Source organism: Verminephrobacter eiseniae EF01-2, from assembly GCF_000015565.1.
Classification (GTDB): domain Bacteria; phylum Pseudomonadota; class Gammaproteobacteria; order Burkholderiales; family Burkholderiaceae_C; genus Acidovorax; species Acidovorax eiseniae.
This window is the reverse complement of record NC_008786.1, coordinates 1,701,128-1,756,707: the sequence shown is the minus strand read 5'-3', so window position 1 is coordinate 1,756,707 and position 55,580 is coordinate 1,701,128. Positions and strand designations below refer to the sequence as shown.

The 55,580-nt window shown below is 67.1% G+C and carries 53 protein-coding genes, 2 pseudogenes and 1 riboswitch (2 of these 56 running past the window's edge); of the genes and pseudogenes, 31 read left to right on the top strand and 24 right to left on the bottom strand.

The window, feature by feature from the left end; translation table 11 throughout:
* The 7 genes from VEIS_RS07640 to VEIS_RS07610 form a co-directional block, all read right to left on the bottom strand.
* Positions 1 to 2,346 carry the 5' portion of a type I restriction endonuclease subunit R gene (locus VEIS_RS07640; protein ID WP_011809334.1) on the bottom strand. Its footprint begins 603 nt before the window's first position, so 2,346 of the gene's 2,949 nt are visible here — the first part of the coding sequence; it begins with the start codon at positions 2,344 to 2,346; its stop codon lies beyond the left edge, outside the window.
* Between the two features lie 5 nt (positions 2,347 to 2,351).
* Positions 2,352 to 3,422, bottom strand: a complete 1,071-nt coding sequence (locus tag VEIS_RS07635; protein ID WP_011809333.1) for a virulence RhuM family protein — start codon at positions 3,420 to 3,422, stop codon at positions 2,352 to 2,354.
* Positions 3,419 to 4,627, bottom strand: coding sequence for a restriction endonuclease subunit S (locus VEIS_RS07630; protein WP_232287878.1), 1,209 nt, complete (start codon positions 4,625 to 4,627; stop codon positions 3,419 to 3,421). The genes VEIS_RS07635 and VEIS_RS07630 overlap by 4 nt, the downstream gene beginning before the upstream one ends.
* Entirely contained in the window at positions 4,627 to 6,474 is a 1,848-nt protein-coding gene (locus tag VEIS_RS07625; protein WP_041949884.1) for an N-6 DNA methylase, read from the bottom strand. The genes VEIS_RS07630 and VEIS_RS07625 overlap by 1 nt, the downstream gene beginning before the upstream one ends.
* Positions 6,475 to 6,768: 294 nt before the next feature.
* The gene (locus tag VEIS_RS07620) at positions 6,769 to 6,990 is read right to left on the bottom strand and encodes a hypothetical protein (protein ID WP_157048440.1); all 222 of its coding nucleotides are present in this window, start codon (positions 6,988 to 6,990) and stop codon (positions 6,769 to 6,771) included.
* A gap of 128 nt (positions 6,991 to 7,118) precedes the next feature.
* Positions 7,119 to 8,201, bottom strand: a complete 1,083-nt coding sequence (locus VEIS_RS07615) for an NAD/NADP-dependent octopine/nopaline dehydrogenase family protein (RefSeq protein WP_011809329.1) — start codon at positions 8,199 to 8,201, stop codon at positions 7,119 to 7,121.
* 5 nt (positions 8,202 to 8,206) lie between these two features.
* Positions 8,207 to 9,175, bottom strand: a complete 969-nt coding sequence (locus VEIS_RS07610) for a Bug family tripartite tricarboxylate transporter substrate binding protein (RefSeq protein ID WP_011809328.1) — start codon at positions 9,173 to 9,175, stop codon at positions 8,207 to 8,209.
* 129 nt (positions 9,176 to 9,304) lie between these two features.
* Here VEIS_RS07610 and VEIS_RS31525 point away from each other — a divergent pair.
* A pseudogene (locus VEIS_RS31525) lies at positions 9,305 to 9,403 on the top strand (hypothetical protein); the annotation flags it as partial.
* A gap of 167 nt (positions 9,404 to 9,570) precedes the next feature.
* On the opposite strand, the gene VEIS_RS07605 reads toward VEIS_RS31525, so the two are convergent.
* Entirely contained in the window at positions 9,571 to 10,419 is an 849-nt protein-coding gene (locus VEIS_RS07605; RefSeq protein WP_011809326.1) for a DMT family transporter, read from the bottom strand.
* A gap of 136 nt (positions 10,420 to 10,555) precedes the next feature.
* Here VEIS_RS07605 and VEIS_RS29670 point away from each other — a divergent pair, with 136 nt between their 5' ends.
* Both VEIS_RS29670 and VEIS_RS07600 read left to right on the top strand, forming a co-directional pair.
* Positions 10,556 to 10,783 carry a type II toxin-antitoxin system RelE/ParE family toxin gene (locus tag VEIS_RS29670; RefSeq protein WP_011809325.1) on the top strand — a complete coding sequence of 76 codons (228 nt, stop codon included), beginning with the start codon at positions 10,556 to 10,558 and terminating at the stop codon, positions 10,781 to 10,783.
* Positions 10,780 to 11,067, top strand: coding sequence for a helix-turn-helix domain-containing protein (locus tag VEIS_RS07600; protein ID WP_011809324.1), 288 nt, complete (start codon positions 10,780 to 10,782; stop codon positions 11,065 to 11,067). Before VEIS_RS29670 ends, VEIS_RS07600 begins: the two co-directional genes overlap by 4 nt.
* Before the next feature lie 229 nt (positions 11,068 to 11,296).
* Here VEIS_RS07600 and VEIS_RS07595 read toward each other — a convergent pair whose 3' ends face one another.
* The 6 genes from VEIS_RS07595 to hemA form a co-directional block, all read right to left on the bottom strand.
* Entirely contained in the window at positions 11,297 to 12,304 is a 1,008-nt protein-coding gene (locus VEIS_RS07595; protein WP_011809323.1) for an AAA family ATPase, read from the bottom strand.
* Between the two features lie 128 nt (positions 12,305 to 12,432).
* Positions 12,433 to 12,750, bottom strand: coding sequence for a Grx4 family monothiol glutaredoxin (grxD, locus tag VEIS_RS07590; RefSeq protein ID WP_011809322.1), 318 nt, complete (start codon positions 12,748 to 12,750; stop codon positions 12,433 to 12,435).
* A gap of 64 nt (positions 12,751 to 12,814) precedes the next feature.
* Positions 12,815 to 13,699, bottom strand: coding sequence for a peptide chain release factor N(5)-glutamine methyltransferase (gene prmC, locus VEIS_RS07585; protein ID WP_011809321.1), 885 nt, complete (start codon positions 13,697 to 13,699; stop codon positions 12,815 to 12,817).
* On the bottom strand, positions 13,666 to 14,010 hold the full coding sequence (locus VEIS_RS28395) for a hypothetical protein (protein WP_157048439.1): 345 nt from the start codon (positions 14,008 to 14,010) through the stop codon (positions 13,666 to 13,668). The genes prmC and VEIS_RS28395 overlap by 34 nt, the downstream gene beginning before the upstream one ends.
* Before the next feature lie 98 nt (positions 14,011 to 14,108).
* Positions 14,109 to 15,188: a peptide chain release factor 1 gene (prfA, locus tag VEIS_RS07575; protein ID WP_011809320.1), complete on the bottom strand. Its 1,080-nt coding sequence runs from the start codon at positions 15,186 to 15,188 to the stop codon at positions 14,109 to 14,111.
* A 121-nt stretch (positions 15,189 to 15,309) separates the two neighbouring features.
* A complete protein-coding gene (gene hemA / locus VEIS_RS07570) occupies positions 15,310 to 16,599 on the bottom strand; it encodes a glutamyl-tRNA reductase (RefSeq protein WP_011809319.1) in 1,290 nt (429 codons plus the stop codon).
* Between hemA and VEIS_RS07565 the strand changes: the two genes are divergently transcribed.
* Positions 16,598 to 16,987 carry a hypothetical protein gene (locus VEIS_RS07565; protein ID WP_321161050.1) on the top strand — a complete coding sequence of 130 codons (390 nt, stop codon included), beginning with the start codon at positions 16,598 to 16,600 and terminating at the stop codon, positions 16,985 to 16,987. The genes hemA and VEIS_RS07565 overlap by 2 nt on opposite strands.
* On the opposite strand, the gene VEIS_RS07560 is transcribed toward VEIS_RS07565, so the two are convergent.
* Genes VEIS_RS07560 through VEIS_RS07550 form a run of 3 tightly spaced genes read right to left on the bottom strand, consistent with a single transcriptional unit; the run spans position 16,988 to position 19,807 of the window.
* Positions 16,988 to 17,698, bottom strand: coding sequence for a ribonuclease activity regulator RraA (locus VEIS_RS07560; RefSeq protein WP_011809318.1), 711 nt, complete (start codon positions 17,696 to 17,698; stop codon positions 16,988 to 16,990). It lies immediately after the preceding gene.
* Between the two features lie 18 nt (positions 17,699 to 17,716).
* Positions 17,717 to 18,502, bottom strand: coding sequence for an SDR family oxidoreductase (locus VEIS_RS07555; RefSeq protein ID WP_011809317.1), 786 nt, complete (start codon positions 18,500 to 18,502; stop codon positions 17,717 to 17,719).
* Between the two features lie 24 nt (positions 18,503 to 18,526).
* A complete protein-coding gene (locus VEIS_RS07550; protein WP_011809316.1) occupies positions 18,527 to 19,807 on the bottom strand; it encodes an MFS transporter in 1,281 nt (426 codons plus the stop codon).
* 232 nt (positions 19,808 to 20,039) lie between these two features.
* Between VEIS_RS07550 and VEIS_RS07545 the strand changes: the two genes are divergently transcribed.
* Positions 20,040 to 20,957, top strand: a complete 918-nt coding sequence (locus VEIS_RS07545; RefSeq protein ID WP_041950639.1) for a phosphoribosylaminoimidazolesuccinocarboxamide synthase — start codon at positions 20,040 to 20,042, stop codon at positions 20,955 to 20,957.
* 96 nt (positions 20,958 to 21,053) lie between these two features.
* Here the strand turns inward: VEIS_RS07545 and VEIS_RS07540 are convergent, their stop codons facing one another.
* The 3 genes from VEIS_RS07540 to trxA are packed head-to-tail and all read right to left on the bottom strand — an operon-like array spanning position 21,054 to position 23,097.
* On the bottom strand, positions 21,054 to 21,854 hold the full coding sequence (locus tag VEIS_RS07540; protein WP_157048707.1) for an META domain-containing protein: 801 nt from the start codon (positions 21,852 to 21,854) through the stop codon (positions 21,054 to 21,056).
* Positions 21,827 to 22,132: a hypothetical protein gene (locus VEIS_RS28390; RefSeq protein WP_157048438.1), complete on the bottom strand. Its 306-nt coding sequence runs from the start codon at positions 22,130 to 22,132 to the stop codon at positions 21,827 to 21,829. Before VEIS_RS28390 ends, VEIS_RS07540 begins: the two co-directional genes overlap by 28 nt.
* A 56-nt stretch (positions 22,133 to 22,188) precedes the next feature.
* Positions 22,189 to 23,097 (bottom strand): thioredoxin, encoded by a 909-nt coding sequence (trxA, locus tag VEIS_RS07535; protein ID WP_011809313.1) that lies wholly within the window; start codon positions 23,095 to 23,097, stop codon positions 22,189 to 22,191.
* Positions 23,098 to 23,246: 149 nt separating this feature from the next.
* Between trxA and purE the strand changes: the two genes are divergently transcribed.
* The 21 genes from purE (at position 23,247) to VEIS_RS07440 (ending at position 43,238) form a co-directional block, all read left to right on the top strand.
* Entirely contained in the window at positions 23,247 to 23,741 is a 495-nt protein-coding gene (gene purE / locus VEIS_RS07530) for a 5-(carboxyamino)imidazole ribonucleotide mutase (protein WP_011809312.1), read from the top strand.
* A gap of 132 nt (positions 23,742 to 23,873) precedes the next feature.
* Complete coding sequence (locus VEIS_RS07525; protein WP_049774046.1) at positions 23,874 to 25,070, top strand: 5-(carboxyamino)imidazole ribonucleotide synthase; 1,197 nt, start codon at positions 23,874 to 23,876, stop codon at positions 25,068 to 25,070.
* 25 nt (positions 25,071 to 25,095) lie between these two features.
* Positions 25,096 to 26,142 (top strand): L-threonylcarbamoyladenylate synthase, encoded by a 1,047-nt coding sequence (locus tag VEIS_RS07520; RefSeq protein WP_011809310.1) that lies wholly within the window; start codon positions 25,096 to 25,098, stop codon positions 26,140 to 26,142.
* A 387-nt stretch (positions 26,143 to 26,529) separates the two neighbouring features.
* Positions 26,530 to 27,324 (top strand): SDR family oxidoreductase, encoded by a 795-nt coding sequence (locus VEIS_RS07515; protein ID WP_011809309.1) that lies wholly within the window; start codon positions 26,530 to 26,532, stop codon positions 27,322 to 27,324.
* 312 nt (positions 27,325 to 27,636) lie between these two features.
* Positions 27,637 to 28,371, top strand: a complete 735-nt coding sequence (locus VEIS_RS07510) for a FadR/GntR family transcriptional regulator (RefSeq protein WP_011809308.1) — start codon at positions 27,637 to 27,639, stop codon at positions 28,369 to 28,371.
* 51 nt (positions 28,372 to 28,422) lie between these two features.
* A complete protein-coding gene (locus VEIS_RS07505) occupies positions 28,423 to 29,418 on the top strand; it encodes a sialic acid TRAP transporter substrate-binding protein SiaP (RefSeq protein ID WP_011809307.1) in 996 nt (331 codons plus the stop codon).
* Positions 29,419 to 29,458: 40 nt separating this feature from the next.
* Entirely contained in the window at positions 29,459 to 30,457 is a 999-nt protein-coding gene (locus VEIS_RS07500) for a sialic acid TRAP transporter substrate-binding protein SiaP (protein ID WP_011809306.1), read from the top strand.
* Between the two features lie 43 nt (positions 30,458 to 30,500).
* Entirely contained in the window at positions 30,501 to 31,061 is a 561-nt protein-coding gene (locus tag VEIS_RS07495; RefSeq protein ID WP_011809305.1) for a TRAP transporter small permease, read from the top strand.
* A gap of 26 nt (positions 31,062 to 31,087) precedes the next feature.
* On the top strand, positions 31,088 to 32,488 hold the full coding sequence (locus VEIS_RS07490; RefSeq protein ID WP_011809304.1) for a TRAP transporter large permease: 1,401 nt from the start codon (positions 31,088 to 31,090) through the stop codon (positions 32,486 to 32,488).
* A 17-nt stretch (positions 32,489 to 32,505) separates the two neighbouring features.
* Complete coding sequence (locus tag VEIS_RS07485; RefSeq protein ID WP_041950635.1) at positions 32,506 to 34,032, top strand: UxaA family hydrolase; 1,527 nt, start codon at positions 32,506 to 32,508, stop codon at positions 34,030 to 34,032.
* A gap of 43 nt (positions 34,033 to 34,075) precedes the next feature.
* The gene (locus tag VEIS_RS07480) at positions 34,076 to 35,098 is read left to right on the top strand and encodes an ABC transporter substrate-binding protein (protein WP_011809302.1); all 1,023 of its coding nucleotides are present in this window, start codon (positions 34,076 to 34,078) and stop codon (positions 35,096 to 35,098) included.
* A gap of 4 nt (positions 35,099 to 35,102) precedes the next feature.
* Positions 35,103 to 36,659, top strand: coding sequence for an ATP-binding cassette domain-containing protein (locus VEIS_RS07475; RefSeq protein WP_011809301.1), 1,557 nt, complete (start codon positions 35,103 to 35,105; stop codon positions 36,657 to 36,659).
* The gene (locus tag VEIS_RS07470) at positions 36,656 to 37,672 is read left to right on the top strand and encodes an ABC transporter permease (RefSeq protein WP_011809300.1); all 1,017 of its coding nucleotides are present in this window, start codon (positions 36,656 to 36,658) and stop codon (positions 37,670 to 37,672) included. Before VEIS_RS07475 ends, VEIS_RS07470 begins: the two co-directional genes overlap by 4 nt.
* Positions 37,669 to 38,667 (top strand): ABC transporter permease, encoded by a 999-nt coding sequence (locus tag VEIS_RS07465; protein WP_011809299.1) that lies wholly within the window; start codon positions 37,669 to 37,671, stop codon positions 38,665 to 38,667. The genes VEIS_RS07470 and VEIS_RS07465 overlap by 4 nt, the downstream gene beginning before the upstream one ends.
* A 180-nt stretch (positions 38,668 to 38,847) precedes the next feature.
* A complete protein-coding gene (locus VEIS_RS07460; RefSeq protein WP_011809298.1) occupies positions 38,848 to 39,357 on the top strand; it encodes a DUF1993 domain-containing protein in 510 nt (169 codons plus the stop codon).
* 52 nt (positions 39,358 to 39,409) lie between these two features.
* Positions 39,410 to 40,342, top strand: coding sequence for an SMP-30/gluconolactonase/LRE family protein (locus VEIS_RS07455; protein ID WP_011809297.1), 933 nt, complete (start codon positions 39,410 to 39,412; stop codon positions 40,340 to 40,342).
* A gap of 3 nt (positions 40,343 to 40,345) precedes the next feature.
* The gene (locus VEIS_RS07450; protein WP_011809296.1) at positions 40,346 to 41,404 is read left to right on the top strand and encodes a malate/lactate/ureidoglycolate dehydrogenase; all 1,059 of its coding nucleotides are present in this window, start codon (positions 40,346 to 40,348) and stop codon (positions 41,402 to 41,404) included.
* A gap of 35 nt (positions 41,405 to 41,439) precedes the next feature.
* Positions 41,440 to 41,691 carry a hypothetical protein gene (locus tag VEIS_RS25785; protein WP_232287877.1) on the top strand — a complete coding sequence of 84 codons (252 nt, stop codon included), beginning with the start codon at positions 41,440 to 41,442 and terminating at the stop codon, positions 41,689 to 41,691.
* Positions 41,661 to 42,584: a UDP-3-O-acyl-N-acetylglucosamine deacetylase gene (lpxC, locus tag VEIS_RS07445; RefSeq protein WP_011809295.1), complete on the top strand. Its 924-nt coding sequence runs from the start codon at positions 41,661 to 41,663 to the stop codon at positions 42,582 to 42,584. Before VEIS_RS25785 ends, lpxC begins: the two co-directional genes overlap by 31 nt.
* Before the next feature lie 7 nt (positions 42,585 to 42,591).
* Positions 42,592 to 42,768: a hypothetical protein gene (locus tag VEIS_RS29665; RefSeq protein WP_198137968.1), complete on the top strand. Its 177-nt coding sequence runs from the start codon at positions 42,592 to 42,594 to the stop codon at positions 42,766 to 42,768.
* Entirely contained in the window at positions 42,708 to 43,238 is a 531-nt protein-coding gene (locus VEIS_RS07440; protein ID WP_232287876.1) for a RidA family protein, read from the top strand. Before VEIS_RS29665 ends, VEIS_RS07440 begins: the two co-directional genes overlap by 61 nt.
* Positions 43,239 to 43,297: 59 nt before the next feature.
* Here the strand turns inward: VEIS_RS07440 and VEIS_RS25780 are convergent, their stop codons facing one another.
* On the bottom strand, positions 43,298 to 43,450 hold the full coding sequence (locus VEIS_RS25780; RefSeq protein WP_157048436.1) for a hypothetical protein: 153 nt from the start codon (positions 43,448 to 43,450) through the stop codon (positions 43,298 to 43,300).
* 251 nt (positions 43,451 to 43,701) lie between these two features.
* Here VEIS_RS25780 and VEIS_RS07435 point away from each other — a divergent pair.
* Positions 43,702 to 46,046, top strand: a pseudogene (locus VEIS_RS07435) (Ig-like domain-containing protein).
* Positions 46,047 to 46,174: 128 nt separating this feature from the next.
* Here VEIS_RS07435 and VEIS_RS31080 read toward each other — a convergent pair.
* Positions 46,175 to 46,303 (bottom strand): hypothetical protein, encoded by a 129-nt coding sequence (locus VEIS_RS31080; protein WP_265259613.1) that lies wholly within the window; start codon positions 46,301 to 46,303, stop codon positions 46,175 to 46,177.
* 87 nt (positions 46,304 to 46,390) lie between these two features.
* A complete protein-coding gene (locus VEIS_RS28385; RefSeq protein WP_157048435.1) occupies positions 46,391 to 46,534 on the bottom strand; it encodes a hypothetical protein in 144 nt (47 codons plus the stop codon).
* A gap of 253 nt (positions 46,535 to 46,787) precedes the next feature.
* On the opposite strand from VEIS_RS28385, the gene VEIS_RS07425 reads away from it, so the two are divergent.
* Positions 46,788 to 49,121: an Ig-like domain-containing protein gene (locus tag VEIS_RS07425; RefSeq protein ID WP_011809291.1), complete on the top strand. Its 2,334-nt coding sequence runs from the start codon at positions 46,788 to 46,790 to the stop codon at positions 49,119 to 49,121.
* 97 nt (positions 49,122 to 49,218) lie between these two features.
* A riboswitch (TPP riboswitch) is annotated at positions 49,219 to 49,344 on the top strand.
* A gap of 97 nt (positions 49,345 to 49,441) precedes the next feature.
* Entirely contained in the window at positions 49,442 to 51,337 is a 1,896-nt protein-coding gene (thiC, locus tag VEIS_RS07420; RefSeq protein ID WP_011809290.1) for a phosphomethylpyrimidine synthase ThiC, read from the top strand.
* 354 nt (positions 51,338 to 51,691) lie between these two features.
* On the opposite strand, the gene VEIS_RS07415 is transcribed toward thiC, so the two are convergent.
* A complete protein-coding gene (locus VEIS_RS07415; RefSeq protein WP_265259888.1) occupies positions 51,692 to 52,618 on the bottom strand; it encodes a Bug family tripartite tricarboxylate transporter substrate binding protein in 927 nt (308 codons plus the stop codon).
* A gap of 369 nt (positions 52,619 to 52,987) precedes the next feature.
* Between VEIS_RS07415 and VEIS_RS07410 the strand changes: the two genes are divergently transcribed.
* Positions 52,988 to 54,064 (top strand): NAD/NADP octopine/nopaline dehydrogenase family protein, encoded by a 1,077-nt coding sequence (locus VEIS_RS07410; RefSeq protein WP_011809288.1) that lies wholly within the window; start codon positions 52,988 to 52,990, stop codon positions 54,062 to 54,064.
* Between the two features lie 206 nt (positions 54,065 to 54,270).
* On the top strand, positions 54,271 to 55,580 hold the 5' portion of the coding sequence (gene capB / locus VEIS_RS07405) for a caprolactamase subunit beta (protein ID WP_011809287.1). The gene runs 457 nt beyond the window's last position; the window shows 1,310 of its 1,767 coding nt (coding positions 1–1,310); the start codon lies at positions 54,271 to 54,273; the stop codon falls past the right edge of the window.

Genomic DNA, 55,580 nt, shown 5'->3' with positions numbered 1-55,580 from the left:
GACGAAGCCGACCTTCTCCGCATAGGCGTTGCGCACCGCCGCGTAAAGCTGGCTCAACTGCTTGTAGCTGGCGATGTGGTCGCGCAGTTCCGGCGTGGGCGAGAGGATTTCCCACAACGCTTCGATTTCCTTGTACGCCTCGAAGAAGGTCTTGCGCGCTTCCGGTGTCAGGAAGCGACCGAACACCAGCTTTTCCAGCCGCTCGTCCGGCGCACCCTCCGCATCGGCCTCAAGGTATTCCTGTTTCGCCTGCGCAATGCGTTGCAGAAAATCCTGCAACAGCACGTCCAAGTCCTCGATCACGCCGCCCACGTCGCTGGAGTCGAAGGTCAACGCCTTCTTCAATTCGCGCAGCACGCCGACGAAATCCAGCACCAGCCCGACGCGCTTGCGCACGCCGTTGGCATCCACATAAGGCCGGTTCACGCGCGCGATGGATTGCAGCAGCACATGGTCGCGCATCGGCTTGTCGAGGTAGAGGCAATACAGCAGCGGTGCGTCGTAGCCGGTGAGCAGCTTGTCGGTGACGATCAGAATCTTCGGATTTTCGGCGGGCTTCTTGAACATCAGCCGCGCCTGTTCCTCGGCCTCGTCGGAAAGCTGTAGCTTCGCCACCAGCGGGCGATCAATCGCATCCGCCGCGTTCTGCGTATAGACCGGCACCGTCCATTCCGGCGGCAGCAGCTTGTCCAGCGCCTGTTTGTACTTGGCGCAGGCTTCGCGGTTCACCGCCACGACAAACGCCTTGTAGCCCAGCGGTAGCACGTTTTCCTTAAAGTGTTCGGCGACGAAAGCCGCCACCTTCTCGATGCGCTCGTCGGCGGTGAGGAAGGTGCGCAGGCCCACGGCGCGGTCGAGCACCTTGTTGAGTTCCTCCACGTCGCTGACGCCTTCGCTTTCCGCCAGCGCGAAGAATTCCTTGTCCAGCCGTTCGGCAGGCACGGTCATTTCGCTGGGGGCCATCATGTGCTTGATGGGCAGCGTGGTTTCGTCGGTGATGCTTTCGGCAATCGAATACTTGTCGAGATAGCCGTGTTCGTCCTGCGTGCCGAAAATCTTGAACGTGCCTTCGCCCTGCGCGCTGCGCGAAATCGGCGTGCCAGTAAAGCCGATGATGGTGGACTTGGGCAATGCCGCCATCAGGTAGGTGCCCAAGTCTTTCGCCACCGAGCGGTGCGCCTCGTCGATGAACACATAGACGTTGTCACGCGTGCAACTGTCTTTCTTCACCTCGTCGAACTTGTGGATCATCGAGATGATGAGGCCGCGAAAATCCGCGTCCAGCAGGGCTTGCAGTTCGGCCTTGTTGCTGGCGCGCTTGACCGCGATGTCCTGCGCCTGCATCTCGCCCAGCAGGCGCTCGACCCAGCCCTTCAACTGGCCTTCGAGTTCGGTACGGTCCACCACCAGCAGCACGGTGGCATTCTTGAAACGCGCCTTGTCTTCCAGAATCTGCCGCGCGGCGGTGAGCAGGGTGAAGGTCTTGCCCGAACCCTGTGTATGCCAGACCAGCCCGCGCGTCTTGGCCGGGTCGGCGCAGCGTGCAAGGATGGCGTCGATGGCACGGCGCTGGTGCTGGCGCAGCACGGATTTGCGCGTTTCGCCGTCCTGCACGTAGAACAGAATCCAGTGCTGCAAGGTGCGCAGGAACTCGGTCGGCTCAAAGAAGGCCTGCACCGCGAAGCGGTAACTTTCCTCCGGGGCCTGCTTCCAGCGCGCCATGTCGCGGCGGGTGGCGTTCCAGGTCACGCCGTACCAGTAATCGAGCAGATGGGTGACGTTGAACAACTGCGCAGTCGCCAGCAGTTCCGGTGTTTCCATTTCGTAGCGGCGCAGTTGCTTGATAGCGCGCTCGATGGCGTCGCCGTCCTTCGGATTCTTGTGCTCGACGATGACCACCGGCACGCCGTTGACCACGAACATCACGTCGGCGCGGTTGCCCTTGGGCCGCGCGGGCGGTTTGATCTTCCATTCCCAAGTGACGTGGAAGGCGTTTTCCGCCGGGTGATCGAAGTCGATCAGCGTCACCGCTCGGTGGCGCTTTTCCGCCTCGTCGTACCACTGGCGTTCGCCGCGCAGCCAGCCCAGCAGTTCGCGGTTGCCTTCGATGCCGGGCGGCAGCGCGTCCAGCGTTTCCACGATGGAGCGGATGGCATCCGCCGTCAGCCACGGGTTGAAGGCCGCGAGCTTGGCTTCCAGCACGTCGCGGAAGAACGTGCCCGCATCGCCGCCGCGCTTGGCGCGGGCATCGTCGGGCGTGATGGTCGTCCAGCCGATTTCCGCCGCGTGGCGCACCATCGGGAACTGCACGGTGCCCGCTTCGCTGATTTTCAGGGGTTTGCTCATGCCGCTCACTCCCCTTTCTTCTTGCGCGTCTGTCGCGGCTTGGCGGATTCCAGCAGTTTGGCTGCCGACTCCAACGCGCGGATGTTCTCCACCGAGCCGCTGCTTTCCTTTTCCGCGCGGCGGCGTTCGGCAAATTTCTCGAATTCGGCATGGGCGATGGCGTCGGCCTCCTTGCGCGTTCGCTTGCCCGCGTCGGGCAATACCTTGCGGTCGTTGAAGCGCAGAAAGTCGTCCAGCCGGGTTTCCCAATCGGCCATGAACACCTGTTTGCGGCGTTCGGCCTGATCCTCGGCGAAATCCAGCCACATGGTGACGATGCGGTTCAACTCGCGGATTTCGCTTTCCTGCAAGTAGTTCTTGGCGATGGTCACGTCGCTCTTGCGCACTTCCTCGCCCGCCCAGGTGCTCAGGCCCGCATTCGGCAGCAGATGATTGATGCGACTGGCGACAATCTCCGGCGCGGTCAGGCCGGTGACGGCGTAGTGCAGTTTGTTCTGCATCACCTGGAAGAAGCGCGTGGTTTCCGGCAGCGAGGGCTGGTAATCCGCCGCCAGCGTGAACACCTCGCGCACGCGCAGATACATGCGGCGCTCGCTGGCGCGGATGTCGCGCACCCGCTCCAGCAGTTCGGCGAAATGGTCGGGCGCGCTGGAGCCAGCCACCGGCGGGTTCTTCAGGCGCTTGTCGTCCAGCGCGAAACCCTTGACGATGTATTCGCGCAGCACCTGGGTGGCCCAGATGCGGAAGTGCGTCGCCAGCACCGAGTTCACGCGGTAGCCCACGGCAATCACCGCGTCCAGGCTGTAGAAGCGCGTGGCGTAGGCCTTGCCGTCGGCGGCAGTGCTTTCCAAAATGGAAACAACTGCCGCCTCGGCCAGTTCCCCAGTCTCGAAGATGTTCTTCAGGTGCTTGCTGACGGCCGGAGCTTGCACGCCGAACAACTCGGCCATCTGCTTCTGGGTCAGCCACAGGGTATCCACCGCCAAGCGGGCCTGCACGCACAGGCGGCCATCCTTGCCGGGGTAGATGACCAGTTCGCCCGGCGCGTCGGGTGCGGGCTTGCCTTCCTGCTTCATGCGGTGGCCTCCGTAGCTTGCGTCGGAGTCAGCGCCGACAGGTCGAGGTCGGCGACGCGGATGGCGCCGGTCATCAGCTTGTGCAGCAGGGACTTGAAGAGTTCTTCCAGCACCGCGCGCTTTTGCCGGTGCAGGGCGATCTTGCGGTCGAGGGTGTCGAGGATGGCGGCAATCTCCGTCTGTTCATCGGGATTCGTCGAGGTGAACAGCATGAGCTTCTCGAATGTGCCTTTGCTCAGAATTGGAACTGGACTGGGTGAAGCCGCATTGCGCACGATGTCCGCGCGGTAAGTGAGTAAGTGCGAAAGGTAGTTCGGGTCATAGCCCACGCCCGGAACGATGGCGTTGATTTGTTGATTGGTGGCACTGGATACCACCGTGGTGCGCCCGACCTTGCCGATGGTCGAGCCAATGCACACCACGCAGGTTGTCCCTGCGGGAAGCGCCCGCGAAACTGCCAATCCCGAATCGGTGATGTGCTTCTGGGTTGACGCAATCGGGAACCCGTGGTCTATGTCGCCCGGCGAGATGAAAGGAATCGTTCCATCGTCGTAGTAGTCGCGATCTTTCGTCGGCGGCGTCGTGCCTGTGACGATTTCACCCAATTCGGCAAAAACAACCTCGACCCAACTCTCCGGCACCAGCCCGATTTCGGTTTCCTTCTGCGCCTCGCCGCGCAGGCCGCGCGTGAACAGTTCGCGCATGGCGGCGCGTTTTAGTTCTTGCAGGTTATCGAGCACCGCCGCCTGTTGTTGCAGCGCCGATTCTGTCTTGCGAAGAACACCAGCAGCCGCTTTCTGCTCGGCTTCATCCAGCGGGTAGGACATTTCCTTTTCCTTCAGGACGGTGAAGTGCCGGTTGTAGCCCCGCGCGGGCAGGTCGATGGCGCGGCAAGCGTAGAAGAAGAACAGCGGGTCGATGTCCGCCTTGGGCCGCAACAGTTGCGTGCCGTCCGCGCCGCGTGCAAACGGCAGGTCGAGAAACTTGAAGGCGCGCGTGTGGTCGCCGAATACGACCAGCGGCAAGGGCGCGTCAATGACGGCGCTTTCGTCATCCGTCCAGCCTGCGATTTGTTCTTGTCCCTGGTCGATGACGGGGAAACGACCGGACGGTTTGTAATCGCGCGCCTGAACCTTGCTCTTGCCCGCAGCGGAAACAGGAACAAGGCAATCGGCGACAGCGGCGCTGGCCCATGCTTCGCTCATCATGCGTCCTCCGTCTTGGACAGCGGGCGCAGCAGTTTCAGCAAATCAGTCGTCAAACCAAGGTCTTGGGCATTGAGTTGTTCGAGTTGCTGAATCAGCGTTGGAATCGAACCAACCTCCGCGCTGCCGTTCTGCCCGACCCATTTGCTCGGACTCAGGTTGTAATCCGCCTCCTCCGCCTGCTGCGTCGTGATGACCGCGACTTCACCCTCCACCGCCTCGCCCTTCAAGTACATCGCCGCCAGCGGCTTGATGTCTTCCTCCGGCAGATAGTTCTTCGGCCTGCCCTTGCGGAAGTGCTTGCTGGCATTGAGCAGCGTGATCTTGCCCTTGCGTGCCGTGGACTTGCGCTTGTTCAGCACCACGATCACGCCCGCCGCCGTGGTGTTGTAGAACAGGTTTTCCGGCAGCAGGATCACGCCGTCGATGGTGTCCTTGTCCACGAACCACTTGCGGATGTTGCGTTCCTTGTCCTCGTTCTTGCTGCCGGAGCCGCGCGTCACCGCGCCGGTGTCCAGCACCACCGCCGCGCGGCCATCGGCGGCAAGACAGGCCAGCGTGTGCTGCAACCAGGCCCAATCGCCCTTGCCACTGGTGACACCGCCTGCGGTGCGGAAGCGGTCGAACGGGTCGTTGGCGAACAGGTCGGGGGCGAAGGGCTGGTTCCACATCGGGTTGGCCACCACCACGTCGTGCCTGCGCAGCTTGCCGTTGGCCTCGCGAAACTTGGGGTTGATCATGGTGTCGCCGCGCGCCAGCGTGACTTCCATGTCGTGGATGATGGCGTTCATCTGCGCCACGGCGTAGCTTTCGGCCTGCAATTCCTGGCCGCTGAGTTGCAGCGGCACGCGGCTGGTGGGGTCGAGTTCGCGCGCGACCAGTTGCAGCTTGATGAGCAGGCCCGCCGAGCCGCAGGCGTAGTCGTGGCAGGTTTCGCCGGGGCGCGGGCGCAGGATGTGCGCCATCAGGAAACCCACTTCGGTTGGCGTGAAGAACTCGCCCGCGCTCTGGCCGGAGCCTTCGGCGAACTTGCGCAGCAGGTATTCGTAGGCGCGGCCCAGGAAGTCGGGCTGCACGTCGGCCAGGCCCAGGCGATAGCGCGGGTCGGAGAAGGTTTCGACCACGCCGCGCAGCTTGGCGGGGTTGATGTCGCGCTCGCCGTTGCGTTCGGCGGCGAAGTCCACCATGTCGATGACGCTGGCAAGCGTAGGGCTGTGTTTGACCACGGCGCGCACGGCGCGGGTGAGGTGGTCGCCGATGTCGCGCGGGGCGGTACTGCGGCCTTGCGCGTCCAGCGGCCATTCGTAGGTTTCGCGCCCGCTGAGGACGGCCCAGCGGGCTTCGGGCGGCAGGTAGAAGCGCAGCAGACCGTGGTCGAATTCGGTGATTTCCAGCGCCGTGGCGCGGTCGCCATACGCCTCGGCTAGCCGCGCGATTTCGTCGTCGAACACGTCCGAGAGGCGCTTCAGGAACAGCAGCGGCAGCAGGTAGTCCTTGAACTTGGCGGCGTCCTTCTCGCCCCGGATGGAGCAGGCGGCGTCCCAGAGCATCTGTTCCATCGGCTTGGTGGTGGGCGCATCGGAACCGGCGCGACGGGCGCGGCGCGGCGCGATGGGGGCGGTTTCGGCATCGCTGCCTGCGTCGCCCGCACCTTCCCCGGTGCCCGCCTCGCGCACCAGTGCGGCGATGGCTTCGGCCTGCGCCCGCTGCGGCCTGGATTGCCCGCCTTCCCAGCGGTTGACGGTGGCGAAGGAGACGCCCAGCCGTTCGGCCAGCTGTTCCTGCGTGAGGGCGAGCTTGGCGCGGAGAGTGCGCAGGGTGGTGGACAGATCGGCTTTGTTTGTCATGTTTGCAATGTATGCAATATCGCAAACATTGTCAATCGCTCTACCGAAGCCGGTTTGCCCTGTCATCAAGCGTGCATGGGTCAAGTGCTCATCGGGAAACCGATTCCTACACTCCGAAACGAACTCTGTCGTTTCAGTGAGGATGCCGTATTCCTCCATGTCGGAAATCGCTACCCACGGAACCTGATTGGCACCTTTCGCCCAATACGCAGGATTCGCGCGGGCAGGCGTGCGTCCCGTCGCGTAGCGCGCGCTGACTGAAAGGCTCAACCGTCCAACTTTCCGGCAACTCCATCATTTGCCCACTCCAGAAAGCAGTTGATAGAGGGCCTTGTTCACTTCGGACGCCAGCGCGTCCAGTTTCACCAGCTCTGCAATCAGTCGCGGCAGGTCGCGGTGCTCAGCATCGTCCGCCTGCCCCACCCACCGGCTCGGACTAAGGCTGCCGAGGCCCCACGAGCGTTTCGCCTGCGCTACTTTCTGCTGGACGAGCCGTTGGCCGAGGTCGGCGGCCATGACCGGGGCCTGGGGCCGGTTCCCCATTCCATTCCTGAATCATCCGGGCACTTTGTCGGCTTCGCTTGCCGTACCTCTGCACTGTCTACGCTTGGCCTTCGCGTTCACGAGCGATTTGGAAAATGGAATCAGCGGCGTGGATAGCCTTCGCGTGCCAGCGCGAGCAATTCCGGCAAGGGCAGTTTTTCCAGCCCCAGGGTCGCAAGCACATCGTTTTCCTGCGCGAACGAGCGCCCGTAGAGGGCGTCGATGATGGTGATGACGGAACTGATCACCGGAACGGGGCGGTTCACCATTTTGGCCAGCGCAGCGAAAAACACCAGGCCAAAGGGTATGTCTTCGAGCACGTAACGGTGCAGCGGGTGGGTCGGGCCTAACGGGAGGCCGCCACGGCGGCGATGGATTTCTGCAGCGATCGTCGCCAGATCCGTCTGCGCAACGCCGAGCGAGTTGTGAAAATGCGCGTGGATCGTCCCCAGGGTGCAGCCCACCGCAGCCGCCAGTGTCAGGCGCTCGGCATCCATGGTTTCGATCAGGCGCGAGACATAGGGCGTAATGCAGTGGTACTGCGGCCACTGCTCGGCGTGCTCCATGCGCGTGATGTTGCACAAGGCCAGCGCGCTGTGCGCGATCGGGTTCACGTTGGCCAGCGACATGGCCAGGATGTCACCGTTGATTCGGAAGCGTTCGCCAAACAGCGCCGTGCACAAAGCCAGTGCGGCAGGGCCGCGTGCCACAGGCAGCGCGGCCATGTCCAGCACCGTGCGCAGCGCCGAGACCTGCACTTCGGGGGTCGGTGCCCGGCGCGCCGTCATCGGCGTGCTGCCAAACACGGCGATGTTGCTGCGCAGGCCACGCGCAGCCAGTTCGCGGTCGAGCACCAGCGCGCTGACCGAACTCAACGCGCTGAGGATCACGGGCTGGGCATCGCGCAGGCATTGCCCGAGTTGCTTGAAAACGCCGGCGTGGGCCGTGGCCGGCAGCGCAATGTAGACCACATCCGCATCCCGGACCGCAGCGGGCAGGTCACTGGCGACCCCTGGCCTGGCCTGGCCTTCGATGGCGCCCGCATAGCGCAATGGTTGACCGGCGGCCAGCGCGGCCGTGCCGGCCCCGGAGGGCGACCACAGCGTCGTGTCGTGGCCGTGATGGCAGGCATGGGCGGCGACGGCAAGGCCGATATTGCCGGCGCCGATAACGGTGATTCGCATGGGGGTCAATCGAGCTTCAGATGATTGCGGGCGACGACCTGTTTCCAGCGCGCAATGTCTTCGTGTACCGTGGCGGCGAACTGTGCCGGGGTGCTGCCGATCACGATCGCTCCCATGGTTTGCAACTGTTGTTTGATGGCCGGGTCCTTGAGCACCTTGACGAACTCGCTGTTGAGCCGGTCGACCACCTCTGGCGGCACGCCGCGCGGGGCCATCAGCCCGACCCACACCGGAATCGCCAAGCCTTTGATGCCGGCCTGGGCGAAGGTAGGCACATCGGGCAACGAGGGCAGCCGCACGTCAGAGGCCAGCGCCAACGCGCGCAACCGCTTCGCTGACAGGTAGCCATGGGCCGCTGCCGCGCTGGTAAACATCGCGTTCACCTGGCCGGCCAGCAGATCGGGCAAACCCTGGGCCGCGCCCTTGTAGGGAACATGCAGTATGTCGATGTCCGCTGCGTACTTGAAGGCATCGCCGATCAAGTGGGAAATGGTGCCGGTGCCCGTCGAGGCAAAGGTCAGCGCCCCCGGCTTGCTTTTGGCCAGTGCGATGAAATCGGCCAGATTGGCGACCGGCATCGCGTCCGGAACCACCAACACCATGGGTGTATCGACCAGTTGCACGATGGCCACCAAGTCCTTTTGCGGGTCGTAGCTCAGGTTCGAGCGCACGGCGGCCGCCACCGATACCTGCCCGCCGCTGGCCATCAGCAGCACATGACCGTCCGCCGGCGCTTTGGCCACCTGGTCCGCCGCGATCAGGCCGCCAGCGCCGGCCTTGTTTTCAATGACGAAGGACTGGCCCAGGCCGACGGCCGCCTTTTGCGACAGCATCCGGATGATCCCGTCCTGGGGACCGCCCGCAGCAAAAGGCACTACGACCTTGATCGGGCGCGAGGGATAGCTTTGCGCCTGCGCGGTGCCCGCCCCGGTCAAGGCAAACGAGAACAGCAAGGCGACGAGTCTGATGGGCATGAGGCAGCTTTCTTTCTTTGCAATGTGGGCCGGGATTGTTTCCCGGCATGGCAGGTAGTGTCAAATTGCTACCGTGCATGTCGATGCATTCGGCAACTTACCGTATAGACCAGACAAGAGGGTAGCACCATGCCCTCGGCAATTACCATGCCTGCCGCCGCTGCTGCCGCCCGGCTCGAAGCCCGGATCGATGCGGACCAGCACCAGACGGTCGGGTCTGCTGCCAAGATTCAGGGTCGCACACTGAGCGACTGCGTGGTCGCTGCCGTCCGGGACGGCTGCGCAGCGCGCCATCGGGCGGTCCGGGCCCATCCGCCCGGGTTGCTCGCCCACCCGCAGCGAGGCATGGCGCATGGCGCAAAAAGGGCATGCGCCGCAAGCCGTTTTCATCCAGATCACCGTGCCCGCATGCCGATCACGGCTGCGCTGATGATCATCAGCGTGGCCAGGGCGATGCTCGCGTTGAGCGGGCGACCGCTGACCAACAGCAGCAGTGCCGTCGACGCCAGCGGGGTGATGTAGCTCAGGATGCCGATATGCCGCGCATCGCCGAGCTTGAGCGCCCGGTCCCACATGAAGAAGGCGCCGCCCAGCGGGCCTAGCCCGAGCAGGGCCAGCAGCGCCCAGTCGCGCGGCTGCAACGCCGCAGCAGGCTCCAGCAGCGCATGGCACAGCAGGGACAGCAGCCCCGACACCAGAGCGAACAGGCCAATGGCCGTGGTCGGAAAAGCCGCCACGCGCCGGGTCAGCAGCGAATAGCTGGCCCAGATGAAGGCCGCTGCCAGCGCCGGCAAATAGCCCCAGGCCAGCGTGCCGCTGAGCGCCTGCCCGCCCGCGATCGCCCCGCCCGTGATCGCAATGGCTGCGCCGGCAAAGCCCAGCAGGGCGGCCAGCAGATGCGGCGCGCGCAACACCACGCCGGGCAGCAGCCAGGGCGAGAGCAGCACGATGAGCAGTGGCCACAGGTAGCAGACCAGGTTGGTCTCCACCGGCGGCGCATGGCGCAGCGCGATGAACAGCAGGAAATGGTAGGCAAACAGGCCGTACACGCCCAACGCCAACGTCCGCACCGGAATGCGCCATTGCGCCGGATCGCGCAGCACGAACGGCCAAGCCGGCACGCTGCCGATCAGCAGCGCGATGCCGGTGAGCAGAAACGGCGGAACATGGGTCAGCGCCACGCCCAGCGAGGCGAGCGAGGCCCACAGCGCGATGGCGCCCAGCGCGTACAGATTGGCATGCATGGCGTGGCTTTTGCACTGACTCTTTCCCGCAGGAAACGAGAAACAGCAGCGGTTTTGTGATTTCGATCCGCATGGTAGGCGAGAAATTGGCGAAGTGACCGAGACTGGCTGGCCACTCTTTGCCGTAGGAGGCCGAGTGGAGTATGCCGGTCTGGAGGGTTCCCAAAAACCATCCTCTTCGTCGGCCCGCTGTCGCAGGTGTTGCGCTGCGGCCCGCCAGGTCTTGGCCATGGAGAAAAAGGCGCTGCTGGCCGATGCGGTCTATGTGCTGCGCGCTTTTCAGAAAAAGACCCAGACCACAAGCCAGCGCGACATGGGGCTTGCCAAAAAGCGATGCACCGAACGGCCGAAAGATGCCAAATGACCAAGATCGAAACTTTTGACAGCGTGTGGGATGCGGTGGCCGACATGTCCGGGCAGGCTGCGAGCCTTCGCGCCAGGGCTGAACCCATGCGCCAAATTGCGGCCGTCATCGAGGGCAATGATTGGGCGCCATCGGAAGCCGCAATGCACTGCGGGGTTGCCCCGCCCCGCCGCGATGACCTGTTGCGTGGCCGCGTCTCGCGGTGCTGCCTGGATGCTTTGGTGAACAGCGCCACCGCCATGGGTTGCCGCGTGCATATGGATATGGAGCTGCAAGCGGCGTAATCCGCGCAGCCGCTGCCAGACGGGGGACATGTCCCGGATTTTCAATAGGGACATGCAGGGCTGGCCGGCGTTGCAGACGCGCTGCCAGTCGCCCGGACATTGCCAAGGAGTCGGCGCACGGCCCGGGGGCAACGGCACGTCGGGCACACCGGGCGCACCCCGATGGGGCAGGTGCGGCGCGCCCGGCATCTACCGCCGCCGCGCCCGGCGCACCTCGGGGGGCCGGCGCCTATTGCAGGAATCCGATACGCCCTTTGGCCCCGCTCGTGCGCGGCAGGTCGGCGCTTTCCACCGTGGCGCGCTGTGCCAGCCGGGCGTTGCCGAATCCAGTCATCAGCGCGCGCCGCATCTCGCGCGGCGGCATCCGGGCCAGGTGGTCGAGCACATCGTCGCGTGGCTCGGGGTCCAGCAGACGCCCCCATTCGTGCCCGGCACGGATGTCCTGGTACAAATGGCGTGCAATCGTGCGCGCCTGCTCCGGTGTGGGGGCTGGCACCTCGAACACGTTCATGCGGTTCAGGATCGGGTCCGGAATGCTCCGGCTGTCGTTGGCGGTGGTGATCCAGATCACCTGGCTGGCGTCGATCGCCACCTCGGCAAACTCGTCGGTGAAGCTGTGCGCCGTGTCGTACTCCAGCAGGCCGTACAGCGCGCCCAGCGGGTCGTATTGCGCGTCGGCGTTGGCCTTGTCGATTTCATCGACCACGATCACCGGGTTGGCGTATGCGCCATCGATCAGGGCCTCGAACACCTTGCCCGGCCGCGCGCCCTTCCATTGCGCCGATGCGCCCGACAGCAGCCAGCCGGCGGTCAGGGAGCTCATCGGCAACAGGTTCATGCCGGTGCCCAGCAGTTTGGCCAGGTGGCACGCGAAATGGGTCTTGCCAATGCCGGGCGGGCCCAGCAGCAGCATCGGGGTGACTTCCAGTCCATCGCTGCAGTCCTGGGCCAGCGCCACATGGCGTTTCACGTCATCGAGCACCTCGGTGAAGTTGGGCAACTGCTGGTACAGGCCGTCCATGTCGGGGATGCCCGAAGGCTTGACCTGAAAGCGCTCGGGGCCGCGCTCGAGCATGCGTTCGTAGACCGTGCGCAGGCCGTCGTATTCGCGCTGGCTGCCGGACTCTTGCAGCTTGGCGAGCTTGCGCTGCACATCGCCGGGGCTGAACACATTGCGCATCTGGGCCACCGGCAAGCGCAGGGCCGGCGACTGGGGAACAAGGCCATGGTGGTTCATTGCATGCTCCTTGGGCGGGGTCACGCGAACATTCAAGCACACAACATACCCGCTGCCTACCCACTTTCCTGCGGTACGGGTATCACCGCCGTCCACGCCCAGGCCGCTGGCGGCATGGGCGATTCACCTCATGTGCCCAGCACCTGCCGCAGTTCGCCCGATTCGTACATCTGCATCATGATGTCCGAGCCGCCGATGAATTCGCCTTTTACATACAGTTGCGGAATGGTGGGCCAGTTGCTGTATTCCTTGATGCCCTGGCGGATCGCTTCATCTTCCAGCACGTTGACCGTGACCACGGCCTTGGGGTCGACGCCGCAGGCTTTGAGTATCTGGATCGCGCGGCCGGAAAAGCCGCACATGGGGAAGCTGGCGTTGCCTTTCATGAACAGCAGGATGTCGCTGGATTTGACGAGTGCGTCTAGGCGTTGTCGGGTGTCGCTCATGGGAATGCTCCTGGAAGGTCGGGACGGCGCAGGTCGCCGTGGTGCCGACCGGGGGTGGATTATTTCACCGTCCCTCGGACTCTGTGCGACCCCGGTGGTTCCACTGCCCGCCGCTGCAACGGGCAATGCCGGCGAGGTCGGCACGGCTTTGCACCCGGGCAAAGCCCCGGGCGCTGAGCAGGGCGTGCACGGCGGCGGCCTGGTCGTGGCCATGTTCGAGCAGCAGCCAGCCGCCGGCGGCCAGATGCCCGGGGGCCTGGCCGATGATGCTGCGGATGTCTTGCAGGCCGTCGGCGCCGCTGACCAGCGCCTGCCGGGGCTCGTGGGCCAGCGCGGCCAGGTGCGGGTCTTGCGCGCCCAGGTAGGGCGGGTTGGAGACGATGGCGTCAAAGCCTGCCGGTGCGCCGCTGAGCCAGTGGCCCTGCGCCAACTGCACCGGCAGGCCGAGCCGCCCGGCATTGGCCCGGGCCACGGCCAGGGCATCGGCGCTGGCGTCTATGGCCAGAATCCATGCGCCGGGGCAGTGCCGTTGCAAGGCCAGGGCGATGGCGCCGCTGCCGGTGCCCAGGTCCAGCACGCGGGGGGCGGGCAGCGGGGCGATCACTTCGAGCGCCCAATCGACCAGGGTTTCGGTGTCGGGGCGCGGGTCGAGCACGCGGGCGTCGATGGCCAGCGGCAGGCCATAGAACTCCTTGCGCCCCGTGAGGTAGGCCACGGGTTCGCCTGCTGCGCGGCGCCGGCACAGGGCCAGGAATTGCGCATGCAGGGCGGGCGCGAGCGCATCGCTGTCATGCGCCAGCAGCCAGGCGCGGCCCGCGTCGGCGCGGCCTAGCTGGTGCAGCAGCAGCAGTTGGGCGTCGATGCGCGCCAGGCCGAGCGCGCGGGCCTGGTTCAGCGCCTGGGCCAGGGTGGGGGTCAGCACCGGGGCTTGGGCCGTTTGGCCACGCATTGCGGCATGGTCTCGATGCCCATCGGGTCGACGCCCGGGCATGTCACGCCAGCGCGGCAGGCGGACAACCCGGCCTTTTCTGACTTTTCTGACGGCATCGACCCGCGCCAGTCCCTGCCCGGGGTGCGTGGCGAAATACTGCCCGCCCGCTGGCCCCAGGCGCGCGGCTTCCTGCGGCCAGCACAAGCGCTCAGGCGCAGCGCGGCCCACTGGAATGCATGGACCTCGCGCTGATCCCGGGCTGGCGGCGCTGCGCTGCGTGCGATGGCGCACCGGGCCAGCGGCGCGGCTTCCAGCTTTTGGGCAGTCATGGGGCTTGCAATCCACTATTTCAGACTATGGGCGATCGTCGCTGCCATTACTGTATCCCCGCACCGGCGCCCGGCGCCCCGCGCTCTGCACCGGCGCGTTACCCCCGCTCCAGTTCCTGCAATTGCTCGGCCTCGCGCGCATGGCCCAGGGCCTGCAGCATTGGGTCGAGTTCGCCGTCGAGCAACTGCTGCAACTGGTACAGCGTCAACTGGATGCGGTGGTCGGTGAGCCGTCCTTGCGGGAAGTTGTAGGTGCGGATGCGGTCGCTGCGCTCGCCGCTGCCGATCAGGCCCTTGCGCAGCGCGGCCTCCTTGGCGGCGCGTTCGCTGCGTTCCTTTTCCTGCAGGCGCGCTTGCAGCACCTGCAAGGCCCGGGCCTTGTTGCCGTGCTGGCTGCGGCCGTCCTGGCATTCGGCGACGATGCCGGTGGGCAGGTGCACCACGCGCACGGCCGAGTCGGTCTTGTTGATATGCTGGCCTCCGGCACCGCTGGCGCGGAAGGTGTCTATGCGCAGTTCGGCCGGGTTGAGCGCGATGGCCCGGGCGGGGTCGGGCTCGGGCATCACGGCCACGGTGCAGGCGCTGGTGTGGACGCGGCCCTGTGTCTCGGTGGCCGGCACGCGCTGCACGCGGTGGCCGCCGGACTCGAATTTGAGCGTGCCGTAGACCTGCTCGCCGTCGATGCGCAGCACGATTTCCTTATAGCCGCCAAGCTCGGCCGGGTTCTCGCTGAGCACCTGGACCTGCCAGCCTCTGCGGGCGGCGTAGCGGGTGTACATGCGCGTGAGGTCGCCGGCAAACAGCGCCGATTCATCGCCGCCGGTGCCGGCGCGGATTTCGACAAAGGCGTTGCGCGCATCGTCGGGTTCTTTGGGCAGCAGCAGGCGTTGCAGTTCGTCTTCGAGTTGCCGCAGTTCGGTCTGGCTGCTGTCGATTTCTTCCTGTGCCAGTTCGGCCATGCCGGGGTCTGCCAGCAGTTCACGGGCCGCGCCCAGGTCGGCCTCGCGTTGCAGGTAGCGCGCGTAGCGGCCCGCCACCTGCGTCACCTCGGCATGCTCGCGCGCGATGCTGCGGTACTGCACCATGTCCGCCATGATGTCCGGGCGCGCGAGCAGGAAGTCGAGTTCGCCCAGGCGCTGGGCATGGCGCGCCAACTGGCTTCTGAGAAAGGGTTTCATGCAGGCGGGGCGTCGTGGTTTGCTACTGCGCTACCTTGTTGGTAGCTGGTGGTGCGGGATATTCGTGCGCTGGGGGCCGGTCTGGCCCCAAGGCCTGGGCGCTTGCGGGGGCGCCGCGTCGCTACAGGTCGTGGTTGCTTTGCGCGCGCAGGAACAGGCGCGCCACGGTCTGCGCCGTTTGCGCGCGCATGTCGGCGTCGCCGGCGCGCAGTTCGGCCATCGTGCCATGCAGCATCTTTTGCGTCAGGCCGCGCGCGAGGGCGTCGAGCACGGCGTCCGGGGCTTCGCCCTTGGCCAGCAGTTTCTTCGCGCGCGCGATTTCGCTGGCGCGCCAGACCTCGGTCTGGGCGTTGAGTTGCCGGATCAGCGGCACCACGCCGCCCACGGGGTTGCGCTGGGCCAGCCAGTGCATGAAGCTCTGCACGCCGGCATCGATGATCGCCTCGGCCTGCGCCACCGCTGCCTGGCGGCTCGCCTGCCCGGTCTGCACCACGCTGGCCAGGTCGTCGACGGTGTACAGGTAGACATCGCCCAGGGCTTTGACCTCGGGTTCGATGTCGCGCGGCACCGCCAGGTCGACCATGAACATCGGCCGGTGGCGGCGTTTTTTGAGCGCTCGCTCGACGGCGCCGAGGCCGATGATGGGCAGGCTGCTGGCGGTGCAGCTGATGACGGCGTCGAACTCGTGCAGCCGCTCGGGCAGATCGGCCAGGCGCAGCACGGTGGCGCCAAAGCGCGCGGCCAACTGTTCGCCGCGCTCGAGCGTGCGGTTGGCCAGCGCCAGGCCCAGGGGGTTTTTGGCCGCGAAATGCGTGGCGCACAGCGCGATCATCGCGCCGGCGCCGACGAACAGCACGCGGATTTGGCTCAGGTCTTCGAACAACTGGCCCGCCAGGCGCACGGCAGCGGCGGCCATGCTGATGCTGTGGGCGCCGATCTCGGTGCTGCTGCGCACTTCCTTGGCCACCGCAAAGCTGCGCTGAAACAGTTGGTTGAGCGTGCTGCCGAGCACGCCTGCGGTTTCGGCGGCGCGCACGGCATCTTTCATCTGGCCCAGAATCTGGGCCTCGCCCAGCACCATCGAGTCCAGGCCGCTGGCGACCCGAAAGGCATGGCGCGCGGCCCGGCTGTCTTGCAGCGTGTAGGAATGCGCGCGCAGCAGCGCAGTGCTGACACCGCCGCTGTGCGCCAGCCAGCCCAGTGTGTGGTCGATGGCGGCTTGCTCGGCGGCGCAATAGATCTCGGTGCGGTTGCAGGTGGACAGCATGGCCGTCTCCACGCCGGGGTGGCTGCTCAGCGACTGGCGCAAACCCTGGAGCCGGGGCGCGATTTGGTCGAGCGCGAACGCGAAGCGGCCGCGCAGATCGAGCGGCGCGGTGCTGTGGTTGATGCCTAGGGCCCAGACTGCCATGGGCGCGGATTATAAAATCCCCGGCCCGGGCCGACGGCTGCCTGGCAGCGCCCGGGGCGCGCTCGGCGCCGGCCGGCCGGCCCAAACCTTGATCCGGGTCAACCCGATGGGTGCACTGAACGCCTTCAACCACCTGCTGAACTTCGTCGCGCCGGCGGCCGCGCTGGCCTTGTCGCTGGCGCTGGCGGGGCGCTTCATGCGCCGCCCCCGGGCCGCTGTCGCGCTGCCCTGGTGGTGGCAGGCCAGCGTCATTTTCATCGTCGGCGTGGCCACGCTGCTGGCCGGGCTGATGCTGTGGGGGCGCGACGGCAAGATGCTGACCTACGCCGCGCTGGTGCTGGCCTGCGCGAGCTGCCAGTGGCTGCTGCTGCGCGGCTGGAAGGCTTGATCAGGGCGCGGCCTTGCCGGCTTCGTAGCGCGCCTTGTTGCCGGCGTCGGGCGGATACAGTCCGGGCAGCGCGGCGCCGGATTGGACCTGCTGCATGATCCAGTCTTCCAGCCGCTCTTGCTCGGTGGCCTGCGCCGCGACCTCGCCGAGCAGCGCTGCGGGGATGAGCACCGCGCCATCCCGGTCGGCGACGATCACGTCATCGGGAAATACCGCCACGCCGCCGCAGCCCACGGGCTGTTGCCAGGCCACGAAGGTCAGCGCGGCGACCGAGGGCGGGGCGGCCGTGCCTGCGGCCCAGATCGGCAAGCCGGTGGACAGCACGCCCGCCAGATCGCGCACCACGCCATCGCTGACCAGGGCCGCGACGCCTTTGCGGGCCATGCGCGCGCACAGGATGTCGCCCCAGAAGCCGGCGTCGCGCACGCCATTGGCATCGACCACGGCGATGCAGCCTGGCGGCATTTGCTCGATCGCGGCGCGCGTGGACTGGGGCGAGCTCCAGGATTCGGGGGTGGCCAGGTCTTCGCGGGCCGGAATGAAGCGCAGCGTGAACGCCCGGCCGACGCAGCGCTGCGCCTGCGGCGTGATCGGCAAGGCGCCGCGAATCCAGACATTGCGCAGCCCTTTTTTCAGCAGCACGGTGGTCAAGGTGGCAGTGGTCACCGCTTGCAGGGCCAGGAAGGCTGCGGCGTCGTCGGGGGCGGTCATGGGGATTTTCCTTGCCGATCAGATGCTGGCGATCAGGCCGCCGTCCACGCGCAGCGTGGTGCCGGTGATGTAGGCCGCGCGTTCGCTGGCCAGGAAGGCGACGGCATCGGCGTACTCTTCGGGCCGGCCATAGCGGCCCAGCGCAATCGTGGCCGCGCTTTCGGCCTCGACGGCCGCCAGGTCGCGGCCTTCGCGCCGGGCGCGCGCGCTGTCCAGGGACAGGGTGCGCGCCGTCGCGATGCGCCCCGGGATCAGCACATTCACCGTCACGCCCTGGCCCGCCACCTCGCGCGCCAGCGCCTTGGACCAGCCCAGCAGCGAGATGCGGGTGGCGTTCGACAGGCCCAGGTTGACGATGGGAGCGACCACGCCCGAGGAAGTGCTGGTGATCACCCGGCCCCAGCCGCGCTCGCGCATGCCGGGCAGCAGCAGGTCGGTGATGCCGATCACCGACAGCACCATGGACTCGAACGCATTCCTCCAGATGTCCAGCGCATGCCCATGGGCCGGGCCGGGCGGCGGGCCGCCGGTGTTGTTCACCAGGATGTCGATGCCGCCGACGCGCTGCAATACGCTGGCGATGCCCTCGGACCATTGCGCGCCGTGGGCCAGGTCCCAGACAAAGCTGTGGGCCGTGGCGCCGGTCGCGCGCACCCTTTGCGCGGCGGCAGCCAGCGCCTGTTCGTTGCGCCCGGCCAGGCACACCGTAGCGCCCTCGCGCGCCAGCGCCACGGCGATTGCGCTGCCCAGGCCGCCGCTGGCGCTCAGCACCAGGGCGCGTTTGTTGGCAATTCCCAGATCCATGTGTTGCTCCGTGATCGATGAAGTTCAGTCGCTGCCCCGTGCACTCGGTGCCCCCTGCCCGGACTGGGCCGCCGCCGCAGCCTGCGGTTCGCTCGACGGGGCCGATGGCGCCGCGCCATACAGTTGCAGCTTGCCCACCACCACCATCGACAGCAGGCTGGCGCCAATGCCCACCAGGGCCGCCATCCAGTAGTGCTGCACCAGCCCCTGCGCATCGCGGCTGATCAGCAAGCCCCCGACGAACGAGGCCAGCCCCATGGCGGCAGACTGCACCGAGGTGTTCAGCGTCATGAAGGTGCCGCGCAACGGCGCCTGCGCGGCCGAAGCGACGATCGCCATGCCCGGAATCATGCGCCCGCTCAGGAAGGTGAACATCAGCGTGCTCACCGCTATCACGGCCCATAGCGGCACGCCGCGCACCAGCGTGATGGCCAGCAGCGGCAAGGTGCAGGCCAGCGCCAGCCGGCGATACGTGAACACCTTGCCCCAACGGTCCGTCAGCCGGCCGAACAGGCGCGCCGTGAACAAGGTCACCAGGCCGCCGCACAGGTACAGCAAAGGCACCTGGTCGGCACGCACGCCGGCGTTGGTCTGCATGTAAATGGTGATGTAGGGGATCACGGTAAAACCGGTGAACATCAGCAGCGCCGAGAACAGAAAAGCCCAGCGATGGTTGTGGTCGGCCAGCACCTGCGTGATGCCGCCCAGCGCCGTCCTGCCACGGGCCGCTTGCAGATGCGCGGTCAGCGTCGGCAGCGTGCGCGCCGCCTGCAGGGCCAGCAGCGCGACCAGCGCGGCAATCGCAAAGAACGGCAGGTGCCAGCCGCCATACTGGGCCAGGAGCAGCCCCAGCGGCACGCCGGCCACCGTCGATACGGAAAAAGAGGTCATCACGATGCCCATCGCGCGGCCGCGCCGCTCGAACGGGACCACATCCGCCACGATGGTCTGCGACAAGGCCGACAGCACGCCCCCGAAGGCCCCCGCCAGGATGCGTGCCACCATCAGCAGCGCGTAGCCAGGCGCCACGCCGCAGGCCAGCGTTGCCAGCCCGAACAGGCCGTAGAGCACCAGCAGCAGCCGCTTGCGGCCAAAGCGATCGACATAGGTGCCGGCCAGCAGGCCCGAGACCCCGGCCGACAGCGTGTAGGCCGAGACCAGCAGGCCGAACTGCGCATCGCTGATGGCAAACAGCTGCGTGAAGCGCGGCCCCAGCGGCATCATGATCATGAAATCAAGGATATGGGTAAATTGAATGCCCGCGAGGGTCAACAGCAGCCAGCGTTCGCGACTCGGGCTGAGCACAGGGTTGTCAGAGGGCACAGGCAGTGGCCGGCGGCGGCCATATCGGTTGCAGGGCCTACAGTGTGCCGCATGGTGTCCGGCGCCGGCGCCGCGCGCGTAAAATCCACTGCCTGGCTGGCGCCCATTGCCATATTGCAATGGCGCTGGCGCCGCCCCGGCCGACGTTCCCGCCATGCCCCTCGTCTTGCGCGCCTGCCCGCTCGCGGACACCGACCGCCCATACCCTCATACCATGACCCATTGCGCCGTCCTGCACACCTCTGCGCTGACCTCGCTGCCGCTGCTGGCGCGCGGCAAGGTGCGCGACAACTACGCCGTGGGCCAGGACCGCATCCTGATGGTGGCCAGCGACCGCCTGTCCGCGTTCGACGTGATCATGGGCGAGCCGATTCCGGGCAAGGGTGCGCTGCTCACGCAGATGGCGCTGTTCTGGTTCGACCAACTCGGCCATCTGTGCCCGAACCACCTGACCGGCGCAGACCCCGAAAGCGTGGTCAGCGCCCGGGAAGCGCCGCAGATCCGGGGCCGCTCGATGCTGGTGCAGCGGCTGGCCCCGATCCCGATCGAAGCCGTGGTGCGCGGCTACCTGGCCGGCAGCGGCTGGAAGGAATACCAGGCGACGCAATCGATCTGCGGCCTGCCGCTGCCCGCCGGCCTGGGCAACGCCGCCCGGCTGCCCGAGCCGATCTACACGCCCGCCACCAAGGCAATGGCGGGCGAGCATGACGAGAACATCAGCTTTGCGCGCACGGTGGCGCTGATCGGCCCCGATCTGGCCACGCGCATCCGCGACCTGAGCATCGCCATCTACCAGACGGCGGCAGCCATCGCGCTGGCCAAGGGCCTGATCATTGCCGACAGCAAATTCGAGTTCGGCCTGGCGCCCGATGGCCGCCTGGTGCTGATGGATGAAGTGCTCACGCCCGACAGCTCACGCTATTGGCCCGTCGCAGGCTATGCCGCCGCGCTGGCCGCAGGCCGCAACCCGCCGAGTTACGACAAGCAATTCGTGCGCGACTGGCTGGAGCAGGCGCAGGTGGGCGGCCGCCCCTGGGACAAAACGCCGCCCGCGCCACGCCTGCCCCAGGCCGTGATCGAAAGCACGGCCGCCAAGTACCGCGAGGCGCTGGAGCGGCTCACCGCGCGGTAGTTGGTCGGGATTTGCGCCGCAGCAGATCGAGCCACTTGCGCTGCGGCAGCCCGAGCGCGACGGGAATCGCGCCAGCCGGCCACAGGCCCGCCCGCATCACCGCAGCGCCGTCTCGGCCGCCTCCAGGCGCAGCAGCGGCTGGCCCTGGGCGCCGCGCAGCAGCAACTGCCGGCCCTGCTGGTCAAAGCTGTGCACCGCGCCCAGGGCGGCGAAGAAACGCTGCTCCAAAGCGCCGTTGCGCAGACACAGCGCGATGTTGCTGACCAGGCGGCCAAAGCGCAGTTGCGCGTCCTGCAAGGCATAGTCGGCGAGAAACCGGTTGCACCCGCCCGAACCCGTGGCGCGGGCCTCACCGGCCTGTAGCACCAGGTGCGGCGCCACCTCGCCTTCGGCGGGGCGCGGCAGGGTCTCGGCGTCGATGGCCACCAGCCGCCAATGCGTCAGCGTCAGCGGCACTGCCGCCTGCTGCGTGGCCGGCTGTGGCCGCAGGCGCTCCAGCAGCACATCCACATGGCGCCAGGCCGGCGCCTGCGGCACCGGATGGCGCCGGTTGCTGGCCAGCAGCAAACGCCCTTGCAGCGTGACGCTGGCGCGCACCTCGTAGCGGCCCTGGGGCAGAAAGTGCGCCGAGGGGTAGGCAATCCAGATCGCATAGGGCGCCGGCCCGGCAGGCGCGCGGCGCTGGCGGCCGAGCACCACCGGGGGCCGGTCCGGGTCGGTGACATCGAGCAGCGTGGCTTCGAAAACCGCCTCGGGGGGCAGCAGCACCCGCTCGCGCGTCAGCGCCACACCGGAGACCACGGCGTCGGGCGCCGGCGGGCGGCTGGCGCAGCCGGCCAGCAAAGCACAGACCAGTGCCGCGCCACCGATCAGATGTCGCAGGCTGCGCGCAGCCATCGGAGCGCAGCGCAAGGCGCAGCGTGCGGCCCATACCGAGCGTATTGGCAAGCGATGCAACGCCGCGATGCGCTTCGATGGCCAGCGCAGACCGACAGATGATCGGTGACGCGACATAGTGTCGCGTCACCGGTCAGATGTCGTAGGCTGCGCGCAGCCATCGGAGCGCAGCGCAAGGCGCATCGCGCAGCCAATACCGAGCGTATTGGCAAGCGATGCAACGCCGCGATGCGCTTCGATGGCCAGCGCAGACCGACAGATGATCGGTGACGCGACACCAGGCCGCACAGCCATGCCCCCATGCACCCGCGCGCAACGCCGTCCCGGCCCGGTTTCAGCTGAGCACCACGCTCGACAGGCGGCGGCGGTAGCTGGCCACCACCGGGTCTTCGGGCGGGATCTGGCCCTCGGCCACCTTGGGCTTGGGTGGCTCGATGATCTCGAGCACGGCCACGCAAGTCTTGCGCGCCGCCTCATCGTTCCAGCCCTTGTCGCGCATCAGGATTTCCAGCAGTTCGTCCAGCGCATCGGTCCAGCGCTGGCCGGCCATGAGCCAGCGGGCGCGGGCGTAGCGGGTGTCGAAGTCGCGCTTGTTGGCGGCGATCCTGGCCGCAAAGCCGGCCTCGGCGTCGGCGTCGTATGCGCCCGTGGCGGCGAAATCGAGCGCATCGAGCCAGGCTTTGAGCGCGCCGAACTTGCGCGACCCCGCCGCCTTGGCCAGCACCGGGGCAAAGGCCGTTCTGGCGTCGCCCGCGCGGTCCAGTTGCAGCAGCAGCTTGACGTAGTCGAAGCGGGCATCGTCGTTGGCCGGGTCGGCCATCACGGCATGTTGCAACTTCTCCAGCGCGGTGTCGGTATCGCCCTCGGCCAGGGCTTGCAAAGCCTGCTCTTCCTCGGCGTTGGCGACCAGCTCTGCGACGCTGGGCAAATGCTTGTCGAGAAAGCTGCGCAACTGGCTTTCGGGCAACGCGCCGGTGAAGCCATCCACCGGCTGGCCGTTCATCAGCAACATGCAGGTGGGGATGCTGCGCACGCCGAACATGCCCGCCAGTTGCTGCTGCTGGTCCGAATCGATCTTGGCCAGCTTGAAGCGGCCGGCATACTCGGTTTCGAGCTTTTCCAGCACCGGGCCGAGCGACTTGCAGGGGCCGCACCAGGGGGCCCAGAAGTCCACCAGCACGGGCACATGCGCGGAGGCGGCAAGCACCTCGGTTTCAAAATTCTCTACGGTGACGTCAATCATGATGGTGTTCGGGCCGGGGCCGGTGAAACGTGCAGCGCGCTATTTTGGCGCATCGCCACCGGCCCTGCAGCGCGGGGACGTGCAAAAAGTACAATCGCCGGCTGCGGGTCGGTCTGCGACCCGTAGCAGCGCCCGAACGACACCCACCGATGAACACCCTACAGATCGGCGTGCTCATGGGCTCCAGCAGCGACTGGGACACCATGCGGCATGCCGTGCAGATTCTTGAGCAGTTCGGCATCGCCCATGAGGCCCGCGTGATCTCGGCGCACCGCATGCCGGACGACATGTGGGCCTATGCCGATGCCGCCGCCGGGCGCGGCCTGAAGGCCATCATCGCCGGGGCCGGGGGCGCCGCCCACCTGCCCGGCATGTTGGCCGCCAAGACCACGGTGCCGGTGCTGGGCGTGCCCGTGGCCAGCCGCCATTTGCAGGGCGTCGATTCGCTGCACAGCATCGTGCAAATGCCCCGGGGCATTCCGGTGGCCAGCTTTGCGATCGGCAGCGCAGGCGCGGCCAATGCCGCGCTGTTTGCGGTGGCCATGCTGGCCAACGAAAACCCCGCGCTGCGCCAGCGCCTGCAAGCCTTTCGCGCCGAACAGACCGAGGCGGCGCGCCGCATGACCCTGCCGCCCGTCGCATGAGAGCATGAAGGCATGAAGGCATGAAGATGTGGACAACGATCCGGAACACCCCCCACCCCCGATGTGCCTGCGCCCCTGGTGCGGGCTGCGCCCGTTGCACGGGGCGCGGCTGAGATGCAGCACCACGCGAACATGACCGCGCCTGGCGCCGCCCCGATCGCCTTGCGCCCGCAGGCGCCGCTGTTGCCGGGCCGCACCCTGGGCGTGCTCGGCGGCGGCCAATTGGGCCGCATGTTCGTGCATACGGCGCAGGCCATGGGTTATGGCACGGTGGTGCTCGACCCCGACCCCGACAGCCCCGCCGGGCAAGTCAGCCACCACCATATACAGGCCGGCTATGACGACCCGCAGGGCCTGGCCGAACTGGCCCGCCTGGCCGATGCGGTGACGACCGAATTCGAGAACGTGCCGGCCGCTGCGCTGGCGACATTGGCCGCCCGGCGCCCGGTGGCGCCCGCCGCCAACGCCGTGGCCCTGGCGCAGGACCGGGCACAGGAAAAAGCCCATTTCGTGCGCTGTGGCGTGCGCTGCGCGCCCTATGCCGTGATCGCCTCGGCCGAACAATTGGCCGCAGCACCGGCCGAACTGCTGCCCGGCATCCTGAAAACCCTGCGTCTGGGCTACGACGGCAAGGGCCAGCGGCGCGTCACGACCGCTGCCGAACTGAGCGCCGCCTGGCACTCGCTCGGCCAACAGCCCTGCGTGCTGGAGCAGTGGCTGGCGCTGGCGCTGGAATGCTCGGTGATCGTGGCGCGCGGCGCCGACGGCAGCATCGTGCACCTGCCGGTGCAGCGCAACCTGCACCGCGACGCAATCCTGGCCGTGACCGAGGTGTATGCGGGAAACCTGCCGCAGGCGCTGGTAGAACAAGCGCTGCAAGCGGCCATTTCGATCGCCAACGGCTTGCAGTACGTGGGCCTGCTGTGCGTGGAGTTCTTCGTCTTGCAGGACGGCAGCCTGGTGGTCAACGAAATCGCCCCGCGCCCGCACAACAGCGGTCACTACAGCCAAAACGCCTGCGACCTGTCGCAGTTCGAACTGCAACTGCGCACCCTGGCCGGCCTGCCACTGACCGCGCCGCGCCAGCACAGCCCGGCAGTGATGCTCAACCTGCTGGGCGAGCTGTGGTTTGCGCAGGGCGCCGTGGCGCAGACCCCGCCCTGGGCCGAGGTGCTGGCCCTGCCGGGCACCCACCTGCACCTGTACGGCAAAGGCCAGGCCAGGCCGGGCCGCAAGATGGGCCACCTGAACGTCACCGGCCCCAGCCCGCAGGCCGCCCGCGCCACGGCCCTGAAAGCGGCGGCCCTGCTGGGCATCGCGCCATTTTGACCATGATCCTCGACGCTGACCGAGCATGATCCTCGACGGTCACGACCCCCGCGCCATCGCCGCAGCCGCGCGCGCCCTGCGCAGCGGCGCGCTGCTGGGCCTGCCCACCGAGACCGTGTACGGCCTGGCGGCTGACGCCGGCAACGATGCCGCAGTGGCGCAAATCTTTGCCGCCAAGGGCCGGCCCCGCGACCACCCGCTGATCGTGCATGTGGCCAGCGCCGAAGGCATTGCCCACTTCGCGCGCGCGCTGCCGGCCTTTGCCCAGGCCCTGGCCGATGCGTTCTGGCCCGGGCCGCTGACGCTGATCCTGCCGCGCCGGCCAGGCGTGGCCAGCGCAGCCGCCGGCGGCCAGGACAGCGTGGGCCTGCGCTGCCCGGCGCACCCCGTCGCGCAGGCGCTGCTGCGGGCCTGCGCGGCGCCGCCGCCCGAGGGCGGCACGGACCAGGGCCATGACCAGGGCGGCCCGCCCATCCGGGGCCTGGCCGCGCCCAGCGCGAACCGCTTTGGCCGGGTCAGCACGACCACCGCGCAGCATGTGCAGGACGAATTGGGCGCCGCGCTGCTGGTGCTCGATGGCGGGCCCTGCGCGCTGGGCATCGAATCGACCATCGTCGACTGCACGCGCGGCCTGCCGGTGCTGCTGCGGCCCGGCTCGATCACGCGCGCGCAGATCGCGGCCGCCTGCGGCATCGCGCCGCTGTCGCGCGCCGAGTTGCCGGCCCTCGATCCCCGCGCCCCGGGCACGCTGGCGGCCCACTATGCCCCCAGGGCCAAGGTTCGCCTGATGGACGCCCGGGCCTTGCAGACCAGCCTGGACCTGTGGGCCGCCTCCGCCCCCGCCGCCACCGCCCCGATGGCCGTCTACGCCCGGTCTGCGCTGCGCATGCCCGCGCCCGGACCCATCCTGCGGCGCATGCCCGATGACGCCAGCGCCACCGCGCAACAACTGTTTGCCGTGCTGCGCAGCCTGGACGACGCAGGCGTGCCACTGATCTGGATCGAAACCCCGCCCGCGACCCCCGATTGGGAAGGCGTGCGCGACCGGTTGCAGCGTGCCGCTGCCGCCTGAGCGCTCGGCAGTGCTCTGTGGACGGATGAGGTGTGCCGTTTCCTGCCAAGACTTGCATTCAATGCGCAGCAGCCATGGCGAAGATGAAAATACACCCCTTCGCGACGCCCGGGAGCGGGCGCTGGCGCCGGGTGGTCGAGGTGCGCGGCGCGCTGTTCGGGCAAACTGCCGCCGTTTGAAGGAGCATGACCCCATGACCCCATCCATATGTGTGCGATCGACTTTTTCTGGCGCGCCGCCCTTCAGCGGGCACTGGCCGCCATGGCCCGCTGAAGGAGAACCTCCGATGACCCGCTCTGCCCACCCCTGTGCCCACACCCCTGTCGCCCGCCTGTGCGCGCGCACCCCGGCGCCCGCCGGAGCAGCCCCCGGCCAGGACGGTCGATCATGAGCGCCGCCCGGCCGCCCGAAGGCGCTCATACCGCAGCCGAAGGCACCCCGGTGCGCGCTGCCGACAACGCCCAGGAAGGCGCCGTGCTCGTGACCGGCGCCAGCCGTGGCATCGGTCGCGCCGTGGCGGCGCGCCTGATGGCCGACGGCCTGCAGGTGCTCAACTACGACATCGTCCCCCCGGTCGCGCTGGGCGCGCGCGAAACTTTCGTGCCGGTGGATCTGGCCGACGAGCGCGCGCTGCGCGCCGCCCTGGCACGCACCGTGGCCGAACGGCCGGTCACGCGCCTGGTGAACAACGCCGGTGTCGTGCGCCCGGCAACCATCGATGCCGTCACCAGCGCCGACCTGCAGGCCGTGATGGCCGTCAACGTGGCTGCGGCCATCCTCTGCGTGCAGGCGCTGCTGCCGGCCATGCGCGCAGCGCGCTTTGGGCGCATCGTCAATATCTCCAGCCGCGCCGCGCTGGGCAAGGCCGAGCGCATTGCCTACGCGGCCAGCAAGGCCGCGGTGCACGGCTACACGCGCGCGCTGGCCCTGGAATTGGCCGCCGACGGCATCACCGTCAACGCCATCGGCCCCGGCCCCATTGCCACCGAACTCTTCGAGCGCGTGAACCCGCCCGGCGCGCCTGCGACGCAGCGCATTCTCGACACCATCCCGCTGCGCCGCATGGGGCATCCCGACGACATAGCGCACCAGGTCGCCTCGCTGCTCGATGCGCGCGCGGGCTTTACCACCGGCCAGGTGCTGTATGTCTGCGGTGGCATGACGGTGGGGCTTGCGCCCTGAGCGTCCGGCCAAACGGCCGCCCTGCGCCGCGCCCGGTCCGGGCGGCGGGCGCTGCGTGACCGTGGCGGCCACCGGCCCGGCGCGCCCCGGCGCCCGCCGCGCACCGATCCCGTGCGGCAAGGCGGCCAGCGCACCGGCACGGATGGCCGGGCCTGCCCAACGCCGGCACCGACGCCGGCACCGGCGGCAGGGCTGCGACGGCGGACTCGGGTTTGACCCGATGGGTGGAGCGGGCAAGGCGCCGTATCCTGAATTGGCCTTACCAATTTTCGATCGTCGTCCAACGCAGGGCCAGCCTGCGCCACCCGTCCCGTGCCACTGCAGACCGTAGAACCCCAACGCCTGTATCGCCAGATCGCCGAGCAGTTGCGCGCCCTGATCGCCCAGGGCGCATTCGACGCCGGTGCGCGGCTGCCTGCCGAGCGCGACCTGGCCCAACGACTGGGCGTGAGCCGGCCGTCGGTGCGCGAGGCGCTGATCGCGCTGGAGGTCGAGGACTGGGTGGAGGTGCGCATCGGCTCGGGCGTGTACGTGCTCGACCGCGCGCGCCGGCCCGTGGCGTCTGCCGAGGCCGTGGCGCCGTCCGGGGCCGTGGCGCCCTCGGAGTGGGGGCCGCTGGAACTGATCCGCGCGCGCCGCGTGGTCGAGGGCGAGACTGCCGCCATCGCCGCCCGCTGCGGCAAGCGCAAGGATGTGGACGCGATGTCGCGCGCCATCGCCTCGATGCACGAACAGGCCGAGCGCCGGGTTGCGCCGCTGGACGGCGACCGCGCCTTTCACCTGGCCATCGCCGGCGCCAGTGGCAATACGGTGCTGGTGGAGACGGTGCAGGGCTTTTGGGATTCGCGCCAGGGGCCGATCTTCATGCGGCTTGGCGGCTATTTCGAGACCGTGACCTCTTGGCGCGTCGCCATTGCCGAGCACGAAGCCATCCGCGACGCGATCGCCGCGCACGACGCCGGGGCCGCGCGCGACGCGATGCACGCGCACATGGACAAATCGCACCGCCGTTTCAGCGTGAACTGGCGCCGCACCAAGTCGACCTGACATGCCGACCCGGCATGCCAGCCCCTCCTCCCGACACGCATCCCCGACACCATGAGCAGCCAACGAACGGCCCTTCGGACATTCGCCGCCTGCGCGCTGGCCGCCGCCAGCCTCGGCCTGGCGGGCATCGCCGCTGCGCAGGCCAAGCTCAAGTGGGCCCATGTCTACGAGACATCGGAACCGTTTCACAAATACTCGGTGTGGGCCGGCAACGAGATCAAGAGGCGCACCAACGGGCGCTACGAGGTGCAGGTGTTCCCGGCCTCCACGCTCGGCAAGGAAGCCGACATCAACCAGGGCCTGACGCTCGGCACGGTCGACATCATCATGGCCGGCCCGAGTTTCGCGGGCCGCCTCTACCCGCCGCTGGCGGTCTCGGCCTTTCCGTTCATCTTTCGCGACGCCGAGCACCAGATCAAGTACGCCAGGAGCGATGTGTTCAAGGAACTGGCCAAGGGCTACGACGACAAGAGCGGCAACCACATCACGGCGCTGGGCTACTTCGGCACGCGCCATGTCACCTCCAGCGCCGCGCGCCCGGTGGCCCGGCCCGAGGACATGAAGGGCCTGAAGATCCGCGTGCCCGATACGCCGGCCACGCTGATTTTTCCGCGCGCGCTGGGCGCCAACCCGACGCCGATCGCTCTCGCCGAGGTCTACCTGGCGCTGCAAAACAACACGGTCGATGCGCAGGAAAGCCCGCTGCCGACGATCGATGCGAGGAAATTCTTCGAGGTGCAAAAGAACATCTCGCTCACCGGCCACATCGTCGAATCGCTCTTGACCATCTGCTCGGGCACGCTGTGGGCCAGGCTCTCGGACGAGGACAAGAAGGTCTTCGGCGCGGTGATGCAGGAAGCCGCAGACAAGGCCGGCCACGAGGTCCTCGCCGCCGAGGCGCGCCTGGTGCAGGAGTTCAGGAACAAGGGCAACAACGTGATCGCGGTCGACAAGAGGGCCTTCCGCGAGGCCGTGCTCAAGGCCACCAGGCCGACCGACCATGGCTTGCGCCAGCGGGACTACGAGCGCATCCTGGCCATCCAATGAACCACCACCTCCACCCCGCATTCACCCCGCAGACAGCACCATGAGCAACCCACGAAGCACCCTCCTCCGGACATTCGCCGCCTGCGCGCTGGCCGCCGCCAGCCTCGGCATGGCGGGCATCGCCGCTGCGCAGACCAAGCTCAAGTGGGCCCATGTCTACGAGATATCGGAACCGTTTCACAAATACTCGGTGTGGGCCGGCGACGAGATCAAAAGGCGCACCAACGGCCGCTACGAGGTGCAGGTGTTCCCGGCCTCCACGCTCGGCAAGGAAGCCGACATCAACCAGGGCCTGACGCTCGGCATGGTCGACATCATTTTGTCGGGTGCGAGCTTTGCCGGGCGCATCTACCCGCCGCTGGCGGTCTCGTACTTCCCCTTCATCTTCCGCGACGCCGAGCACCAGTTGAAGTACGCCAAGAGCGACGTTTTCAACGAGCTCGCCAAGGGCTACGACGACAAGAGCGGCAACCACATCACTGCGCTCAGCTACTACGGCGCGCGCCATGTGACATCGAGCGCGGCACGGCCGGTGCGCAAGCCCGAAGACATGAAGGGCCTGAAGATCCGCGTGCCCGACGCGCCGGCCTACCTCGCCTTCCCGAAATCGCTGGGCGCCAACCCGACGCCCATTGCCTTCGCCGAGGTGTACCTGGCCCTGCAGAACAACACGGTCGATGCGCAGGAGAACCCGCTGCCCACCATCGAAGCCAAGAAGTTCTTCGAGGTGCAAAAGAACATTTCGCTGACCGGCCACATCGTCGATTCGCTGCTCACGATCTGCTCGGGGCAGCTATGGGCCAAGCTCTCGGCGGATGAAAAGAAGATCTTCACCGAGGTGATGCAGGAGGCCGCCGAAAAGACCGGCCGGGAAATCATCGCGTCCGAGGCGCGGCTGGCGCAGGAGTTCAAGAACCGGGGCAACCATGTGATCACGGTCGACAGGGACGCCTTCCGCGCCGCCGTGCTCTTGGCCACCAAGCCGACGGACCATGGCTATCGCCAACGAGACTACGAGCGCATCCTGGCACTCAAGTAAGCCTGCAAGCCCGCAAGCCCGCCCCCGGCACCCCGACGCAGCCATGAACGAGCCTGCAAAAACCATCGACGACGAAGGCCGGTTCCACGCGCAAGACGAGGCGGTCTGTCTGTCAGGCACCATTGCCGAAGGCTGGATTGCGCTGGCCATCTTCTGGCTGCTGGGCCTGACGGTGCTCTACCAGTTCGTCACGCGCTACGTGCTCAACGACTCGGCCGCCTGGACCGAGGAGGTCGCGCGCTACATGCTCATCGCCGTGGTCTTCATCGGCGCGGCGGTGGGCGTGGCCAAGAACAACCAGATCCAGGTCGATTTCTTCTACCGCCACATGCCGCGCGCGCTGGGCCGCCTGCTCTCGATGGCGGTGGACCTGTTGCGCACCGCCTTTTTCGTCGCGGCCGTGGTCATGACGGTGCAGATGATGCTCAAGATCGGCAACCAGACGCGCATGACCATCGTCGATTTGCCGATGAACGTGGTCTACGCGCCCTGCGCGTTCGGCTTCGCCGCGATGGCCTGGCGTTCGCTGCAGGTGCTGTGCATCCACTGGCAGCGCGGCTACAGCGTGCTCACGCAACCCGAATCCACGCTGGACCAGCGCTGACACCCGGCCCCGCGACACCCAAGCCCATGCTGAAAATCATCTTCCTGTTCTTCATGGCCGGCGGCGTTCCGGTGGCCATCGCCATGGCGGGCGCCGCGCTGGTCTACATCCTGACGAGCGACAGCCAGCCGCTGCCGCCGTTCGTGGTCATCCACCGCATGGTCAGCGGCATCGACAGCTTTCCGCTGCTGGCCGTGCCGTTTTTCATCCTGACCGGCAACCTGATGAACAGCGCCGGCATCACCACGCGCATCTACAACTTCGCGCTGGCGCTGGTCGGCTGGCTCAAGGGCGGCCTCGGGCATGTGAACGTGCTCGGGTCGGTGATCATGGCGGGCATGAGCGGCACGGCCATTGCCGACGCGGCCGGCCTGGGCACCATCGAGATCAAGGCCATGAAGGAGCATGGCTATTCCACCGAGTTCGCCGTCGGCGTGACGGCGGCCTCGGCCACGCTGGGCCCGATCATCCCGCCGAGCCTGCCGTTCGTGATCTACGGGATGATGGCCAATGTGTCGGTCGGGGCGCTGTTCCTGGCGGGCCTGCTGCCCGGCGCGTTGCTGGCCATCCTGATGATGCTCACGGTGGCCTACTACGCGCACAAGAACCGCTGGGGCGCGGACGTGCAGTTCTCGCGCACGCGGCTGTTCAAGGCGCTGGCGGAGCTGCTCGTGGTGATCGGCTGGCCCCTTTTGCTGTGGCTGCTGGTGGTCAGGCTCGGCACGCCGGCGCAGTTGACGGTGTTCGCCGGGCTGGCCTGCCTTTTCGTGCTCGACAAGCTGTTCGACTTCCAGGCGCTGCTGCCCATCATGACGCCGGTGCTGCTGATCGGCGGCATGACCACCGGCTTGTTCACCCCCACCGAAGGCGCGATCGCGGCCTGCGTGTGGGCCATGATCCTGGGCTTTGCCTGGTACCGCACGCTGTCGTGGAAGATGTTCATCAGGGTCTGCCTGGACACCATAGAGACCACGAGCACGGTGCTGCTGATCGTCGCGGCGGCATCGATCTTCGGCTGGATGCTCACCGTCACCGGCGTGACGACCGACATCGCCGCCTGGGTGCTCGCCTTCACCCAGGAGCCGTGGGTGTTCCTGCTGCTGGCCAACCTGCTGATGCTCTTCGTGGGCTGCTTTCTGGAGCCGACGGCGGCCATCACCATCCTGGTGCCGATCCTGCTGCCGATCGCCAGCACGCTCGGCATCGACCCGATCCACTTCGGCCTGGTGATGGTGCTGAACCTGATGATCGGCCTGCTGCACCCGCCGATGGGCATGGTGCTGTTCGTGCTGGCGCGGATCTCGGGCCTGAGCCTGGAGCGCACGACGATGGCCATCCTGCCCTGGCTGATACCGCTGCTGCTGAGCCTGGGCGTGATCACCTACATACCCAAGATCGTGCTCTGGATTCCGAAGATGTTTTATTGACCATGAATCGACCCATGATGACTACCTGCATCCGCCTGCATCCCGCCGACGACGTCGTCATCGCGCGCGCCCAACTCCTCGGCGGCAGCCGCGTCGAGCAGGTGAGCGTGCGCGGCCTGATCCCGCCGGGCCACAAGATCGCGATGCGCGCCATCGCGCAGGGCGAGCCGGTGCGCCGCTACAACCAGATCATCGGTTTCGCAAGCCGCCCCATTGCGGCCGGCGAGCATGTGCACACCCACAACCTGGACATGGGCCCGGACAAGGGCCGGTTCGAGCGCGACTACGCCTTCGGCGCCGATGTCAAGCCCGCGCCCGCCAGGCGCCAGGCCAGTTTCATGGGCATACGGCGCGCCGACGGCCGCGTGGCCACGCGCAACTACCTTGCCGTGCTGACCAGCGTGAACTGCTCGGCCACCGTCGCGCGCGCCATTGCCGATCATTTCTCGCGCCACACCAACCCGCAAGCGCTGGCGGCGTTTGCCAACGTCGACGGCGTGATCGCGCTGACCCACGGCAGCGGCTGCGGCATGGACCAGCAGGGCCTGGGCATGCAGCTTCTCACGCGCACGCTCACCGGCTACGCCAGGCACCCGAACTGCGCCGGCGTGCTGCTCGTCGGGCTGGGCTGCGAGGCCAACCAGATCAGCCGCTGGCTGGCCACGGGCCAGTTGGTCGAAGGCGAGAACCTGCGCAGCTTCAACATCCAGGAGCAGGGCGGCACGCGCCGGGCGATAGACCAGGGCGTGGCGCTGATCGAGGCGATGCTGCCGCGCGCCAACGCCGTCCAGCGCGAGCCTTGCAGCGCGGCGCACATCACGATCGGGCTGCAATGCGGCGGCTCCGACGGCTACTCGGGCATCAGCGCCAACCCGGCGCTGGGCGCGGCGGTGGACCTGCTGGTGGCGCATGGCGGCAGCGCCATCCTCAGCGAGACGCCCGAGGTGTACGGCGCCGAGCACCTGCTCACGCGCCGCGCCGTCAAGCCCGAAGTGGGCCGGAAACTGGTCGAGCGCATCAAATGGTGGGAGCACTACACGGCCATCCACCAAGGCGAGATGAACAACAACCCCTCGCCGGGCAACAAGGCGGGCGGCCTGACCACGATCCTGGAAAAGTCGCTCGGCGCGGTCGCCAAGGGCGGCACCAGCAACCTGGAGGCGGTGTACGAATACGCCGAGCCGGTCACGCAGCACGGCCTGGTCTACATGGACACACCGGGCTACGACCCGGTCAGCGCCACCGGCCAGGTGGCCGGCGGGGCCAACCTGATCTGCTTTACCACGGGGCGCGGCTCGGCCTACGGCTGCGCGCCCTCGCCCTCGCTCAAGCTCGCCACCAACTCGGCGCTGTGGCAGCGGCAGCAGGAGGACATGGACATCAACTGCGGCGAGATCATCGACGGCCAGACCACGATAGCGGCCATGGGTCAGCGCATCTTCGAGCAGGTGCTGGCCACGGCCTCGGGCGCGCAGACCAAGAGCGAGCAGCATGGCTATGGCCAAAACGAGTTCGTCCCCTGGCAGGTCGGCGCCGTGATGTAGCCCGCCGCCAGCCTGTTCAACCACCCCCAGGAGAAGCAGCACCATGAAGCAGCACCGACTCTCGATCGCGGCACTGGCCGCCACACTCGCGCTGGGCGCCGTGCCCCTTGGCGCTGGCGCTGCCGACACCAAGGCGCGCAAGATCGCGCTGTCGAACAACTTCGCCGGCAACTCATGGCGCCAGGCCATGCTCAAGAGCTGGGACAAGGTGGGCAAGAATGCCGTCGCCCAGGGGCTGCTGGCGCAGGCCCCGAGCTTTACCACCTCGGAGAACCAGGCGACCGAGCAGGCCGCGCAAATCCAGAACCTGATCCTGCAAGGGTTCGACGCCATCGTGATCAACGCGGCCTCGCCGACGGCGCTCAACGGCGCGGTCAAACAAGCCTGCGACGCGGGCATCGTGGTGGTGTCGTTCGACGGCATCGTCAACGAGCCTTGCGCCTGGCGCATCGCGGTCGACTTCAAGCAGTTGGGCCAGATGCAGATCGACTACTTCGCCAGCCGCGGGCTCAAAGGCAACCTGCTGGAGGTGCGCGGCATCGCCGGCGTGTTCGTCGACGACGAGATCCACCAGGGCGTCACGGCGGCCGTGGCCAAGCGGCCCGAATACCGGATCGTCGGCTCGGTGCACGGCAACTGGACACAGACCGTGGCGCAAAAGGAGGTGTCGGCCATCCTCTCGACGCTGCCGCAGGTGGCGGCCGTGGCCACGCAGGGCGGCGACGGCTACGGCGTCGCGCAAGCCTTCAAGGCGGCAGGCCGCGCGATGCCGGTGATCTTCATGGGCAACCGGCACGACGAGTTGGCCTGGTGGAAAGAGCAGCGCGACGCCCACCAGTACCAGACCATGTCGGCCAGCATTGCGCCGGGCGCATCGACCTTCGCGTTCTGGGTGGCGCAGCAGATCCTGGCGGGCGCCAAGGTGCCCAAGGAAATGAAGCTGCCGATCAGCGTGGTGACGCAAGAGCAACTCGACGAGGCGCTCAAAAAGACCGAGCCGGGCAGCGTCGTGAACGTCGAATACACGCAGCAGCAAGTGATCGACTTCATCGCCAAAACCAGGTGAAGCGATGCCCATCCCGGCGCAAGATCACGCGGGCCAGCGGCTGGTCGAGGTCTGCGGCGCGGCGCGCTCGTTCGGGGCCGTGCAGGCGTTGCGCGGCGTCGACCTGCAACTGGCGCGCGGCGAGTGCGTGGGTCTGGTCGGGCACAACGGCGCGGGCAAGTCGACACTGGTCAGCCTGCTGAGCGGCGCGCTCGCACCGGACCGCGGCGAACTGCGCTTTGCCGGACGCGGCGCAGACGCGCCCGCATGGAGCGCGGGCGAGGCCCGGCGCTGGGGGCTGCGCTGCGTGTTCCAGGAACTATCGCTGTGCAGCAACCTCACGCTGGCGGAGAACATGCGCATCGCGCAGCCGCAAGCGGCCCCGTGGGCGTGGCGCCAGCGGGCCGGCGCGCAGTTGATGGCCACGCTCGATCGCATCTTTGCCGGCCATGGCCTGCGGCCCGGCGACATGGTGGGCGAGTTGCCGATCGGCCAGCGGCAGATGGTCGAGGTGGCGCGCGCGTTCACGCCGGGGGCGCAGCCGCTGGCGTTGATGATCCTCGACGAGCCGACCTCATCGCTCGACAGCCAGGCCGCCGCGCAATTGCTGGCCTACATCCGCAGTTTCGTGGCCGAGGGCAAGAGTTGCCTGCTGATCACACACAAGCTGCGCGAGCTCTTCGCGGTGACGGACCGGTTGCTCGTGCTGCGCGACGGGCAGTTGGTGCAGACCACGGCCACCGGCGCAACCGACCACGAACGGCTCATCGCCGCGATGGGGCAGGCCGCAGCCGCACCGGCCGCAGGGCCGGACCGTGGCGTGCGCGCCAGACCACGGCGTGCGCGCCCCACCGGGCAGGGCCAGGCCGTGGTGCAGGTGCCGGCCGGCCCGCAAAGCGGCAACGCGCTGCATGCGATGCGCGGCGAGGTGATCGGCCTGGCGGGGCTGGCCGGGCATGGGCAGACGGCGCTGCTGCTGGCGCTGCTGCAAGCCGCGCAGCGCACAGGCCGAGGCCGGAGTCGGGACCGGGATGGGGGCCGGCACGCGCTGCATGTCGAAGGCGACACCGCCTTCGTGGCCGGCGACCGGCAGACCGACGGCGTCTTCGCCCTCTGGTCGATCGCCCGCAACATGACGGTGGGCTGGCACGCGCGCCGCCCGCTGATCGACCGCCGGCGCGAGCAGCAGCAGGCGCAGCAGTGGCGCCAGCGCCTCGGCCTGGTCACGCCCGGCATCGACCTGCCCATGGTTTCGCTCTCGGGCGGCAACCAGCAAAAGGTGCTGTTCGCGCGGGCGCTGGGCTCGGCGGCGTCGGTGATCCTGATGGACGACCCGATGCGCGGCGTCGACCTGGGCACCAAGCGCGACATGTACGCGCTGATCCGCGCCGAAGCCCGCAGCGGCCGCACCTTCGTCTGGTACACGACCGAGTTCGACGAGTTGCAGCACTGCGACCGCGTCTACGTGTTCAGCAACGCGCGCGTGGCCGGCGAACTGGCCGGCGACGACATCAGCGAGGAGCGCGTGCTGGCGCTGTCCTTCGATTCTTGCGCCGCGCCATGCGCGGACCGCGACGCATGAAACCGCTGCCAGCCCCGCCGGCCTGGTTTGGCCGCTGGCGCCTTCCCGGCGCAGGGGTGGCGGCGAAGCCGATTCGGGCGCGGGCGCTGCAAGCGATGCAGGCCGGCGCCGTTCTGCCTGCCGTGGCGCTGGCATTGCTGCTGGCGGCGGTGTTCGTGCAGCAGCCCCGGGCGCTGTCCTACTTCGGCATCAACCTGCTGCTGAACCTTGCGATTCCGGTGATGTTCGCGACGCTCGCGCAGCTGATGTTCCTGGCGGTGAGCGACCTGGACCTGTCGATCGGCCCCTTCGTCTCGCTGGTGGCCTGCATCGGCGCCACATTGCTGCCGCAGCAGCCGGCGCTGGGGCTGCTGGCGCTGGCCATGGCGGTGGGCGTGTATGCGCTCGCGGGCGCGCTGATCGAGGCCCGGCAGTTGCCGTCCATCGTGGTCACGCTGGGGCTGTCGTTCGTCTGGCTCGGCAGCGCGGTGCTGCTGCTGCCCACGCCGGGCGGCAGCGCCCCCGAATGGCTGCGTGCCGCGATGCTCTGGCGCACGCCGTGGCTGCCGATGCCGATCTGGATGGCGCTGGCCGCAGCGCTCGCGGGCCACCTGCTGATCACGCGCAGCGCCTTCGGCACCTTGGTGCGCGGGCTGGGCGGCAACCCCGGCGCCATCGCGCGCGCGGGCTGGCGCCTGGTGCGCATGCGTGCCGGCGTGTATGCGATTGCCGGCCTGTTCGGCGTCTGCGCCGGGTTGACGCTGGTCGGCCAGGCCACCTCGGCCGACGCCAACATCGCTGCGCGCTACACGCTGGTGTCGATTGCTGCGGCGATCCTCGGCGGCGCGCAATTGACGGGCGGCAAGGTGGCGCCGGTGGGGGCGGTCATCGGCGCGCTGACGGTGACGCTGGCGGCCTCGTTCCTGACCTTCCTGAACGTCGCGCCGGACTGGCAGTTGGGCATGCAGGGCCTGATCCTGGTGGCGGTGCTCGCGCTGCGCGCAGTCATCGATCTGGCGGGGGGCCGGCGATGAGCGCCACCGGCCGCGAGCCTCTGGCCGCGCCGGCCGCGCCGGCTGCGCCGGCCCGGTGGCGCAGCCCACTGCGCACCCGCCCCTGGCTCGGTTCGGTCGTCGCCGCCGTGCTGGCCTGGGCCGCGACGGTGTACAGCGGCGGCGGCCAGGGCGCGGGCGAGCTGCTCACCGCAGCGCTCGCGTTCTCGGCCTTCACGGTGCTGGTGTCGCTCGGGCAGATGCTGGTGATCAGCGTCGGGCCGGGCAATGCCGACCTGTCGATCCCGTCGACCATCGCCCTTTCGGGCGTGGCCGCGATGAGCGTGATGGACGGCCGCGACGCGATGCTGGTGCCAGGGCTGCTGGCCGCGATGGCGGTGGGCGTGGCCGTGGGCCTGTTCAACTTCGGGCTGATCCGGCTGCTGCGCATTGCGCCGATCATCGCCACGCTCGCGGCCTCGCTGATCGTGATGTCGGTGGCCATCAACCTGGGGCGCGGCCTGAAGGTCAAACCGCCGGCCCTGTTCTCGGACCTGATGGCGCAGCGCGTGCTCGGCATTCCGCTGGTGGCCCTGCTGGCGCTGGCCGTCACGCTGGCTGTGGCGCTGATGCTCGAACACACGCTGCTCGGGCGCTCCATCGCGGCGCTCGGCCAGAACCGCCGGGCCGCGCAGCTTGCGGGCCTGCGGGTCGAGCGCACGCGCCTGTGGGCCTATCTGATCTGCGCGGGCCTGGCCGGCCTGACGGGTGCGCTGATCGCCGGCTTTTCCGGCGGCAACTCGCTCGACCAGGGGCAGGAGTACCTGCTGCTGAGCATTGCCGTGGTCGTGATCGGCGGCACGGCGGTGGCCGGCGGCCGGCCCTGTGTGCCCGGCATTTGGGGGGCGGCCATGTTCATGTTCCTGCTGGTGGCGCTGCTCAACGCCGTCGGCGCCGGGCCGGGCTTGCGCATGCTGCTGACCGGCAGCATCATCATTGCCGTCATCGCGCTGGCCAGCACGCGCCCCGGGCGTTGACGCCCATCACCCATTCCCCATTCCCCCGGCCAATCCACCCAATCCACCCGACAGGCAGTCCTTCCAGCAGCTTTTTGCCCATCGGCAAATCCTGAAAGCAGACACGGAATGCAAAATGCCCATGCAGCCATTGCACCAAGCCACGCGCACCCGCGCGCGGACGACACCGGAGCGAAAATCATGACCATCTCTTACTACGCCGCCACCGTCCCTGTCTTCAGGCAATCACTGAACGTGATGCAGGACATCCTGAAAAAGGCCGAGGCCTACGCCAGCGCCAAGGACATCGATGCCGCAGTACTGCTCGAGGCGCGCCTGTTTCCAGACATGAGGGACCTGATATACCAAGTGCAGCTCGCCGCCGATTTCGCCAAAAGCGTATCGGCACGCCTGGCCGGCGTCGAAGTGCCTTCCTATCCCGACAATGAAACCAGTTTCGCCGAGCTGCAAGCGCGTCTGGACAAAACACTGGCATTCATCGGCAGCATCGGGCCGGAGCAGTTCGCGGGTGCCGGGAGCCGGGAAATCGTCCTCTATCCGGGCACGGCGAAAGAAAGGCGCTTCACCAGCCAAGCCTATCTGCTGCACTACGGCATGCAGCATTTCTTCTTCCACGTCACCATCGCCTACGCCATCTTGCGGCACAACGGCGTGGAAATCGGCAAGAGCGATTACATGGGCAGCCACTGATCACGCCACCCAACCCGCCCGTATTTTCATGCAACGAGGAAAGACCAGCGCCATGACCACCCACCCCTTCGGCTTTCTCGACGGCACCGGATTCGAGCGGCTCGACCCGCGCTTCGACCGTTGCATTCCCGGCCCCGAGCGCGTCGAGCGCCTGTGGAGCGGCGCGCGCTGGTGCGAAGGCCCGGTGTGGTTCGGCGCGCACCGCACGCTGCTGTGGTCCGACATCCCGAACGACCGCATACTGCGCCTCGATGAGCGCAATGGCACGGTCAGCACCTTCCGCGAACCGGCCAACAACAGCAACGGCCACACCGCCGACCGCCAAGGGCGGCTGCTCAGTTGCGAGCACCTGACGCGGCGCGTGACGCGCACCGAGCATGACGGCTCGATCACCGTGCTGGCCTCGCACTGGCAGGGCAAGCGCCTGAATTCGCCCAACGACGTGGTGGTGCGCTCGGACGGCAGCATCTGGTTCACCGACCCGAGCTACGGCATCCTCTCGGACTACGAGGGGCTGCGCGCGGACAGCGAAATCGGCGCCTGCCATGTCTACCGCATCGACCCCGCCAGTGCTGCCGTCGAGTGCGTGGCCCATGATTTCGTCAAGCCCAACGGGCTGGCGTTCTCGCCCGACGAATCGTTGCTGTACATCGCCGACACCGGCGCCAGCCATCAGCAGGGCGGGCCGCGCCATATCCGCCGCTTCGAGGTCGGCGCGGATGGCCGCAGCCTGCGCGGCGGCGAGGTCTTCGCCGAATGCACCAAGGGCCTGTTCGACGGCCTGCGCCTGGACACCGAAGGGCGCATCTGGAGCAGCGCCGGCGACGGCGTGCACGCCTACCACCCGGACGGCACGCTGCTGGGCAAGATACTGCTGCCCGAGCCGGTCGCCAACCTGTGCTTCGGCGGCCCCAAGCGCAACCGCCTGTTCATCTGCGCGACCAGCTCGCTGTACGCCATCACCTTGAACGCCACCGGAGCCTGAGCCATGGCCAAAACCATGACGGCCGACGGGCTGGAATCGGCCATCGCCCGCATTCTCGAAGCGGCGGGCAGCCTGCCGGCCGAAGCCCGGCAGGTGGCAGCCAACCTGGTGCTGGCCAACCTGAGCGGGCACGACTCGCACGGCGTGGGCATGGTGCCGCGCTATGTCGATGCGGTGGCCGAGGGGGGGCTCAGGCCCAACGCCGCCGTGAAAATCAACCTCGATGCCGGCCAACTGCTGGCCCTGGACGGCCAGCATGGCTACGGGCAGATCGTCGGCGTGCAGGCGATGGAACTGGGCATCGCGCGGGCCCAGCAGCATGGCAGTTGCATCGTCGCGCTCGCGCATGCGCACCACCTGGGGCGCATCGGCCATTTCGCCGAGTTGGCCACGGCGCAGGCGCTGGTCGCGCTGCACTTCGTCAACGTGCTCTCGCGGCCCGTGGTCGCGCCCTGGGGCGGCGGCGACGGGCGCTTTGGCACCAACCCGTGCTGCATCGGCATTCCGCTCGCGGGCGCCGCGCCTTTCGTGCTCGACTACGCGACCAGCCGCGTGGCGCAGGGCAAGATGCGCGTGGCCTACAACAAGGGCGAGCAGGTGCCCGACGGCTACCTGATCGACGAAAAAGGCGCGCCCACCAACGACCCGGGCGTGGTGGTGGTGCCGCAGAGCCAGGGCTTGCTCGGCGCGCTGCGGACCTTCGGCGAGCACAAGGGCTACGGCATGGCGCTGGCGTGCGAACTGCTCGGCGGCGCGCTCACCGGCGGCGGCACCTGGCATCGCCCGGCCGACGACGGGCGCTCGGTGCTCAACGGGATGCTGACGGTGCTGATCGATCCGGCCAGGCTGGGCACGCAGGCCAGCTTCGCGCAGGAGGCGGCGGCATTCATCGACTGGCTGCGCCAAAGCCCGCCCGGCGCAGGCTTTGCCGCCGTGCAAATCGCCGGCGAGCCGGAGCGCCGCGCCCGCGAGGAGCGCGCGCGCGACGGCATCTGGCTCGACGACGCGACCTGGGGCGAAATCGTCGCCGCCGGGGCCAAGGTGGGCCTGACCCTCGCATAGCGCAGACGGCGCGGGCAGGCCCGCCGCAGGCACTAGTGTCGCGTCACCGATCATCTGTCGGTCTGCGCTGGCCATCGAAGCGCATCGCAGCGTTGCATCGCTTGCCAATACAGCTCGGTATGGGCAAGCGATGCGCCTTGCGCTGCGCTCCGATGGCTGCGCGCAGCCTACGACATCTGATCGGTGACGCGACACTAGCGGCGGCCGGCCCGCGGCGCGCCGCCAGCCGGCGGCGGATAGCCACTAAAATCGCAGCATGCTCCAACAACGCAGCCTCAAGACCCTGACCCGCGCCGTAGGCGTCGGGCTGCACAGCGGGCAACGGGTCGAGTTGACCCTGCGGCCTGCGCAGCCGGACACCGGCATCGTGTTCCGGCGCGTGGACCTGCCGCAGCCGGTGGACATTCCGGTGCGGGCCGAGGCCGTGACGGACACCCGGCTGGCCTCCACCATCGCGCAGGGCAGTGCCAAGGTGCATACGGTGGAGCATCTGATGTCGGCCTGCGCCGGCCTGGGCATAGACAACCTCCATGTGGACATCACGGCCGAAGAAGTGCCGATTCTCGACGGCTCCTCGGCGTCTTTCGTTTTCCTGCTCCAAAGCGCAGGCATCGTGCGGCAAAACGCGCCCAAACGCTTCATCCGCGTCACGCGGCCGGTGCAGGTGCGCGAAGGCGAGGGCGCAGACGCCAAATGGGCGCAGTTGGCGCCCTACCACGGCTACAAGCTCAGCTTCGAGATCGGCTTCGACCATCCGGCCGTGGATGCGACCGGGCAGCGGGTCGAGTTTGACCTGGGGCGGGGCAACTACCGGCGCGACATTGCCCGCGCGCGCACCTTCGGCTTCACGCGCGATGTCGAACTGATGCGCGCCAACGGCCTGGCGCTGGGCGGCGGCCTGGACAATGCCATCGTGATGGACGACTACAAGGTGCTCAACAGCGACGGCCTGCGCTACGACGACGAGTTCGTCAAGCACAAAATCCTCGATGCCATGGGCGACCTGCACCTGCTCGGCAAGCCCTTGCTGGCCGCGTACAGCGCGTTCCGCTCCGGCCATGCGCTGAACAACCGGCTGCTGCGCGCACTGCTGGCCCAGCGCGATGCCTGGGAGGTGGTCACTTTCGAGGACGAGCGCCAAGCCCCCGGCGGCTTCGCCCAGCCGGCGCAGGCCTGGTGATCGCGCCATGCTGATCGCGCGCTGGCTGGCCCTGTTGCTGCTGCTGGCTGCGGCCATGCTGTTTGCGCTGTATGCCGTCACCGGGCAGGCGCATTACAAGCGCCTGGGGCTGGCGATCCTCCAATGGACGACGCTGGCCGCCGTCTTCTTTTTCGCTGTGATCCTTGTAGAGAGGCTGACATGACATCGATGGACAACCCCCCCGAAGCGCCCGCCGAAGCCGCCGGTGAACCGGCCCATCCGGACCGGGATGCCTGCCCGCGCAGAAAAACCAGAACACTGATCAGTTCAGGCTCCGCCTTCGAACAGCACATCGGCTACTCCCGCGCAGTGGCGGTGGGCGAATGGGTGTTCGTTTCAGGCACGACAGGCTTCGATTACGGCACCATGTCCATCCCGGACAGCCTGGTCGAGCAAACCGAACAGTGCCTGAAGAACATCGAGTTCGCGTTGCGGCAGGCAAACTCCAGCCTCCAGGATGTGGTTCGTGTGACCTATGTGCTGCCCAATGGGGCCGAGTTCGATCGATGCTGGCCGGTGCTGCGCAAGCACTTCGGCGAAGTGCGCCCGGCAGCCATGATGATTTCTGCGGGGCTGGCGGATCCGCGCATGAAGATCGAGATAGAAGTGACAGCGCTGCGGTCACTGCCTTGACGGCCGGACGCACCGCCGCAGTCATTCCATCCGTCGCGACGGCAGGCGCTAGTGTCGCGTCACGGATCAGATGTCGTAGGCTGCGCGCAGCCATCGGAGCGCAGCGCAAGGCGCATCGCGCAGCCCATACCGAGCTGTATTGGCAAGCGATGCAACGCCGCGCTGCGCTTCGATGGCCAGCGCAGACCGACAGATGATCGGTGACGCGACACTAGGCTGCATCTGCGCTGCCCCCGCCCAATGGGGTCGTTTCCAGTGACGCCCACTCCGTTCATCATGACAGTCGCGATGCGCAGCGCCCGCGCTATACTGCTGCCCGCAAAATTCGTTTCCAGTTGTCAAAAATGTCACACCGCCGCCGGGCAGACAACGGCATCACGGACATGCCTGCGCTGTGGTACTGACCACGGCGGATGACTGAAACCCGATCGATCTCTTTGTCATTTCATCGAAAGGAAATCCCATGGCGACGCAGCCTCAGCTCCAGATACTCATCTCAGACACGGACCTCACCGTCGGTGAAACAATGTCCGTCACCTTCGATACCAACCACTCCCGGGAGATTCGCGTCACTGGAGGAATAGCGAGCCGGAATTACGTCGAGGGGTTGAGCGTAGAGAATGCCAACGGCACGATGGACATAGCGAGTTGGCACCAGCCGGGGGGCAAGTGGGTCGGCACCTTCCGCCCCAACGCGGGCGTGGAGGCCACCGGCTGCTACCTGCGCTACACCGCCCCCGCCAAGCAGGTATGGTCGCCGGGCGCCAACGCCATGGTCGACATCCCTGCCAGGGATGTTCGCAGCCCGCTCTTCAACATCGACACCAAGCCGCCCACCATCCTGGCCGCCGAAACCCGCAGCACCGACGCCAGCCTGACCGCCAACGAAACAAACATCGTCACCTTCAAATTCCACGAGCAGGTCGTGGGCTTTGACAGAAATGACCTGGCGATAGAGGGCACGGGCGAGATCACCAACCTGCAGTCCACCGACGGAGGCACCACTTGGCAGGTCACCGTGCGGGCACCGGCCAATATGGCGGCAAACACCGTCGCCAGGGGCAACCAGATCAAGATAGCCATGTCCGGCATCAAAGATGCCAAGGGCAACGAAGGCGTGGGGATCCAAACCATCGCCACCTACGACATCGACAGCAAGGCGCCCAGCGCCACCATCACCGTCACACCCAACCCCGTCACGAACAACAACGACAGACTGGTCACCGTTACCATCACCTTCGACGAGGAAGTCACCGGCTTCACGGCAGACAACATCGATCTCAGCAACGCCAATGTCGGTACCCGTCCCGGCGCCGGCCGCACAGAAACGCTGGTCCGCGCGATCGACGGCCGCCGCGCCTACTCCATCACCTACACGGCCGCTGCGGACACCGAGGATGCCACCAACACCATCAGCCTGCGCAACCTCAATACCATTCGCGACACCGCAGGCAACGTCGCAACGGTCAACCCCACCAGCAACAACTTCGAGATCGACACCCGGGCGCCCACGGTCACGGTCGCGATGGACAAAGAGCGCCTGACCGCTGGCGAAACCGCCACCGTCACTTTCACCTTCAGCGAGACCGTCACCGGCTTCAGCGACGCTTCCATCGTTGTGGATGGCGCCAACGGCACTCTGGGCAACCTGAGGCAGGACACAGCCGACGGCAGAATCTGGAGAGGCACTTTCACCCCCACGGCCAGCCTGTCCAACACCCGCAGCCAGATCAGCGTGAATTACGAGGGCATCAGAGACCGCCACGGCAACAGCAACAGTGGTACGAGCACAGCCCGCAGCTACACCGTCGACACCGCCGTCTTTGCCATCATCAGCGCCACGGTGAACGGCAGGCAGTTGGTATTGCAGTACAGCGATGAAACCGCGCTGGACCCGGAGCAGGCCCATAACGCGCCCAACGATGCGTTTGTGGTGCTGGTCGATGGCGTGCGCAACAACGTCACCGGCGTGCTCGTGGATGCAGCGGCCAAGACCATCACGCTGACGCTCGACAGCGCCGTGACCCGGGGCCAGCAGGTGAGCGTCGCCTACGACGACCCCAGCACCGGCGACGACCCGCAAGCGGTGCAAGAAGCCACCACCGGCAACGACGCGGCCAGCTTCGCGGCCAAACCGGCGACCAACGTTACCCCCCCCCCCCCCCCCCCCCCGCACCGGATACATCGAATGCATCGAATGCGCCAGACGCACCGGACTCCGACCGCGACGGCCTGTCCAACGACCAAGAGGACCAGGCCGCCGGTCTGCTGCGCCCCGATGGCTCGGCCGGCCTGTCTGGTGATGGCAACGGCGACGGCATCAAAGACAGCCAGCAGGCCGCCGTCGCTTCGACCCGCGACCAGACCCTGGTGGCCGGCAGCCAGAACGGCAAACTGATCCCCGACAGCAACGCGCGCATTACCGAACTGGTGCGCAACGATGCCCCCGCCAATCTGCCCAAGGGCATGGAGATGCCGATCGGCCTGACCTCATTCAAGGTCGGCTTGGCCGAAGGCCGCAGCACCGAGAGCTTCAGCCTGTACGTAGACCCCGCGCTCGGCGCCAATGGCTACTGGGTCAAAGACAGCACCGGCACCTGGGTGAATCTGGCCAGCGAACCCTACGGCGGCAAGGTGGCCAGCGAAGGCGGGCGCACGCGGCTGGACTTTCAGATCCAGGACGGCGGCGAGTACGACGCCGACGGTCAGGTCAACGGCAGCATCACCACCCCCGGCGCCGTGGCGAAGATGCCGCTGTCCATCGTCGGACAGGCGTCGGATGCCCATTCGTCCGGCTTTTGGTACTGAGGGTCGAGCGGGCTGCTCGGGTTGCGCAGGCACATAGCCAGACCAGCCTCGTCTCGGCAGCGCCACTGATGCGAGGCGATGCCGAAGAAATTCGGCTGGCCTGGCGAACCCGACGAACTTGATCCGGTTCATGTCACTGCCTTGACGGCCAGGCGCACCCCGCCGCAGATCGCCCGCATTCGTGCGTAGTGACCCTTGGTGGCCCGGTACTCGTCACCACCATCGGCACCGTATTTCTTGCCCGCCAGCACGGCCATGTCCTCGAATCCCGGGCGTTGACCATGCCTGGAGCGCCGCAGTCATTCCATTCGTCGTGACGGCAGGCGCCAGTGTCGCGTCACGGATCAGATGTCGTAGGCTGCGCGCAGCCATCGGAGCGCAGCGCAAGGCGCATCGCTTGCCAATACCGAGCGTATTGGCAAGCGATGCAACGCCGCGATGCGCTTCGATGGCCAGCGCAGACCGACAGATGATCGGTGACGCGACACTAGGCTGCACCTGCGCTGCCCCCGCCCAATGGAGTCGTTTCCAGTGACGCCCCCACTGCGTTCATCATGACAGTAGCGATGCGCAGCGCCCACGCTATACTGCTGCCCGCGAAATTCGTTTCCAGTTGTCAAGAATGTCACACCGCCGCAGACCGAACAACGGCATGACTGGCATGTCTTCGCAGCGGTGCTGACCACAACGGATGGCCAAAACCCGATCAATCTCTTTGCCATTTCATCGAAAGGAAATCCCATGACGGTTCAGCTCCAGATGCTCATCTCAGACACTGACCTCACAGTCGGCGAAGTAATGTACGTCACCTTCGATACCGAGCACTCCCGGGAGATTCGCGTCATGGGAGGACACGTGAACCTGGATTACGTCGAGGGGTTGAGCGTAGAGAATGCCAATGGCACGATGGACATAGCGAGTTGGCGCCAGCCGGCGGGCAAGTGGGTCGGCACCTTCCGCCCCAACGCGGGCGTGGAGGCCACCGGCTGCTACCTGCGCTACACCGCCCCCGCCAAGCAGGTATGGTCGCCGGGCGACAACGCCATGATCGACATCCCTGCCAGGGATATCCGCAGCCCGCTCTTCAACATCGACACCAAGCCGCCCACCATCCTGGCCGCCGAAACCCGCAGCACCGACACCAGCCTGACCGCCAACGAAACAAACACCGTCACCTTCAAATTCCACGAGCGGGTCGTGGGCTTTGACAGAAATGACCTGGCGATAGAGGGCACGGGCGAGATCACCAACCTGCAGTCCACCGACGGAGGCACCACTTGGCAGGTCACCGTGCGGGCACCGGCCAATATGGCGGCAAACACCGTCGCCAGGGGCAACCAGATCAAAATAGCCATGTCCGGCATCAAAGATGCCAAGGGCAACGAAGGCGTGGGGATCCAAACCATCGCCACCTACGACATCGACAGCAAGGCGCCCAGCGCCACCATCGCCGTCACACCCAACCCCGTCACGAACAACAACGACAGACTGGTCACCGTTACCATCACCTTCGACGAGGAAGTCACCGGCTTCACGGCAAACAACATCGATTTCAGCAACGCCAATGTCGGTGCCCGTCCCGGCGCCGACCGGACAGGAGCGCTGGTCCGCTCAACCGACGGCCGCACCTACACCATCACCTACACGGCCGCTGCGGACACCGAGGATGCCACCAACACCATCAGCCTGCTCAACCTCAACACCATTCGTGACACCGCAGGCAACGCCGCAACGGTCAACCCCACCAGCAACAACTTCGAGATCGACACCCGGGCGCCCACGGTCACGGTCGCGATGGACAAAGAGCGCCTGACCGCTGGCGAAACCGCCACCGTCACTTTCACCTTCAGCGAGACCGTTACCGGCTTCAGCGACGCTTCCATCGTCGTGGATGGCGCCAACGGCACTCTGGGCAACCTGACGCAGGACACAGCCGACGGCAGAATCTGGAGAGGCACTTTCACCCCCACGGCCAGCCTGTCCAACACCCGCAGCCAGATCAGCCTGAGGATGGACGGCATCAGAGACCGCAACGGCAACGCCGCCAGCGCTGCGGGCGCAGCCCGCAGCTACACCGTCGACACCGCCGTCTTTGCCATCATCAGCGCCACGGTGAACGGCAGGCAGTTGGTATTGCAGTACAGCGATGAAACCGCGCTGGACCCGGAGCAGGCACATAACGCACCCAACGATGCGTTTGTGGTGCTGGTCGATGGCGTGCGCAACAACGTCACCGGCGTGCTCGTGGATGCAGTGGCCAAGACCATCACGCTGACGCTCGACAGCGCCGTGACCCGGGGCCAGCAGGTGAGCGTCGCCTACAACGACCCCAGCACCGGCGACGACCCGCAAGCGGTGCAAGAAGCCGGCACCGGCAACGACGCGGCCAGTTTCGCGGCCAAACCGGCGACCAACGTCACCCCCCCCCCCCCCCCCCCCCCCCCCCCCGCACCGGATGCATCGAATGCGCCAGACGCACCGGACTCCGACCGCGACGGTGTGCCCAACGACCAGGAGGACCAGGCCGCCGGTCTGCTGCGCCCCGATGGCTCGGCCGGCCTGTCTGGTGATGGCAACGGCGACGGCATCAAAGACAGCCAGCAGGCCGCCGTCGCTTCGACCCGCGACCTGACCCTGGTGGCCGGCAGCCAGAACGGCAAACTGATCCCCGACAGCAACGCGCGCATTACCGAACTGGTGCGCAACGATGCCCCGGCCAATCTGCCCAAGGGCATGGAGATGCCGATCGGTCTGACCTCATTCAAGGTATCGCTGGCCGAAGGCCGCAGCACCGAGAGCTTCAGCCTGTACGCAGACCCGGCGCTCGGCGCCAATGGCTACTGGGTCAAGAACAGCACCGGCACCTGGGTGAACCTGGCCAGCGAACCCTACGGCGGCAAGGTGGCCAGCGAAGGCGGGCGCACGCGGCTGGACTTTCAGATCCAGGACGGCGGCGAGTACGACGCCGACGGTCAGGTCAACGGCAGCATCACCACCCCCGGCGCCGTGGCGAAGATGCCGCTGTCCATCGTCGGACAGGCGTCGGATGCCCATTCGTCCGGCTTTTGGTACTGAGGGTCGAGCGGGCTGCTCGGGTTGCGCAGGCACATAGCCCCAGACCAGCCTCGTCTCGGCGGGCGCCACTGCGGGAGCGGCTCCATGGCCTATACTGGCCGCTGCTCCGGGGTGCGCGCAAGCGCTGAGATGCGAGGCGATGCCGAAGAAATTCGGCTGGCCTGGCGAACCCGACGAACTTGATCCGGTTCATACCGGCGGAAGAAGAGCCGACCTCCTTGCCCCCGCCTTCAGGCATACGCCGACGGCCCCGCACGGCAGGAGCGCAAGGCCCATCCCGGAGCAGTGTCCCCCACCCACCGGAACCTGGAGACCTGCCCATGAACGCCCCTGACCCCCACGCCGGCGAGCCATTCGCCGAACGGCTGGCGCTGACGCGCGTGCCCTTTCCCGCATCCTGCAAAGCCTATATCCCCGGCCAGCTATATGCCGATCTGCGCGTGCCGGTGCGTGACATCACGCTGACCAACGGCGAGCAGGTCAGTGTCTACGACAGTTCCGGCCCCTACACCGATGCGCAGGCGGTGATCGATGTGCGCCGGGGCCTGGCCAGCGTGCGCGGGGGCTGGATCGCCGGCCGTGGCGATGTGGAGCATTACGCAGGCCGTGCTCCGCTGGCGGGCGACGATGGCCCAAAGAGCGCCGACGCCGCGCGCCTGGCCGCTCTGCGCGCCGAGGCCGCAGCCTTGCAGCGCCCGCCGCTGCGCGCCAAGGCCGGCGCCAATGTCACGCAGATGCACTACGCCCGGCGCGGCATCGTCACGCCGGAGATGGAATATGTGGCGCTGCGCGAGAACGGCAAGCGCGAGTGGATGGCGCAGTACCTGGCCGACACAGACCGCGAGCAGCGCCTGCGGGGCAACGCCATGGGCGCTGACATCCCGAAGACCATCACGCCCGAATTCGTGCGCGCCGAGGTGGCGCGCGGGCGCGCCATCATTCCGGCGAACATCAACCACCCCGAGCTCGAGCCCATGGCCATAGGGCGCAACTTCAGGGTCAAGATCAACGCCAACATCGGCAACTCGGCCGTTACTTCGAGCATCGAGGAGGAGGTCGAAAAGCTGGTGTGGGCCATCCGCTGGGGTGCCGACAACGTGATGGACCTTTCCACCGGCAGGAACATCCACACCACGCGCGACTGGATCGTGCGCAACGCGCCGGTGCCCATCGGCACGGTGCCGATTTACCAGGCGCTGGAGAAGGTCGGCGGCGTGGCCGAGGACCTGACCTGGGCCATCTTCCGCGACACGCTGATCGAGCAGGCCGAGCAGGGCGTGGACTACTTCACCATCCACGCCGGCCTGCGCCTGGCCCATATCCAGCTGACGGCCGGGCGGCGCACCGGCATCGTCTCGCGCGGTGGCTCGATCATGGCCAAGTGGTGCATGGTGCACCACCGCGAGAGCTTTTTGTACCAGCATTTCGAGGACATCTGCGAGATCATGAAAGCCTACGACGTGTCGTTCAGCCTGGGCGACGGCCTGCGCCCCGGTTGCGCGTCGGACGCCAACGACCAGGCCCAGTTCGCCGAACTGCACACCTTGGGCGAGTTGACCCGGCTGGCCTGGAAGCACGACGTGCAGACCATGATCGAAGGCCCGGGCCATGTGCCGATGCACATGATCGAAGCCAACATGGCCGAGCAGCTCAAGACCTGCCACGAGGCGCCGTTCTACACCCTGGGGCCGCTGACCATCGACATCGCCCCGGGCTACGACCATATCGCCAGCGCCATCGGCGCCGCGATGATCGGCTGGATGGGCACGGCCATGCTGTGCTATGTGACACCCAAGGAGCACCTGGGCCTGCCCAACCGCGACGATGTCAAGCAGGGCATCATGGCCTACAAGATCGCGGCCCACGCCGCCGATGTGGCCAAGGGGCACCCGGGCGCCCGCGCCCGCGACGATGCGCTCAGCCAGGCGCGCTTCGACTTTCGCTGGCAGGACCAATTCAACCTCGGGCTGGACCCGGACACGGCCCGGGACTACCACGACCAAACCCTGCCCAAGGACGCCGCCAAAGTGGCGCATTTCTGCTCGATGTGCGGCCCCAAATTCTGCTCGATGAAGATCACCCGGGAAGTGCGCGACTTCGCTGCGCAACGAGGCCTGGCCGAGACCGATGCGCAGACCTTGGGGCTGGAGCTCAAAGCCGCCGAATTCCAGCGCCATGGCGGTCGACTTTACGTGCCCGTAACGCCTGTGGGGTGAGCGCCACGACGGGGCCGGGAATTCGCTGCGGGCCGTGCTTACCCGGTGCCGTGGAGCAGACAGCCGGGCATAAACTGCAAGGCGGCGCCGCTTCGGCCTTGGTACCGCTGCCGCATGCCGCTGCACCAGCCGTCGCGCCAATCGCCGGCAGGCCTGCGCTGCAAATTCGCTAGCCGATTGTCGTCCGGCATCGTGGGCTTCGGGCGCATGGCCATGCCCGCGTGGCCATGCCCGCCGGCTACGGCGCCAGCGTGCCGTTTGCTCGGAGCGATCCGCCGGCCGCGCCGCTGTCTGGCGGCAACGCCAGGAGGCAGATCAAGCGATGGGGCCGCGCCATGTCTTGTGGCGCATGGGTTACTGAACCGCGATGTTGGAACTCTTTACGACATCGCCCCACTTTTTTATCTCCGCGTCGAGGAACGCGGAAAACTCGGCCGGAGTGCCGCCCATCGGCTCGACGCCCATGGCCGCCAGGCGCGCGCGGAACGCCGGTTGCGCAAGCAGTTTGTTCACGCCTTCGTTCAACCGATCGATCACCGGTTTTGGCGTTCCCTTGGGCGCCATCAGGCACAGCCAAGTGTATGAAACCAGGCTGGGAAAGCCCGCTTCCGCCATGGTTGGCACGTCCGGCACGGTGGCCGAGCGCCGCGGCGACATCACCGCCAGCGCGGTCACTTTCTTGTTGGCGATGAAGCCGGAAATGCCTGGCACCAGTTGAAACATGGCCTGAATGTTGCCGCTGATCAGATCCGTCGTAGCGGCGCCAGCGGAGTTGTAGGGAACATGGACCATGGAGGTCGAGGTCTTTTGGCGAAACAACTCGCCTGCCGTGTGCATGGAACTGCCGTTGCCCGTCGAGCCAAACGACACCTTGTCCGGGTATTTATTCAAATACGCCACGAACTCTTTCACGGTGGTGGCGGGAATCGACGGGTTCACGACCAGGATGTTGGCGACGCTTGCGATGACGACGACCGGCTCGAAATCTGCCTTGGTGTCAAACCCCGGGTCTTGGTACATGGCGGGATTGGTCGCCAATGTGCCAGCACCGGTGAAAAGGAGTGTTTGCCCATTCGGCGCAGATCGCTTGACGAAGACCGCACCGAGATTGCCGTTGGCCCCGGGTTTGTTGGCAACCACGAAGCCCACCCCGAACTGCTTGCCCAGTTCCTCGGCAACGATGCGCGCCAGTGGGTCGGTGGTTCCTCCCCCGGCGCCAAAAGGAACGACCACCTGCACCGGACCGCTTGGCCAAGAATCGGTTTGTGCGGGCGCAGCCATCGGCGACAGCGCGAAAACAAAGGCCAGGGCCAGGATCGGTCGATGGGGCATCATGCGCTCTCAGGAAAGTCAGGGGCGGGGGACGAAGGCGCCAGTCTGCCAGCATCGCATGCAGCCGTGCAACGTCTGGTCGGCCTTTGGCCTTTTGCCCTTTGGCCGGAGGTGGTCGATCGTCCGGCGCTGGTGCGGGGTTGCAGGGCCGTCGTTCGATAATCGGAGTCCGCCATGCCCGGCCCCGCCCGCAGGGTCAGGCATGTGGGTTCCGGGTCGTCGATTCCAGTGGGAAAACAGTGGAAAAAGCAACGGGATTCGATCTGGCGGGTACGGATCGAGATGTCTTGACATGCACCACCGGCAAGAAAGGCCGCTATGAAAGTAAGTATTCTGGGCGCAGGCGGCGTCGCCTTCGGCACTGCGGCCTTCCTGGCCCGGGCGGGACACGACCCGATGCTTTGGTCACCGTCCGGGAAAGGCACGGAACCCTTCGAGGCCGGGGCGCCGCTGGTCGCCCAAGGGGCCATCGAGCTTGAGTTCCTGCCGCGCGTTGCCAAAGATTGCGCGCAGGCCGTCCATGGGGCCGAGGTTTTGTTGATCTGTCTTCCCGGGTTTTGTCACAAGACCACGATGGATGCAGTGGCGCCCCACATTCGGGACGGCCAGACGGTCATCATCAGTTCACATATTTCATTGGGCGCGCTGTATCTGTCCCAACTGCTGGCAGCCCGCGGCATTCGTGCGACGATCATTGCCTGGGGCACGACGCTCATCACCGGAACCAGGAATGCGACTTGCGCCAACGTCGTGACGGTTCGGGGAAAGATGGACGTCGCAACGGTGCCAGAAAGGGATGCGGATCGGGCCGTCGAACTTTGCACCCGGCTTTTTGGGGATCGTTTCGTGCAGCGGGACGGGCTTTTGGCGATCGCCCTGAGCAACCTGAATCCGCAAAATCATCTGGCCATTGCGTTGATGAACCTGACCCGGATGGAACGCGGGGAAACCTGGGGCCAGGCAGAGAATGTGACGCCTGCCGTAGGCCGGCTGATAGAAGCCCTGGACTTGGAGCGTCTTGCCATCGCGGCAGCATTGGGCGTCAAAGTGAAAACGGTCAGGGAGCATTTCTCCCTTTCTTTCCATGTGCCTGCGGCAGGTGTTTCTGAAATGAATCAGCAGATGCACCGCAACGGCAATGGGGGCTTTGGCCCCAAGACGGCCCTGTCACGGTATGTGCTCGAAGATGTTCCTTTCGGCTTGGTCGCGACGGCCCGGCTTGGCCGCCTGGTCGATGCACCCGCCTTGCTCCATGAAGCGGGTATCGCCCTCTTTTGCGCCGCATACGGGCGTGATTTCAGCCGCGAAAACGATCTGCTGCCGGCATTGGGCATGCATTCGTTGTCTCTCGAACAGTTGAAAACATTGGCTCGCGAGGGCGCCGCAATCCACTGACCCCTGCTTGCGCCCCCGCCCGACGGGTGCGGCCTGGGTGCTTACCCGGGTCTGCACTCAGGCACAAACACTTGTGCACGCAGCCACAAGCGTTCGCCGGCATGAACGCCTAGATTGGTATCCAGCGCCGCAGCGCACACCGTGACGTGCAGGCCAGACCCCACCCCCCCGGGTTGTGCGGTCGTACCAAGGAGCCCCATGTGGACATGCCCAAGCCCCGAGTCGATCCGATCACCCTGGCCGTCGTGCGCGGCGCACTGGAGACCACGCAGCGCGAGATGACGCTGACGCTGGAGAAGACGGCGCGCTCCAGCGTTTTCAACGTGGCCCACGATTACAGCAATGCGCTGTTCAATCACCGCGCCGAGATGATTCTTCAGGGGCAGGACATTCCGATCCATCTCGGCGGCCTGATGCCGGCGATGAAGGCGGTGGCCGCGTACTTCGGCGACGATATCCACGAGGGCGATGTGATCTACCACAACGACCCGGTCCTGATGGGCAGCCATATCCTCGATTGCTGCATGTACAAGCCCATCTTCCATCAGGGCAAACTGGTCTTTTGGAGCGTTTGCAAAGGGCATGTGACGGACATTGGCGGCCCGGTGCCGGCGGGCTACAACCCCGCAGCCACGGAGATCTACGCCGAGGGCTTGCGCATTCCGCCGGTCAAGCTGTGGGACAAGGGGCGGCCGCGCAACGATGTCATCGGGTTCCTGCTGGCCAACGTGCGTTCGCGCCGCGACTGGGAGGGCGATTTGCGGGCGCAGTTCGGCGCGGTTTCGATCGGCGAGCGCAATCTGCTGGCATTGCTCGCCAAGTACGGCGTGAGCGAAGTGCAGTCATGCGTCGACGAGTTGCTCGACATGGCCGAGCGTTCCATGCGCGCGCTGTTCGCCTCGATTCCTGACGGCAGCCATGAGGCCAGCGCGGTGCTCGAAGATGCCGGTCACGGCCTGGGGGAACTGCGCATCGGGGCCCGGGTGACGATCGAGGGCGAGCACTGCCACATCCGCATCGACAGCCCGCCGCAGGTGCCTTACTTCATCAACAGTTACGCGGGCAACTCGCATTCAGGCGTGTACCTGGGTCTGATGATGTTTGCCAAAGTCGCGCCGCCGTACAACGAGGGGCTGTACCGCTGCATCACGCTCGACCTGGGCCCCCAGGGCACGCTGTGCAACGCGGCCGAGCCGGCGCCGCATGTGAACTGCACCACCACGCCGATGGAAACGTTGGCCGATGCCGTGCGCCTGGCGCTGGAGCAAGCCGCGCCCGAGCGCGCCGTAGGCTCTTGGTGCCATTCCAGCGGCATCAACATCGCCGGGCGCGACCGGCGCAACGACGAGGAGTACGTGACCATGGTGCTGGCTTCGCTGATCGGCGGGGCCGGGGCCACGGCGCATCTGGACGGATGGAACGCGGTCGGCCCGCAGTGCTGCTTTGGCGCGCTGACTTCGGGCGACATCGAGCTGCTCGAGCACCAGTATCCGATCCTGATCCACCGCTATGGCCT

What these genes read in the sequence shown, in the direction of transcription:
- thiC (WP_011809290.1), top strand. Translation starts at nt 49,442, where the DNA reads ATGAACGCCCCTGACCCCCACGCCGGCGAGCCATTCGCCGAACGGCTG.
- VEIS_RS07505 (WP_011809307.1), top strand. Translation starts at nt 28,423, where the DNA reads ATGAGCAGCCAACGAACGGCCCTTCGGACATTCGCCGCCTGCGCGCTG.
- VEIS_RS07565 (WP_321161050.1), top strand. Translation starts at nt 16,598, where the DNA reads ATGGGCGCGGATTATAAAATCCCCGGCCCGGGCCGACGGCTGCCTGGC.
- grxD (WP_011809322.1), bottom strand. Translation starts at nt 12,750, where the DNA reads ATGAGCGACACCCGACAACGCCTAGACGCACTCGTCAAATCCAGCGAC.
- VEIS_RS07620 (WP_157048440.1), bottom strand. Translation starts at nt 6,990, where the DNA reads ATGGCCGCCGACCTCGGCCAACGGCTCGTCCAGCAGAAAGTAGCGCAG.
- VEIS_RS07615 (WP_011809329.1), bottom strand. Translation starts at nt 8,201, where the DNA reads ATGCGAATCACCGTTATCGGCGCCGGCAATATCGGCCTTGCCGTCGCC.
- prmC (WP_011809321.1), bottom strand. Translation starts at nt 13,699, where the DNA reads ATGCGTGGCCAAACGGCCCAAGCCCCGGTGCTGACCCCCACCCTGGCC.
- hemA (WP_011809319.1), bottom strand. Translation starts at nt 16,599, where the DNA reads ATGGCAGTCTGGGCCCTAGGCATCAACCACAGCACCGCGCCGCTCGAT.
- VEIS_RS07635 (WP_011809333.1), bottom strand. Translation starts at nt 3,422, where the DNA reads ATGAAGCAGGAAGGCAAGCCCGCACCCGACGCGCCGGGCGAACTGGTC.
- VEIS_RS07425 (WP_011809291.1), top strand. Translation starts at nt 46,788, where the DNA reads ATGACGGTTCAGCTCCAGATGCTCATCTCAGACACTGACCTCACAGTC.
- trxA (WP_011809313.1), bottom strand. Translation starts at nt 23,097, where the DNA reads ATGATTGACGTCACCGTAGAGAATTTTGAAACCGAGGTGCTTGCCGCC.
- VEIS_RS07500 (WP_011809306.1), top strand. Translation starts at nt 29,459, where the DNA reads ATGAGCAACCCACGAAGCACCCTCCTCCGGACATTCGCCGCCTGCGCG.
- VEIS_RS29665 (WP_198137968.1), top strand. Translation starts at nt 42,592, where the DNA reads ATGCTGATCGCGCGCTGGCTGGCCCTGTTGCTGCTGCTGGCTGCGGCC.
- VEIS_RS07485 (WP_041950635.1), top strand. Translation starts at nt 32,506, where the DNA reads ATGACTACCTGCATCCGCCTGCATCCCGCCGACGACGTCGTCATCGCG.
- VEIS_RS07610 (WP_011809328.1), bottom strand. Translation starts at nt 9,175, where the DNA reads ATGCCCATCAGACTCGTCGCCTTGCTGTTCTCGTTTGCCTTGACCGGG.
- VEIS_RS07520 (WP_011809310.1), top strand. Translation starts at nt 25,096, where the DNA reads ATGATCCTCGACGGTCACGACCCCCGCGCCATCGCCGCAGCCGCGCGC.
- VEIS_RS07460 (WP_011809298.1), top strand. Translation starts at nt 38,848, where the DNA reads ATGACCATCTCTTACTACGCCGCCACCGTCCCTGTCTTCAGGCAATCA.
- VEIS_RS07600 (WP_011809324.1), top strand. Translation starts at nt 10,780, where the DNA reads ATGACCAAGATCGAAACTTTTGACAGCGTGTGGGATGCGGTGGCCGAC.
- VEIS_RS07480 (WP_011809302.1), top strand. Translation starts at nt 34,076, where the DNA reads ATGAAGCAGCACCGACTCTCGATCGCGGCACTGGCCGCCACACTCGCG.
- VEIS_RS07630 (WP_232287878.1), bottom strand. Translation starts at nt 4,627, where the DNA reads ATGAGCGAAGCATGGGCCAGCGCCGCTGTCGCCGATTGCCTTGTTCCT.
- VEIS_RS07595 (WP_011809323.1), bottom strand. Translation starts at nt 12,304, where the DNA reads ATGAACCACCATGGCCTTGTTCCCCAGTCGCCGGCCCTGCGCTTGCCG.
- VEIS_RS07605 (WP_011809326.1), bottom strand. Translation starts at nt 10,419, where the DNA reads ATGCATGCCAATCTGTACGCGCTGGGCGCCATCGCGCTGTGGGCCTCG.
- VEIS_RS07515 (WP_011809309.1), top strand. Translation starts at nt 26,530, where the DNA reads ATGAGCGCCGCCCGGCCGCCCGAAGGCGCTCATACCGCAGCCGAAGGC.
- VEIS_RS07410 (WP_011809288.1), top strand. Translation starts at nt 52,988, where the DNA reads ATGAAAGTAAGTATTCTGGGCGCAGGCGGCGTCGCCTTCGGCACTGCG.
- VEIS_RS07490 (WP_011809304.1), top strand. Translation starts at nt 31,088, where the DNA reads ATGCTGAAAATCATCTTCCTGTTCTTCATGGCCGGCGGCGTTCCGGTG.
- VEIS_RS07495 (WP_011809305.1), top strand. Translation starts at nt 30,501, where the DNA reads ATGAACGAGCCTGCAAAAACCATCGACGACGAAGGCCGGTTCCACGCG.
- VEIS_RS07555 (WP_011809317.1), bottom strand. Translation starts at nt 18,502, where the DNA reads ATGGATCTGGGAATTGCCAACAAACGCGCCCTGGTGCTGAGCGCCAGC.
- prfA (WP_011809320.1), bottom strand. Translation starts at nt 15,188, where the DNA reads ATGAAACCCTTTCTCAGAAGCCAGTTGGCGCGCCATGCCCAGCGCCTG.
- VEIS_RS31080 (WP_265259613.1), bottom strand. Translation starts at nt 46,303, where the DNA reads ATGGCCGTGCTGGCGGGCAAGAAATACGGTGCCGATGGTGGTGACGAG.
- VEIS_RS07525 (WP_049774046.1), top strand. Translation starts at nt 23,874, where the DNA reads ATGACCGCGCCTGGCGCCGCCCCGATCGCCTTGCGCCCGCAGGCGCCG.
- lpxC (WP_011809295.1), top strand. Translation starts at nt 41,661, where the DNA reads ATGCTCCAACAACGCAGCCTCAAGACCCTGACCCGCGCCGTAGGCGTC.
- VEIS_RS07465 (WP_011809299.1), top strand. Translation starts at nt 37,669, where the DNA reads ATGAGCGCCACCGGCCGCGAGCCTCTGGCCGCGCCGGCCGCGCCGGCT.
- VEIS_RS07440 (WP_232287876.1), top strand. Translation starts at nt 42,708, where the DNA reads ATGGACGACGCTGGCCGCCGTCTTCTTTTTCGCTGTGATCCTTGTAGA.
- purE (WP_011809312.1), top strand. Translation starts at nt 23,247, where the DNA reads ATGAACACCCTACAGATCGGCGTGCTCATGGGCTCCAGCAGCGACTGG.
- VEIS_RS07450 (WP_011809296.1), top strand. Translation starts at nt 40,346, where the DNA reads ATGGCCAAAACCATGACGGCCGACGGGCTGGAATCGGCCATCGCCCGC.
- VEIS_RS07560 (WP_011809318.1), bottom strand. Translation starts at nt 17,698, where the DNA reads ATGACCGCCCCCGACGACGCCGCAGCCTTCCTGGCCCTGCAAGCGGTG.
- VEIS_RS07625 (WP_041949884.1), bottom strand. Translation starts at nt 6,474, where the DNA reads ATGACAAACAAAGCCGATCTGTCCACCACCCTGCGCACTCTCCGCGCC.
- VEIS_RS07540 (WP_157048707.1), bottom strand. Translation starts at nt 21,854, where the DNA reads ATGGCTGCGCGCAGCCTGCGACATCTGATCGGTGGCGCGGCACTGGTC.
- VEIS_RS07455 (WP_011809297.1), top strand. Translation starts at nt 39,410, where the DNA reads ATGACCACCCACCCCTTCGGCTTTCTCGACGGCACCGGATTCGAGCGG.
- VEIS_RS07470 (WP_011809300.1), top strand. Translation starts at nt 36,656, where the DNA reads ATGAAACCGCTGCCAGCCCCGCCGGCCTGGTTTGGCCGCTGGCGCCTT.
- VEIS_RS07475 (WP_011809301.1), top strand. Translation starts at nt 35,103, where the DNA reads ATGCCCATCCCGGCGCAAGATCACGCGGGCCAGCGGCTGGTCGAGGTC.
- VEIS_RS07415 (WP_265259888.1), bottom strand. Translation starts at nt 52,618, where the DNA reads ATGGCTGCGCCCGCACAAACCGATTCTTGGCCAAGCGGTCCGGTGCAG.
- VEIS_RS28395 (WP_157048439.1), bottom strand. Translation starts at nt 14,010, where the DNA reads ATGACTGCCCAAAAGCTGGAAGCCGCGCCGCTGGCCCGGTGCGCCATC.
- VEIS_RS07545 (WP_041950639.1), top strand. Translation starts at nt 20,040, where the DNA reads ATGACCCATTGCGCCGTCCTGCACACCTCTGCGCTGACCTCGCTGCCG.